The organism is Actinoplanes sp. NPDC049316, assembly GCF_040677315.1.
Taxonomy (GTDB): domain Bacteria; phylum Actinomycetota; class Actinomycetes; order Mycobacteriales; family Micromonosporaceae; genus Actinoplanes.
In genome coordinates this window covers 112,054-167,468 of sequence record NZ_JBFAQM010000010.1, presented here as the reverse complement: position 1 = coordinate 167,468, position 55,415 = coordinate 112,054, and the positions used below count along the sequence as shown (strand labels likewise).

56 protein-coding genes and 1 riboswitch (2 of these 57 only partly in view) are annotated in these 55,415 nt (G+C 73.2%); of the genes, 37 read left to right on the top strand and 19 right to left on the bottom strand.

Annotated features, from left to right (window positions below):
- On the top strand, window positions 1-946 hold the 3' portion of the coding sequence (locus AB0K03_RS18185) for a M20/M25/M40 family metallo-hydrolase (RefSeq protein ID WP_364685952.1). The gene continues 137 nt to the left of window position 1, outside the view; 946 of the gene's 1,083 nt are visible here — the last part of the coding sequence; its start codon lies beyond the left edge, outside the window; it ends in the stop codon at window positions 944-946.
- Here AB0K03_RS18185 and AB0K03_RS18180 read toward each other — a convergent pair.
- The gene (locus AB0K03_RS18180; RefSeq protein ID WP_364685949.1) at window positions 918-1,589 is read right to left on the bottom strand and encodes an isochorismatase family cysteine hydrolase; all 672 of its coding nucleotides are present in this window, start codon (window positions 1,587-1,589) and stop codon (window positions 918-920) included. The two genes, AB0K03_RS18185 and AB0K03_RS18180, sit on opposite strands and share 29 nt — an antisense overlap.
- Before the next feature lie 71 nt (window positions 1,590-1,660).
- Here AB0K03_RS18180 and AB0K03_RS18175 point away from each other — a divergent pair, with 71 nt between their 5' ends.
- Window positions 1,661-1,822, top strand: a complete 162-nt coding sequence (locus AB0K03_RS18175; RefSeq protein ID WP_364685946.1) for a hypothetical protein — start codon at window positions 1,661-1,663, stop codon at window positions 1,820-1,822.
- Here AB0K03_RS18175 and AB0K03_RS18170 read toward each other — a convergent pair.
- On the bottom strand, window positions 1,782-2,237 hold the full coding sequence (locus AB0K03_RS18170; protein ID WP_364685943.1) for an SRPBCC family protein: 456 nt from the start codon (window positions 2,235-2,237) through the stop codon (window positions 1,782-1,784). The two genes, AB0K03_RS18175 and AB0K03_RS18170, sit on opposite strands and share 41 nt — an antisense overlap.
- Window positions 2,238-2,422: 185 nt before the next feature.
- Here AB0K03_RS18170 and AB0K03_RS18165 point away from each other — a divergent pair, with 185 nt between their 5' ends.
- From AB0K03_RS18165 to AB0K03_RS18150, 4 genes are read left to right on the top strand one after another with little or no spacing between them, the layout of a single operon-like run.
- Window positions 2,423-2,701, top strand: a complete 279-nt coding sequence (locus AB0K03_RS18165; protein WP_364685940.1) for a hypothetical protein — start codon at window positions 2,423-2,425, stop codon at window positions 2,699-2,701.
- A gap of 16 nt (window positions 2,702-2,717) precedes the next feature.
- Window positions 2,718-4,121 carry a DUF4331 domain-containing protein gene (locus AB0K03_RS18160; protein WP_364685937.1) on the top strand — a complete coding sequence of 468 codons (1,404 nt, stop codon included), beginning with the start codon at window positions 2,718-2,720 and terminating at the stop codon, window positions 4,119-4,121.
- A 5-nt stretch (window positions 4,122-4,126) separates the two neighbouring features.
- On the top strand, window positions 4,127-4,468 hold the full coding sequence (locus tag AB0K03_RS18155; protein ID WP_364685934.1) for a phospholipase: 342 nt from the start codon (window positions 4,127-4,129) through the stop codon (window positions 4,466-4,468).
- Between the two features lie 36 nt (window positions 4,469-4,504).
- Window positions 4,505-5,524 carry an AraC family transcriptional regulator gene (locus AB0K03_RS18150; RefSeq protein ID WP_364685931.1) on the top strand — a complete coding sequence of 340 codons (1,020 nt, stop codon included), beginning with the start codon at window positions 4,505-4,507 and terminating at the stop codon, window positions 5,522-5,524.
- Here AB0K03_RS18150 and glgC read toward each other — a convergent pair whose 3' ends face one another.
- Window positions 5,525-6,757 carry a glucose-1-phosphate adenylyltransferase gene (gene glgC, locus AB0K03_RS18145; protein WP_364685928.1) on the bottom strand — a complete coding sequence of 411 codons (1,233 nt, stop codon included), beginning with the start codon at window positions 6,755-6,757 and terminating at the stop codon, window positions 5,525-5,527.
- Between the two features lie 60 nt (window positions 6,758-6,817).
- Here glgC and glgA point away from each other — a divergent pair, with 60 nt between their 5' ends.
- The gene (glgA, locus tag AB0K03_RS18140) at window positions 6,818-8,041 is read left to right on the top strand and encodes a glycogen synthase (RefSeq protein WP_364685925.1); all 1,224 of its coding nucleotides are present in this window, start codon (window positions 6,818-6,820) and stop codon (window positions 8,039-8,041) included.
- On the opposite strand, the gene AB0K03_RS18135 is transcribed toward glgA, so the two are convergent.
- Window positions 8,023-8,922 carry an FAD-dependent oxidoreductase gene (locus tag AB0K03_RS18135; RefSeq protein WP_364685922.1) on the bottom strand — a complete coding sequence of 300 codons (900 nt, stop codon included), beginning with the start codon at window positions 8,920-8,922 and terminating at the stop codon, window positions 8,023-8,025. The genes glgA and AB0K03_RS18135 overlap by 19 nt on opposite strands.
- 31 nt (window positions 8,923-8,953) lie before the next feature.
- Between AB0K03_RS18135 and AB0K03_RS18130 the strand changes: the two genes are divergently transcribed.
- Window positions 8,954-10,576, top strand: a complete 1,623-nt coding sequence (locus AB0K03_RS18130; protein WP_364685919.1) for a family 10 glycosylhydrolase — start codon at window positions 8,954-8,956, stop codon at window positions 10,574-10,576.
- Here the strand turns inward: AB0K03_RS18130 and AB0K03_RS18125 are convergent.
- Window positions 10,566-12,200 (bottom strand): ABC-F family ATP-binding cassette domain-containing protein, encoded by a 1,635-nt coding sequence (locus AB0K03_RS18125; RefSeq protein ID WP_364685916.1) that lies wholly within the window; start codon window positions 12,198-12,200, stop codon window positions 10,566-10,568. The genes AB0K03_RS18130 and AB0K03_RS18125 overlap by 11 nt on opposite strands.
- A 172-nt stretch (window positions 12,201-12,372) precedes the next feature.
- On the opposite strand from AB0K03_RS18125, the gene AB0K03_RS18120 reads away from it, so the two are divergent.
- The 15 genes from AB0K03_RS18120 to AB0K03_RS18050 all read left to right on the top strand — a co-directional run bounded on the left by AB0K03_RS18120 (window position 12,373) and on the right by AB0K03_RS18050 (window position 26,373).
- Window positions 12,373-13,797 (top strand): sigma 54-interacting transcriptional regulator, encoded by a 1,425-nt coding sequence (locus AB0K03_RS18120; protein WP_364685913.1) that lies wholly within the window; start codon window positions 12,373-12,375, stop codon window positions 13,795-13,797.
- A gap of 2 nt (window positions 13,798-13,799) precedes the next feature.
- A complete protein-coding gene (locus tag AB0K03_RS18115) occupies window positions 13,800-15,761 on the top strand; it encodes a hypothetical protein (RefSeq protein ID WP_364685910.1) in 1,962 nt (653 codons plus the stop codon).
- A 410-nt stretch (window positions 15,762-16,171) separates the two neighbouring features.
- On the top strand, window positions 16,172-16,789 hold the full coding sequence (locus AB0K03_RS18110) for a CDP-alcohol phosphatidyltransferase family protein (RefSeq protein ID WP_364685907.1): 618 nt from the start codon (window positions 16,172-16,174) through the stop codon (window positions 16,787-16,789).
- Entirely contained in the window at window positions 16,786-17,673 is an 888-nt protein-coding gene (locus AB0K03_RS18105) for a DUF881 domain-containing protein (protein ID WP_364685904.1), read from the top strand. Before AB0K03_RS18110 ends, AB0K03_RS18105 begins: the two co-directional genes overlap by 4 nt.
- On the top strand, window positions 17,670-18,002 hold the full coding sequence (locus AB0K03_RS18100; RefSeq protein WP_071803906.1) for a small basic family protein: 333 nt from the start codon (window positions 17,670-17,672) through the stop codon (window positions 18,000-18,002). The genes AB0K03_RS18105 and AB0K03_RS18100 overlap by 4 nt, the downstream gene beginning before the upstream one ends.
- A gap of 10 nt (window positions 18,003-18,012) precedes the next feature.
- Window positions 18,013-19,116 (top strand): DUF881 domain-containing protein, encoded by a 1,104-nt coding sequence (locus AB0K03_RS18095; protein ID WP_364685901.1) that lies wholly within the window; start codon window positions 18,013-18,015, stop codon window positions 19,114-19,116.
- 28 nt (window positions 19,117-19,144) lie between these two features.
- A complete protein-coding gene (gene gcvH, locus AB0K03_RS18090; protein ID WP_364685898.1) occupies window positions 19,145-19,525 on the top strand; it encodes a glycine cleavage system protein GcvH in 381 nt (126 codons plus the stop codon).
- 212 nt (window positions 19,526-19,737) lie between these two features.
- On the top strand, window positions 19,738-20,190 hold the full coding sequence (locus tag AB0K03_RS18085) for an FHA domain-containing protein (RefSeq protein ID WP_067499957.1): 453 nt from the start codon (window positions 19,738-19,740) through the stop codon (window positions 20,188-20,190).
- Window positions 20,191-20,249: 59 nt separating this feature from the next.
- Window positions 20,250-20,930, top strand: a complete 681-nt coding sequence (locus tag AB0K03_RS18080) for a MerR family transcriptional regulator (protein ID WP_364685895.1) — start codon at window positions 20,250-20,252, stop codon at window positions 20,928-20,930.
- Between the two features lie 263 nt (window positions 20,931-21,193).
- A complete protein-coding gene (locus AB0K03_RS18075) occupies window positions 21,194-21,658 on the top strand; it encodes a bifunctional nuclease family protein (RefSeq protein ID WP_249606951.1) in 465 nt (154 codons plus the stop codon).
- A 194-nt stretch (window positions 21,659-21,852) separates the two neighbouring features.
- The gene (locus tag AB0K03_RS18070; protein ID WP_364685891.1) at window positions 21,853-22,404 is read left to right on the top strand and encodes a MerR family transcriptional regulator; all 552 of its coding nucleotides are present in this window, start codon (window positions 21,853-21,855) and stop codon (window positions 22,402-22,404) included.
- A 65-nt stretch (window positions 22,405-22,469) separates the two neighbouring features.
- Complete coding sequence (locus tag AB0K03_RS18065) at window positions 22,470-23,054, top strand: class I SAM-dependent methyltransferase (RefSeq protein ID WP_364685888.1); 585 nt, start codon at window positions 22,470-22,472, stop codon at window positions 23,052-23,054.
- A 9-nt stretch (window positions 23,055-23,063) separates the two neighbouring features.
- Window positions 23,064-24,659, top strand: a complete 1,596-nt coding sequence (locus AB0K03_RS18060; protein ID WP_364685885.1) for a SpoIIE family protein phosphatase — start codon at window positions 23,064-23,066, stop codon at window positions 24,657-24,659.
- Between the two features lie 11 nt (window positions 24,660-24,670).
- Window positions 24,671-25,519, top strand: a complete 849-nt coding sequence (locus tag AB0K03_RS18055) for an EamA family transporter (protein WP_364685882.1) — start codon at window positions 24,671-24,673, stop codon at window positions 25,517-25,519.
- A 239-nt stretch (window positions 25,520-25,758) separates the two neighbouring features.
- The gene (locus AB0K03_RS18050) at window positions 25,759-26,373 is read left to right on the top strand and encodes a DUF3152 domain-containing protein (protein ID WP_364685879.1); all 615 of its coding nucleotides are present in this window, start codon (window positions 25,759-25,761) and stop codon (window positions 26,371-26,373) included.
- Window positions 26,374-26,377: 4 nt separating this feature from the next.
- Here AB0K03_RS18050 and AB0K03_RS18045 read toward each other — a convergent pair whose 3' ends face one another.
- Window positions 26,378-27,010 (bottom strand): response regulator transcription factor, encoded by a 633-nt coding sequence (locus AB0K03_RS18045; protein WP_364685876.1) that lies wholly within the window; start codon window positions 27,008-27,010, stop codon window positions 26,378-26,380.
- On the bottom strand, window positions 27,003-28,127 hold the full coding sequence (locus tag AB0K03_RS18040; protein ID WP_364685873.1) for a GAF domain-containing sensor histidine kinase: 1,125 nt from the start codon (window positions 28,125-28,127) through the stop codon (window positions 27,003-27,005). Before AB0K03_RS18040 ends, AB0K03_RS18045 begins: the two co-directional genes overlap by 8 nt.
- Window positions 28,128-28,268: 141 nt before the next feature.
- Here AB0K03_RS18040 and AB0K03_RS18035 point away from each other — a divergent pair, with 141 nt between their 5' ends.
- Both AB0K03_RS18035 and AB0K03_RS18030 read left to right on the top strand, forming a co-directional pair.
- On the top strand, window positions 28,269-28,973 hold the full coding sequence (locus tag AB0K03_RS18035) for an SDR family NAD(P)-dependent oxidoreductase (RefSeq protein WP_364685870.1): 705 nt from the start codon (window positions 28,269-28,271) through the stop codon (window positions 28,971-28,973).
- On the top strand, window positions 28,970-29,965 hold the full coding sequence (locus AB0K03_RS18030) for an S-adenosylmethionine:tRNA ribosyltransferase-isomerase (protein ID WP_364685867.1): 996 nt from the start codon (window positions 28,970-28,972) through the stop codon (window positions 29,963-29,965). Before AB0K03_RS18035 ends, AB0K03_RS18030 begins: the two co-directional genes overlap by 4 nt.
- On the opposite strand, the gene AB0K03_RS18025 is transcribed toward AB0K03_RS18030, so the two are convergent.
- The 3 genes from AB0K03_RS18025 to asnB form a co-directional block, all read right to left on the bottom strand.
- Window positions 29,946-30,770, bottom strand: coding sequence for a DUF6745 domain-containing protein (locus AB0K03_RS18025; RefSeq protein ID WP_364685864.1), 825 nt, complete (start codon window positions 30,768-30,770; stop codon window positions 29,946-29,948). The two genes, AB0K03_RS18030 and AB0K03_RS18025, sit on opposite strands and share 20 nt — an antisense overlap.
- A gap of 83 nt (window positions 30,771-30,853) precedes the next feature.
- Window positions 30,854-31,600, bottom strand: coding sequence for a DUF3152 domain-containing protein (locus AB0K03_RS18020; RefSeq protein ID WP_364685861.1), 747 nt, complete (start codon window positions 31,598-31,600; stop codon window positions 30,854-30,856).
- 40 nt (window positions 31,601-31,640) lie between these two features.
- Window positions 31,641-33,569: an asparagine synthase (glutamine-hydrolyzing) gene (gene asnB, locus AB0K03_RS18015; protein ID WP_364685858.1), complete on the bottom strand. Its 1,929-nt coding sequence runs from the start codon at window positions 33,567-33,569 to the stop codon at window positions 31,641-31,643.
- A gap of 175 nt (window positions 33,570-33,744) precedes the next feature.
- On the opposite strand from asnB, the gene AB0K03_RS18010 reads away from it, so the two are divergent.
- The 6 genes from AB0K03_RS18010 (at window position 33,745) to AB0K03_RS17985 (ending at window position 41,509) form a co-directional block, all read left to right on the top strand.
- Entirely contained in the window at window positions 33,745-34,428 is a 684-nt protein-coding gene (locus AB0K03_RS18010) for a response regulator transcription factor (RefSeq protein ID WP_364685855.1), read from the top strand.
- Window positions 34,425-36,164, top strand: a complete 1,740-nt coding sequence (locus AB0K03_RS18005; RefSeq protein ID WP_364685852.1) for an ATP-binding protein — start codon at window positions 34,425-34,427, stop codon at window positions 36,162-36,164. Before AB0K03_RS18010 ends, AB0K03_RS18005 begins: the two co-directional genes overlap by 4 nt.
- Before the next feature lie 16 nt (window positions 36,165-36,180).
- Window positions 36,181-36,825 carry a nucleotidyl transferase AbiEii/AbiGii toxin family protein gene (locus AB0K03_RS18000; RefSeq protein WP_364685849.1) on the top strand — a complete coding sequence of 215 codons (645 nt, stop codon included), beginning with the start codon at window positions 36,181-36,183 and terminating at the stop codon, window positions 36,823-36,825.
- A 300-nt stretch (window positions 36,826-37,125) separates the two neighbouring features.
- Window positions 37,126-39,612 (top strand): DUF3516 domain-containing protein, encoded by a 2,487-nt coding sequence (locus AB0K03_RS17995; RefSeq protein WP_364685846.1) that lies wholly within the window; start codon window positions 37,126-37,128, stop codon window positions 39,610-39,612.
- 98 nt (window positions 39,613-39,710) lie between these two features.
- Window positions 39,711-41,243, top strand: coding sequence for an MFS transporter (locus tag AB0K03_RS17990; RefSeq protein WP_364685843.1), 1,533 nt, complete (start codon window positions 39,711-39,713; stop codon window positions 41,241-41,243).
- Between the two features lie 20 nt (window positions 41,244-41,263).
- Entirely contained in the window at window positions 41,264-41,509 is a 246-nt protein-coding gene (locus AB0K03_RS17985) for a hypothetical protein (RefSeq protein ID WP_364685840.1), read from the top strand.
- A gap of 51 nt (window positions 41,510-41,560) precedes the next feature.
- On the opposite strand, the gene AB0K03_RS17980 is transcribed toward AB0K03_RS17985, so the two are convergent.
- From AB0K03_RS17980 to mgrA, 5 genes are all read right to left on the bottom strand, one after another.
- Window positions 41,561-41,944 carry a hypothetical protein gene (locus tag AB0K03_RS17980; RefSeq protein ID WP_364685837.1) on the bottom strand — a complete coding sequence of 128 codons (384 nt, stop codon included), beginning with the start codon at window positions 41,942-41,944 and terminating at the stop codon, window positions 41,561-41,563.
- Window positions 41,945-42,030: 86 nt separating this feature from the next.
- Window positions 42,031-42,381, bottom strand: coding sequence for a hypothetical protein (locus AB0K03_RS17975; protein ID WP_364685834.1), 351 nt, complete (start codon window positions 42,379-42,381; stop codon window positions 42,031-42,033).
- A 117-nt stretch (window positions 42,382-42,498) separates the two neighbouring features.
- Window positions 42,499-43,239 (bottom strand): DNA polymerase beta superfamily protein, encoded by a 741-nt coding sequence (locus AB0K03_RS17970; RefSeq protein WP_364685831.1) that lies wholly within the window; start codon window positions 43,237-43,239, stop codon window positions 42,499-42,501.
- Window positions 43,236-43,910 (bottom strand): DNA polymerase beta superfamily protein, encoded by a 675-nt coding sequence (locus tag AB0K03_RS17965; RefSeq protein ID WP_364685828.1) that lies wholly within the window; start codon window positions 43,908-43,910, stop codon window positions 43,236-43,238. Before AB0K03_RS17965 ends, AB0K03_RS17970 begins: the two co-directional genes overlap by 4 nt.
- Window positions 43,907-44,902: an L-glyceraldehyde 3-phosphate reductase gene (mgrA, locus tag AB0K03_RS17960; protein ID WP_364685825.1), complete on the bottom strand. Its 996-nt coding sequence runs from the start codon at window positions 44,900-44,902 to the stop codon at window positions 43,907-43,909. The genes AB0K03_RS17965 and mgrA overlap by 4 nt, the downstream gene beginning before the upstream one ends.
- 60 nt (window positions 44,903-44,962) lie before the next feature.
- Window positions 44,963-45,056: riboswitch (glycine riboswitch) on the top strand.
- 102 nt (window positions 45,057-45,158) lie between these two features.
- Between mgrA and gcvP the strand changes: the two genes are divergently transcribed.
- Window positions 45,159-47,963 carry an aminomethyl-transferring glycine dehydrogenase gene (gcvP, locus tag AB0K03_RS17955; RefSeq protein ID WP_364685822.1) on the top strand — a complete coding sequence of 935 codons (2,805 nt, stop codon included), beginning with the start codon at window positions 45,159-45,161 and terminating at the stop codon, window positions 47,961-47,963.
- Window positions 47,964-48,164: 201 nt separating this feature from the next.
- Here gcvP and AB0K03_RS17950 read toward each other — a convergent pair whose 3' ends face one another.
- Window positions 48,165-48,365, bottom strand: coding sequence for a DUF5999 family protein (locus AB0K03_RS17950; RefSeq protein WP_364685819.1), 201 nt, complete (start codon window positions 48,363-48,365; stop codon window positions 48,165-48,167).
- A 125-nt stretch (window positions 48,366-48,490) separates the two neighbouring features.
- Here AB0K03_RS17950 and AB0K03_RS17945 point away from each other — a divergent pair, with 125 nt between their 5' ends.
- The 5 genes from AB0K03_RS17945 (at window position 48,491) to AB0K03_RS17925 (ending at window position 52,253) form a co-directional block, all read left to right on the top strand.
- On the top strand, window positions 48,491-49,729 hold the full coding sequence (locus tag AB0K03_RS17945; RefSeq protein ID WP_364685816.1) for a chorismate-binding protein: 1,239 nt from the start codon (window positions 48,491-48,493) through the stop codon (window positions 49,727-49,729).
- A gap of 81 nt (window positions 49,730-49,810) precedes the next feature.
- Entirely contained in the window at window positions 49,811-50,527 is a 717-nt protein-coding gene (locus AB0K03_RS17940) for a hypothetical protein (protein WP_364685813.1), read from the top strand.
- Entirely contained in the window at window positions 50,524-51,015 is a 492-nt protein-coding gene (locus tag AB0K03_RS17935; protein ID WP_364685810.1) for a SigE family RNA polymerase sigma factor, read from the top strand. Before AB0K03_RS17940 ends, AB0K03_RS17935 begins: the two co-directional genes overlap by 4 nt.
- Before the next feature lie 57 nt (window positions 51,016-51,072).
- Entirely contained in the window at window positions 51,073-51,567 is a 495-nt protein-coding gene (locus tag AB0K03_RS17930; RefSeq protein ID WP_364685807.1) for a peptide deformylase, read from the top strand.
- Window positions 51,564-52,253, top strand: a complete 690-nt coding sequence (locus AB0K03_RS17925; protein ID WP_364685804.1) for a class I SAM-dependent methyltransferase — start codon at window positions 51,564-51,566, stop codon at window positions 52,251-52,253. The genes AB0K03_RS17930 and AB0K03_RS17925 overlap by 4 nt, the downstream gene beginning before the upstream one ends.
- Here the strand turns inward: AB0K03_RS17925 and AB0K03_RS17920 are convergent.
- The 3 genes in view from AB0K03_RS17920 to AB0K03_RS17910 are tightly spaced (each overlapping or abutting the next) and all read right to left on the bottom strand, a layout consistent with a single transcriptional unit that may run on beyond the window.
- Window positions 52,237-52,674: an NUDIX domain-containing protein gene (locus AB0K03_RS17920; RefSeq protein WP_364685801.1), complete on the bottom strand. Its 438-nt coding sequence runs from the start codon at window positions 52,672-52,674 to the stop codon at window positions 52,237-52,239. The two genes, AB0K03_RS17925 and AB0K03_RS17920, sit on opposite strands and share 17 nt — an antisense overlap.
- The gene (locus tag AB0K03_RS17915) at window positions 52,674-53,819 is read right to left on the bottom strand and encodes a type III PLP-dependent enzyme (RefSeq protein WP_364685798.1); all 1,146 of its coding nucleotides are present in this window, start codon (window positions 53,817-53,819) and stop codon (window positions 52,674-52,676) included. The genes AB0K03_RS17920 and AB0K03_RS17915 overlap by 1 nt, the downstream gene beginning before the upstream one ends.
- Window positions 53,806-55,415, bottom strand: the 3' portion of a protein-coding gene (locus tag AB0K03_RS17910; protein WP_364685795.1) for an IucA/IucC family protein. 10 nt of this gene lie beyond the right edge of the window; only the last 1,610 of its 1,620 coding nucleotides appear in the window; its start codon lies beyond the right edge, outside the window; its stop codon occupies window positions 53,806-53,808. The genes AB0K03_RS17915 and AB0K03_RS17910 overlap by 14 nt, the downstream gene beginning before the upstream one ends.

Below are 55,415 nucleotides of genomic sequence, written 5' to 3'. Positions count from 1 at the left end.
GGGCGGCAAGCCGAGCGCGCTGCTGTACGCCCCCGGCCGGCGGCCCGCGTTCCGGGCGATCCTCAACGCGCACCTCGACGTGGTGCCCGCGCCCGCGGAGCAGTTCCGGCCGGTGCTGCGCGACGGGCGGCTGTACGGCCGCGGCGCCCAGGACATGAAGGTCGCGGCGCTGGTGATGGCCGACGTGTTCCGGTCGGTCGCGCGCGAGGTGCCGTACCCGCTGGGCCTGCAGCTGGTGACCGACGAGGAGGTCGGCGGGTACGACGGCACCGGCCACCAGGTGCAGCGGGGGGTCACCGCGGATTTCGTGGTGATCGGCGAGCAGAGCGGGCTGCAGGTCGTCACCGAGAGCAAGGGCATCCTGCAGGTCCGCCTGCACGCCACCGGCAAGGCCGCGCACGCCGCGTACCCGTGGCTCGGCGACAACGCCGTGCTACGCCTGACCGCCGCCCTCGGCCGGGTGCTGGACCGCTATCCCGTGCCCGCCGCCGAGGCCTGGGCCACCACGGTCACCGTGGCCCGAGTCGAGACCGCCGGCCGGGCCGTCAACCAAGTGCCCGCCGACGCCACGGCTTGGCTGGACATCCGCTTCCCGGCCGGCGACCCGGCCCTCGCCGGGCGCGACGTCGCGCAGATCGCCGCGTACCTGCGCGACCTCGCCGGCGTCGAGGTGAGCGTGGACAGCCTGGGCGCGCCGCATCACGCCGATCCGGACAGTTCGGAGGTACGGGCGCTGCGGGCCGCCGCGCGCGACGCCGGCTACCCGGGCGGCCTGCTGCGCAAGCACGGCGCCGCCGACGGCCGGTTCTACTCCGCGCGCGGCGTCGACGCGGTCATCTTCGGCCCCGGCGGCGACGGCCAGCACGGCCCGGACGAGTACGCCGACCTGGCCACGGTCGAGCCGTACCGGGCGGCGCTCACGACCTTCCTTCGATCCCTGCAGTGATCGGCCTTCCTGCGAGCCCCGCGGTGATCGCCGCGACGTCCAGCAGCACGACCCCCATCCCGGCGACCTCGCGGAAACCCTGCTCGGTGGCCTGCGAGATCGCGTCGGTGGCCAGCACCACCCGGTAGTCCCGCTCGCTGGCCTGCACGATGCTCGCGCGCGGGCAGTTCGGCAGGTTGCAGCCGGCGAACACGACGGTGTCGACGTCCCACCCGCGCAGCATGTCGTCCAGCGGCGTGCGGTGGAAGGCGCCCCAGCGGGGCTTGAACAGCGCGTACTCGTGCGGGCCGAGGGGCTGCGGCGCGCCGCCGAGCAGCAGGTCGTCGTCGAGTCCGGGGCCGTCGCCGATCAGCAGGCCGGGCGCGAGCAGCCGCCCCTTGCCGCCGGGACGCACCATGTCGGCGCCGCCGGCGATGAGCGTGCGCCGGACCAGGTCGACGTCCTCGCCGGCGTAGAGCCGCACGATGTGCACCACGGGGCGGCGGGCGGCCCGGAACGCGTCCACGAGCTCGCGCAGGGCGGGGATGATCTCGGTGGTGCCGGCCAGGCCGTACGGGCTCTCCGACAGGAAGTCCCGCTGCATGTCGATGGTCACCAGGGCGCAGCTGCGCCAGTGCGGCGCGAGATGCGGATCGATCAGCATGCCCTGATCCTGCGCCATCAGCCGCGCACCCGGCCAGAGTGACCTGCGGCCGATCCGGGTACGGCAACCGCATGGCCGCTCGCGCGCGTACGGTCGTCACCGTCGCCTGCCTGGTCCAGTTCGTCGACGCCGTGGGCGTCACGCTGCTGATCGTCGCCCTGCCCGCGATGCAGCGTGACCGCCGGCGCCCGTTCAGCCGGCCGGACTGGGTGCGGCCTCCATCCGGCGGGTGAGTTCCGCGGCGCGCGCCCGCTGCACGGACCGCGCCTGCCCGGCCACGAAGGACCGCAGGATCCAGGGGCAGGAGACGGTGACCGACTCCGTGACCCGGGTGCCGTCGCCCTCGACGGCCAGGTCCACAGTGGCGACCAGGTGGACCCGGCCCGGGCTGCGGACGTCACTGACCAGCCGGCGCCCCGGCTTCGGGAACGTCATCGTCACTCGGATCGGGTTGTCCCAGTGCAGCGGTCCGAGCGCGAACCGTTCCACCGCCACGTACGACACCGCGTCGCCGTCGCGGCGGATGTCGCGGACGGCCACGACCAGCGGGGACAGCCCCACGTAGCTCTCCGGGGCGCTCAGGTGCGCATAGATCCTGTCCGCGGGGGCGGCCACCGTGAAGGAGTGGCTGAACTGGTCGGTCGACACGGACCGCATCGTCGCACGGAGGCCGCAAGCGCCCGCGACCGGAGGGACCGAACCTTTGCGGAACCTTTCCTGGAAAAAACCTTTGAACCGCTACGGAGATCGCTTCGTACTGATGGCTGTCCGGGAACCAAAGACGATTCGCGCGCCTCGGGGGAGACCCCCGGGCGCATGACGAAAGGCCGAGCATGAGTCGTGTCCACTACGGCACGCGGGCGGTTTCCCGCCTGTCGCGCCGCCGGGTTCTCGCGATCGCCGCCACCGCCGGCGTCGGCGCCTCCGTGGCCGGCGTGGCCGGGCTGAGCCTCGCCGGTGAGAAGGGCTCGGGAGCCGGCGACTCGGAGCCGCTGGTGCTGTCGCTGCGCGACGCGAAGAAGGGCACCTTCGACCTCTTCTCCGGCGGCCGGAAGGTCACGATAACCGACGCCGACCTGGCGAAGAAGCTGCTCAAAGCCGTCAAGCGCTGACCGGAAAGGCAGACCCATGTCCTCGCACCGCGAAGCCCCGGAGATCAGCAAGGACCCGGTGGCCGACAGTTCCGACCTGTACGCGTTCGTCAGCCCGGACAACCCGGACACGGTCACGCTCATCGCGAACTACGTGCCCCTGCAGTTGCCGGCGAGCGGCCCCAACTTCTTCGAGTTCGGCGACGACGTGCTGTACGAGATCCACGTCGACAAGAACGGCGACGGGCGGCCCGATCTGACGTACCAGTTCCGTTTCCGGACCGAACTGCGCAACGACAAGACGTTCCTGTACAACACCGGTCCCATCGAATCGCTGGACAGCGAGAACTGGAACCGGCGGCAGTTCTATTCGGTGACGCGGGTGGACGCCAGCGGCAAGCACACCGTGCTCGCCGAGAAGCTGCCCTGCCCGCCGTGCAACGTCGGGCCGCTGTCGATCCCCGACTACAAGAAGCTCGCCGACGACGCGGTGCACAAGCTCAAGACCGGCGAGAAGGTCTTCGCCGGGCAGCGGGCCGACCCGTTCTTCGTCGACCTCGGCGCCATCTTCGACCTCGGCACGCTGCGCCCGTTCCAGGACAAGCACCTCGTCGGGCAGAAGCTGTTCAACTACGCCGGCAAGGCGGTCAACGCCACCGACAAGATGAACGTGCACTCCATCGCCGTCCAGCTGCCGCTGCACATGGTGCGCAAGGACGGCAAGAAGAAGGTCCGCGGCCGCGACCCGGGCGCCGTCGTCGGCGTGTGGACGTCGGCGAGCCGCCGCCAGGTGCAGGTCCGCCACGGCGCCAAGAACAACGACGACGTGTACGTCGGCCCGCAGGTCCAGGTGTCGCGGCTCGGCAACCCGCTGTTCAACGAGGTCATCGTGCCGATGGCGCAGAAGGACCTGTGGAACAGCCTGCCGCCCAGCGAGGACAAGCGGTTCGCCGAGTTCGTGGAGAAGCCCGAGCTCGCCCAGCTGCTGCCGGTGCTCTACCCGGGGCTGTTCGACAACCTGGCCGAGCTCAACAAGGCGGGCACCGCCCGGGCCGACCTGGTGGCGATCCTGCTCACCGGCATCCCGGACGGGCTCATCGACGAGTTCCAGAACAACACCGGCGACACCCAGGCCGACATGCTGCGCCTGAACACGGCGGTGCCGCCGTCGAAGGACGAGAACGCGTTCGGCATCCTCGGCGGCGACCTGGCCGGCTTCCCGAACGGGCGCCGCCCGGCCGACGACGTCGTGTCCATCTCGCTGCGGGCGATCGCCGGCGTGACCGTGCCGCTGGTCGACGAGAAGTTCAAGCCGGACGCGGCGGCGGCGCAGGTCGAGCAGGGCCTGACCGCCAAGGACGTCAGCTCGAAGCTGCTCAAGAAGTTCCCGTACCTCGGCGTGCCGTTCGACGGCTTCAACAACCCCTCCGGCAAGGACTGATCGCGGTGAGTGTCGGCGTGCATCACCACCACACCCTCGCGCCCTCCGGGCAGGGCACCGTGGTGCTCAACATCGGGGCCGGGATCGGCGCCCTCGTCATCCACACCCCGGGCAGCCTGCACGGGCACGAGATCGAGGTCAGCCCCGTCGACGACCCGGCGCGGCGCACCCACGCCGCGGTACGGGCCCGCTACGTGCGCGACGGCGTGCTGTTCAGCGTCGTCATCGACGGCCTGCCCGGCGGCCGGTACGTCGTCTGGCGCGACCCGGTCACCCCCCTCGCCGAGGTCACCGTGTCCGGCGGCGCGGTCACCGAGTACACCTGGCCCCAGGAGGTCAATCTGTAACAGGCGGTGACGCCCCTGTCGGCCTAGGGTGAGCGGATGGACACGGCAGGGGTGGCCGGCGTGGACCCCGGCCCGGCGCCGGAGGCTGACGTTCCGGCCCGGTCCGCGTTGCGCACGACGGACGTCGAGGAGGCCGGCGCGTTCTGCCGCCGGATGTTCTACGGGCCGCTCGAGGTGAAACCCGCGGGCGGCATCGACGGCTTCGCGTTCTCCGGCGACGTGGTGCAGACCGGCCCGCTGACCATCGGCGACATCAGCTACGGCATCGAGCTGTGCGTGGCGATCGGTGACCTGCGGACGGCGTACCACGTGCTGGCGCCGCTGACCGGCACGGTGCAGGTGCTGCACCGCGGGGCCGCCACCACGGCGGACCCGGGCCGGGCCGCGGTGTTCCAGCCCACCGGCGACATCGATCTGCGCTGGTCGCAGGACTGCCGGTTGTTCAGCGTCAAGGTGGAGCGGCTGGCGTTCGAACGTGAGCTCGAGGCGGTGCTGGAGCTGCAGGAGGGCCCGCCGCTGCCGCTGGGCGCGACGTTCGGGCTGGCCGCCGGCCCCGGGCGCAGCTGGATGGCGCTGATCCGGCTGCTGCACGCGGAGCTGCGCGAGCCCGACGGGCTGTCGACCCTGCCGTGGCTGGTCCGCCGCTGGCGCGACCTGGCCATCAGCGGTCTGGCCTGCGCGGTGGAGCAGCCCGGCAGTGGCGTGCCCGGGCAGCCCACCGCCCGCCGGCCGCGGACGGTCAAACGCACGCTCGACGCGATGCACGCCGAGCCGGGCCGCCAGTTCACCGCCGCCGAGCTGGCCGGCATCGCCGGGGTGGGCATCCGCGTGCTGCAGGAGTCTTTCCGCCAGCACGTGGGGGTGCCCCCGCTGACCTACCTGCGCCGGCTGCGCCTGGAGGGCGTGCACGCCGAGCTGACCCGCGCCGACAAGGGCCAGGTCAGCGTCAGCGAGGTGGCGCACAGGTGGGGCTTCACCCACCTGGGACGCTTCGCGGGCGCCTATCGGGCCCGCTACGGCATCAGTCCCTCGCAGACGCTGCGCGACCGCGGCTGACTACAGCTCCACCTTCTGGCCCTTGCCGATGACCACGATGCCGGCGTCGCTGACCGTGTAGAGCTTGCGGTCGCGCTCCAGGTCGACGCCGATCTGCGCGCCCTCCGGCACCACCACGTTCTTGTCGATGATGGCGTTGCGGATGATCGCGCGCCGGCCCACCCGGACGCCCTCCATGAGCACGGAATTCTCCACGTGGGCCCAGGAGTTCACCCGCACGTTGGGGGAGATCACGGAGTTCTCCACCAGCGAGCCGGACACCACCACGCCGGGGGAGATCATCGACTCGAGGGCGCGGCCCTGCCGGTCGTCGTAGTCGTGCACGAACTTCGCCGGCGGCCACGAGCCGTAGTTGGTGTAGATCGGCCAGTCCATGTTGTAGAGGTTGAACACCGGCAGCGTGGCGATGAGGTCCATGTGGGCCTCGTAGAACGAGTCGAGGGTTCCCACGTCGCGCCAGTAGCCGCGGTCGCGCTCGGTGCTGCCCGGCACCTCGTTGTCGCGGAAGTCGTAGACGTTCGCCTCGCCCCGCTCGACCAGCATCGGGATGATGTTGCCGCCCATGTCGTGCTTGCTGTCGGGGTTCTGCGCGTCGGCCGACACCGCCTCGCACAGCGCGCGGGTGGTGAAGACGTAGTTGCCCATCGACGCGTAGATCTCGTCGGGGGAGTCGGGCAGCCCCTCCACCTCGGTGGGCTTCTCCCGGAAGGCCTTGATGCGCTTGCCGTCCTCCGCCACGTCGATGACGCCGAACTGGTCGGACAGCGACTTGGGCTGGCGGATGCCGGCGACGGTCACGGCCGCGCCGGAGGCGATGTGGTCGTTGACCATCTGCTTCGGGTCCATGCGGTAGATGTGGTCCGCGCCGAAGACGATGACGTAGTCGGGATTCTCGTCGTTGATGAGGTTGAGGCTCTGGTAGATCGCGTCCGCCGAGCCGGCGAACCAGCGCGGGCCGAGCCGCTGCTGCGCCGGTACCGGGGTCACGTAGTTGCCCAGCAGCGTCGACATCCGCCACGTCTTGGTGATGTGCCGGTCGAGCGAGTGCGACTTGTACTGGGTCAGCACGACGATCTTGAGATAGCCGCCGTTGGCGAGATTCGACAGGACGAAGTCGATCATGCGGTAGATGCCGCCGAACGGGACGCCGGGCTTGGCCCGGTCCGCGGTGAGGGGCATCAGGCGCTTGCCTTCGCCACCTGCCAGAACGATCGCGAGCACCTTGACTGCCATGACCGAGACGCTAACTTTCCTGCCGCGCTCACGCCAGTCGAAAGGCTTATTCTGCGTCACGTGACCGACTCGCGTACGAAACCTGCCAGCGGCAACCTCCGCGTCGACCTGTTCACCCGGGAGTATCCGCCGGAGGTGTACGGCGGCGCCGGCGTCCACGTCGAGTACCTCGCGCGCGATCTGCGCGACCTCGCCGAGGTGCGGGTGCACTGCTTCGGCGGCAAGCGCGAGGAGCCGGGCGTCACCGCGTACCCGGAGCCGGCCGGGCTGGCCGGCGCCAACGCGGCCCTGCGCACGATGGGCGTCGACCTGGAGATGGCCGCGGGCGCCGACGGCACCGACATCGTGCACAGCCACACCTGGTACGCGAACTTCGCCGGCCACACCGCCAAGCTGCTGTACGGCGTCCCGCACGTGGTCACCACGCACAGCCTGGAACCGCTGCGCCCCTGGAAGGCCGAGCAGCTCGGCGGCGGGTACGCGCTCTCGTCGTTCTGCGAGCGCACCGCCATCGAGGCCGCCGACGCCGTCATCGCCGTCTCCGGCGGGATGAAGCGGGACGTGCTGACGGCGTACCCGGGTGTCGACCCGGACCGGATCCGGGTGGTCTACAACGGCATCGACACCGAGCAGTACGCGCCGGACCGGAACACGGACGTCGTGGAGCGCCTCGGCATCGACCGGAACCGCCCCAGCGTCGTCTTCGTCGGGCGCATCACCCGGCAGAAGGGCCTGCCATACCTCATGCGGGCCTGCCGCGACCTGCCGGCCGAGACGCAGATCGTGCTGCTGGCCGGGGCGCCGGACACCCCGGAGATCGCCGCCGAGGTGGAGGGCCTGGCCCGCGAGCTGCGCGCCGCCCGCGACGAGCACGGCGTGATCTGGGTGCAGGAGATGCTGCCCAAGCACGAGGTCGTCCAGGTGCTCACGCACGCGACCGTGTTCGTCTGCCCGTCGATCTACGAGCCCATGGGCATCGTCAACCTGGAGGCCATGGCCTGCGAGACCGCCGTCGTGGCCACCGCCACCGGCGGCATCCCGGAGGTGGTCGCCGACGGTGAGACGGGCCTGCTGGTGCCGATCGAGCAGCTGGCGGACGGCACCGGCACCCCGGTCGACCCCGAGCGGTTCGTCGCCGACCTCACCGCGGCCATGCGCAAGCTCATCGAGGACCCGGCCCGGGCCGAACAGATGGGCCTGGCCGGCCGCCGCCGCGCGGTGGAGAAGTTCTCCTGGTCGACGATCGCCCAGGACACCCTCGAGGTCTACCGCTCGCTGCTCTGAAGCAGCGCCCGCGCGACCGCGCGTCCGGACAGCCAGGCCGTCTGGACGCGCGGCTTGCCGAAGGCGTCACCGGCGAGCCACACCCGGCCGTCCGTCGCGTACGGGCCGTCGAGGGGTTCCGGCTGCGCGTAGGTCCAGCGGTGGACCTGGACGTCCGGGGCGGCCGCGATGCCGAGGAGCTCGCCGGTGGCCGCCGCCATCGCCGGTCCCGCGGCGGCCGGGTCGCCGAGGTGCGCGCGGGCCACCTCGGGCGTGGAGTGGGCGACCAGGACGGGGGCGCGGTCGCCGCGCCGGTCGCCGTCGTCGCAGACCGTCGTCAGCACCGGGTGGTCGTTGACGAACGCGCCGTGGAAGCCGGCCCACACCCGCTCCGGGTACGCCAGCACGGCCGTGATCACCGGCTGCCACGCCTGGCGCCGGGCGGCGTCCGCGACCGCGGCCGGCGGGTTCAGGCGCAGCGCCTGCGGCCCCGGCATCGCGAGCACCACCGCGTCGGCGTCGTCCGGGACCGCGGTCACTTCGCTGTCCAGGCGTACGTCCAGCCCTTCGGCGAGGTCGGCGGCGAGCGACCGCAGCCCGCCGGGCGCGGCCCACCGCATCGGCCCCTTCGCCGGTTCGCCGGGCAGGACGGCCAGGGTGTCGGTCCACGGGCGGGCCAGCCCGCGGGCCCGCCACGACTCCGCGAGCGCCGCGAAGTCCGGATCGTCGGGCACGACGTAGGCCGCGCCGATGTCGGCGTACCGGCCGCCGTAGCGCTTGCTGGCCAGCCGCCCGCCCACCACCCGCCCGCGCTCCAGAACCCGGACCTGCACGCCGGCCCGCTGCAGCTCACGGGCGCAGGACAGCCCGGCGACCCCGGCACCGACAACCACCACGTTCATGACCCGACACTAGAGCGGGCACACTGGGTGGGTGCCTCGTCCCCCCGCCCGGCTCGTCCTGATCCTCGCCGCCGTCCTGCTCGCCGTGGCCGTCCTCGGCCTCGGGCTGCTGCGCGCGGCCACCTACGAGGAGCCCGACCCCGCCCCGATCGCCGGTCAGCAGGCGGTCCCGGCCGGGGGCACGCCGGGGCGCTGCGGCGCCGTGCCGGTGCGGGCCACCCGCGAGCTGCGGGGGATGTGGCTGACCACGGTCATGAACATCGACTGGCCCAGCCGGCCCGGCCTGCCCAAGGAGCAGGTGCAGGCGGAATACCTGCGCTGGCTCGACCTGGCCGTGGCCCAGCACCACAACGCGATCTTCGTGCACGTGCGGCCGTCCGGGGACGCGTTCTGGCCCTCGGCGTACGCGCCCTGGTCCGAGTGGCTCACCGGCAAGCGGGACGGCCGGTCGCCGGGGTGGGACCCGATGCAGTTCATGGTCGCCGAGGCGCACGCGCGCAACCTGGAGTTCCACGCGTGGTTCAACCCGTACCGGGGGAGCCAGCCCGCCCCGGCCGGGCCCGGCGCCGACTTCGCCAAGCTCGCGCCGAACCATCCGCTGCTCAAGCACCGCGACTGGGCCATCGCGTACCCGGACGGCAAGACCGCCCGGCTGTACTTCGACCCGGGCAACCCGGCGGCCCGCCGGTTCGTCGAGGACGCCATGCTCGAGGCCGTCGGGAAGTACGACGTGGACGGCGTGCACTTCGACGACTTCTTCTACCCGTACCCGGAGGGCGGGGGGAACGAGTTCCGCGACGACAAGAGCTTCGCCAAGCGGGCCGACAAGAAGCAGAGCCGGGCCGACTGGCGGCGGCAGAACGTCGACACGCTGGTCCGGGAGATGAGCGAGCGGATCAAGCAGCTCAAGCCCTGGGTGAAGTTCGGCATCAGCCCGTTCGGCATCTGGCGCAACAAGACCAGCGATCCGGCCGGCTCGGACACCAGCGGCCTGCAGAGCTACGACGCGATCTACGCCGACACCCGCAAGTGGGTGCGCGAACGCTGGCTCGACTACATCGTCCCGCAGCTGTACTGGGCCATCGGCTTCGACAAGGCCGACTACGCCAAGGTGCTGCCGTGGTGGTCGGCGCTGGTCAAGGGCACCGGCGTGCAGCTCTACATCGGGCAGGGAGACTACCGCGTCGGCGAGAAGGGCCCGTGGAAGCAGCCCGACCAGATCGAGCGTCAGCTCGCCCTCAACGACCGGTACGGCGTGCAGGGCAGCGTCCACTTCAGCGCCAAGCAGATCCGCGCCGACCGCCTGGGCGCCGTCACCCGATACCGCGCCCGGCACTACGCGACGCCGGCGCTGGTGCCCACGATGCGCCGGTTGCCGCTGGAGCCGCCGGAGGCGCCCCGGGCCACCGCGGCCCGGCGCACCGGCGGGACGGTCTCCGTGGAATGGCAGGTCCGCGACGGCGCCGAGCCGGTGTCCTGGGCGCTCTACCGGGTCGACGGCGCGGTCGCGAACCTCGTCGCCACCGGCCGGGCGGGCAAGCAGGACGCCGTCGACCCCGCGCCCCCGGCGGGCGCGGCCACGTACTGCCTGAGCGGGCTGGACCGCTCGGGCAACGAGAGCGCGATCAGCGACCCGGTGTCGGTCAGCCCCTGACCGTGCCGTCCACGACCTCCAGATGCCGGGCGGTGTGCACGGCGTCGAGCATCCGCCGGTCGTGGGTGACCAGCAGCAGCGTCCCGGGGTAGGTCGCCAGCGCCGCCTCCAGCTGCTCGATCGCCGGCAGGTCCAGGTGGTTGGTCGGCTCGTCGAGAACCAGCAGGTTCACCCCGCGCGCCTGCAGCAGGGCCAGCGCCGCGCGGGTGCGCTCGCCGGGGGACAGGGTCGCGGCCGGCCGCAGCACGTGCTGGGCCCTCAGCCCGAACTTCGCCAGCAGCGTGCGGACGTCGGCCTCGGCGAGGTCCGGCACGGCCGCGCCGAACGCCCGCAGCAGTGGCTCGCCGCCGAGGAACAGCCCGCGGGCCTGGTCCACCTCGCCCACCACCACGCCGGGACCCAGGTGGGCGCTGCCCTCGTCCAGCGGCAGCCGGCCGAGCAGCGCGGCGAGCAGCGTCGACTTGCCGGCGCCGTTCGCCCCGGTGATCGCGACCCGGTCCGCCCAGTCGATCTGCAGCGTCACCGGGCCCAGCGTGAACGCGCCGCGGCGCACCACCGCGTCGCGCAGCGTGGCCACCACCGCGCCGGCCCGGGGCGCCGCGGCGATCTCCATCCGCAGCTCCCACTCCTTGCGCGGCTCCTCGACCACGTCCAGCCGCTCGATCAGCCGTTGCGTCTGCCGGGCCTTGGCGGCCTGCTTCTCGGTCGACTCGGCGCGCAGGTTCCGGCCGATCTTGTCGTTGTCCTTGGACTTGCGGCGCGCGTTGCGCACGCCGTGCTCCATCCAGCCGCGCTGGGTCCGCGCGCGCTCCTCGAGGCCCGCCTTCTTGTCGGCGTACTCCTCGTAGTCCTCGCGCGCGTGCCGCCGGGCGGTCTCGCGCTCCTCGAGGTAGGCGCCGTAGCCGCCGCCGTACAGGTTCACCTGCTGCTGCACGAGGTCGAGCTCCAGCACCGCGGTGACCGTACGGGTCAGGAACTCCCGGTCATGGCTGACCACCACCGTCCCGGCGCGCAGCCCGGTGACGAACTCCTCCAGCCGGGCCAGCCCGTCCAGGTCGAGGTCGTTGGTCGGCTCGTCGAGCAGGAACACGTCGTATCGGCTCAGCAGCAGCGACGCCATCTGCGCGCGGGCGGTCTGCCCGCCGGACAGCGCGGTCATCGGCCGGTCGAGCGCCACCGCCAGGCCCAGGTCGGCGGTGACCTGGGCGGCGCGCTCGTCCAGGTCGGCGCCGCCCAGCGCCAGCCAGCGCTCGAGCGCGGCCGCGTACGCGTCGTCGGCGCCGGCCGTCCCCGCGGCGAGCTCCTCGGCGGCGGCGTCCATCGCCGCATGTGCCGGGCCGACGCCCGTGCGGCGGGCCAGGAAGTCCCGGACGGTCTCGTCCGCACGCCGCTCCCGCTCCTGCGGCAGGTAGCCGACGGTCGCGGTGGGCGGGCTGACCGTGACGCTGCCCGCCTCGACGGGGAGCAGTCCCGCGAGGGTGCGCAGCAGCGTCGTCTTGCCCGCCCCGTTGACCCCGACCAGGCCGATCACGTCACCGGGCGCGACCACCAGATCGAGGCCGCTGAACAGGGTGCGGTCGCCGTGCCCCGCGGCGAGGTCCCGGGCGATCATCGTGGCGCTCATCGGGACCTGACTCTATCGGCGTGCTCAACCGGGTATCGGCACCGCCGTGCCGGAGACCCGTACGCCCCCGTGTACGCGACCCGCGGTGGTAGCGCGGTCCCGAGCTTGCCGGTCCCGGGCCCGCTCGGCCGACCTTGGTCGGCTCCGCCCGCGCGGGAGTAGCGTTCTCGAAGTGACAGAGGCTTCCACACCGCTTGTCCCCACACCGCCTACCGATCTTCCGCGCACCCTCGGCGAGCTGCGTGCCGCCGGGCACGAGTTCCGCACCGTCAAGGAGGAGCTGCGCGACAACCTGCTCGACCGGCTGCGCCGCGGCGCGCCCCGGTTCCCCGGCATCGTCGGCTACGACGACACGGTGCTGCCCGAGGTCGAGCGGGCCCTGCTCGCCGGCCACGACATGGTGCTGCTGGGCGAGCGCGGCCAGGGCAAGACCCGGCTCATCCGGGGGCTGATCGACCTGCTCGACGAGTGGACGCCGTACATCTCCGGCTCGGAGCTGCGCGAACACCCGTACCAGCCGCTCACCCCGGCCACCCGACGGCTCGCCGCCGAGACCGGCGACCTGCTGCCGATCTCCTGGCTGCACCGCTCCGAGCGGTACGGCGAGAAGCTCGCCACCCCGGACACCAGCGTCGGCGACCTCATCGGCGACGTCGACCCGATCAAGGTGGCCGAGGGCCGCGCGCTCGGCGACCCCGACACGATCCACTTCGGGCTGGTGCCGCGCACCAACCGGGGCATCTTCGCCGTCAACGAGCTGCCCGACCTGGCCGAGCGCATCCAGGTGTCGCTGCTCAACGTCCTCGAGGAACGCGACATCCAGGTCCGCGGCTACCAGTTGCGGCTCCCGCTCGACCTGCTGCTGGTGGCCTCGGCCAACCCCGAGGACTACACCAACCGCGGGCGCATCATCACCCCGCTCAAGGACCGGTTCGGCGCCGAGATCCGGACGCACTACCCGCTCGAGGTGGAGCTGGAGACCGACCTGATCCGGCAGGAGGCGGCGCTGGCCGCGGCGGTGCCCGACCACCTGGTCGAGGTGCTCGCCCGATACACCCGCGCGGTGCGCGAGTCGCCGGCCGTCGACGCCCGCTCCGGCGTGTCCGCCCGGTTCGCCATCGCCGCCGCCGAGACCGTCGCCGCGTCCGCGCTGCGCCGGGCCGGGCTGCGCAACGAGCGCGAGGCCGTGGCCCGCATCTGCGACGCCGCCTCGGTCACCAGCACGCTGCGCGGCAAGGTGGAGTTCGACAGCGGCGAGGAGGGACGCGAGACCGAGATCCTCGCCCATCTGCTGCGGGTCGCCACCGCCGAGACGTTCCGGGCCCGGCTGGCCGGGCTGGACCTGTCCGGCTTCACCGACCTGGTCGCCGAGGGCTCGATCATCGAGACCGGCGACCTGGTGTCCGCCGAGGAACTGCTCGCGCAGATCGGCACGGTCCCCGGGCTGGCCAAGGTCCTCGACCGGCTCGGCCTCGGCGACGCGCCCAGCCCCGGGCAGGCCGCCGCGGGCGTCGAGTTCGTCCTCGAGGGCCTGCACCTGACCCGCCGGCTGGCCAAGGAGCTGACCGACGACGGCCGCACCCTGTACGGGAGCTGACCGTGGCCGGGAATCGTTTCCGGTACGGCGCCTGGCGCGACGGGCCGGATCCACTCGCGCCGCCGTACGACGTCCGGGCCGCGGTCGACCAGGTCGGGGAGCGCGTCCTGGGCGGCGAGAGCCTGCGTGACGCGCTGCGCGACCTGCTGCGCCGCGGCCCCCGCGACGGCCGCGGGCTGGACGACCTGCAGGCCCGCGCGCGGCGGCTGCGCCGGGAGGCACTGCGCCGCGGCAACCTCGACGGCGCCGTCACCCGGGCCCAGCAGCTGCTCGACCAGGCCCTCGCCGCCGAACGCGACGAGCTGCGCGGGCGCGACGACATGGACGCCCGTTTCAACGAGGCCGTCCTGGACAACCTGCCGCGCTCGACGTCGCGCGCGGTCGAGGAGCTCTCCGAATACCAGTGGGCCAGCGCCGAGGCCCGCGACCTCTACCAGCAGATCCTCGACGGGCTGCGGCGCGAGGTCGTCGAGCAGCGATTCGCCGGCATGCGCGACGCGCTGCAGGGCCGCGACCCGGCCACCGACGCCCGGGTCGCCGAGATGGTGTCGGACCTCAACGACCTGCTCGGCAAGCACGCCCGCGGCGAGGACACCGACGACGCGTTCCAGCAGTTCATGGCCAAGCACGGCGACTTCTTCCCGGAGCAGCCGGAGAACGTCGAGGAGCTCATCGACTCGCTGGCCCGGCGCGCCGCGGCCGCCGAACGGCTCATGCGCTCCCTGAGCCCTCAGCAGCGCGACGAGCTGTCGCGGCTGATGGACCAGGCCCTCGGCGACGGGCCGCTGCGTGGCCAGCTCGCCGAGCTCACCGACAACCTGCGCGCGCTGCGCCCCAACCTCAACTGGGGGCGCGGCGAGCGCATGCGCGGCGAGCAGGACCTCGGCTACGGCGACGCGGCCGCGGCCCTGGGCGAGATCGGCGAGCTGGACGACCTGCTCGACCAGCTCGGCCAGGAACACCCCGGCGCCACGCTCGACGACATCGACGTCGAGGCGGTGGAACGCCAGCTCGGCCGGGGCGCCGCCGACGACGTCCGGCGCCTGCGCGAGCTGGAACGCGAGCTGCGCCGGCAGGGCTGGGTCACCCGCGACGACGACGGGCTCACGCTGTCGCCCAAGGCGTTGCGCCGGCTCGGCCGTACGGCCCTGGCCCAGGTCTTCAAGGACCTGTCGGGCAAGCAGCGCGGCGAGCACGACCTGCGCGACGCGGGCGCGGCCGGCGACCTCATCGGCTCGTCGCGGCGCTGGCAGTTCGGCGACGAACAACCGCTCGACGTGGTCCGCACGATCGGCAACGCGGTCCGCCGCCGCGCCGGTCACGCGACGGCCACGGTCCCGGTCCGCCTCGAGCCGGAGGACTTCGAGGTCGCCGAGACCGAACGCCGGGCCTCGGCGGTGGTCGCGCTCTGCGTCGACCTGTCGTACTCGATGTTCGCCGACGGCCGCTGGGGCCCGATGAAGCAGACGGCGCTGGCGCTGTCCCACCTCGTCGCCACCCGGTTCCCGCAGGACTCGCTGCAGATCGTCGGTTTCGGCCGGTACGCGATGTCGCTCACCCAGGGCGAGCTCGCGGCCATCGAACCCGACATGATCCAGGGCACCAACCTGCAGCACGCGCTCAAACTGGCGGGCCGCCACCTGCGCCGGCACCCCGGTTCCGAGCCGGTGGTGCTGGTCGTCACCGACGGCGAACCGACCGCCCACCTCGAGGAGGACGGCGAGGCGTTCTTCACGTGGCCGACCACCCCGGAGACGGTCCGGCTGACCGTGCAGGAGGTGGACCAGCTCACCCGCTACGGCGCGACGCTGAACCTCTTCATGCTCGGTGAGGACCCGGGCCTGCGCCGCTTCGTCGACGCCGTGGCGCAGCGCAGCGGGGGACGGGTGTTCAGCCCGGACGCCGAGGAACTCGGGCGGTACGTGGTGGACGACTACGTCCGGAGTCGGCGCGGCAAGCGGTGACCCTCGCGCTCCCTCGGGCAAGGCGTCCGGGGGAGCGCTGTGCCGGGTGCCTTGCGAAACTGTGCGCTCTGCCTGCCCATCCGGTCCCGGGTCGCATTCGCACGTGCCCATCCCGTCCCGTTCCGGGCACGCCGGTCTGAGCGCGACGCCGCACCCCACCGGGTCGGCCTGCACGCAGACCTTCAACCTATCTTCCTAGGATGGCTTAGAGGGCGTGCGGTGGGTGACGAGCGGGGGACGGTCCGGCACGGGGTGATTCTGGGTCGGGGCGGGGCTGGTTATAGTGGCTCGGCGAGTGCGCGGACCGGCGTGCCCGGCGGCCTCCAGGGGGACGGTCGCGAGGCCCGTTCCGCCGCTGGTGACGTCCGCGGGTGGGGGCCCGGGCCGATTCGCAGGGGAGAGGGGGCGCGATGTCGCAGCAGGCTGCGCCCATGACGGCCACCAACCGGATCTGGACCGTCCCCAACGTGATCAGCTTCGTGCGGCTGCTCGGCGTGCCTTTGTTCCTCTATCTGCTGCTCGGCCCGCATCACGACGTCGCGGCCGTGGTGGTGCTCGCGCTCGGCGGCACCACCGACTGGGTCGACGGGTACGTCGCCCGCCGGATGAACTCGGTGAGCCGGCTCGGGGAGCTGCTCGACCCGTTCGCCGACCGGCTGTACATCCTCGCCACGCTCGTCGGCTTCACCGTGCGCGAAGTCATCCCGTGGTGGCTCACCGCGGCTCTGCTGCTGCGCGAGGCCGTGCTCGGCGTCGCGCTGCTGGTGCTGCGCCGGCACGGGTACGGCCCGCCGCCTGTGCACTACGTCGGCAAGACCGGCACGTTCGTGCTGCTCGGCGCGTTCCCGGTGCTGCTGCTGGCGGAGGCCGTGCCGGCCGCGGAGAGCATCGCCGGGCCGATCGGGTGGGGGCTGGCCTGGTGGGCGCTCGGCCTGTACTGGGCGGCCGCGGTGCTCTACCTGGCGCAGACCCGCGCGCTGCTGCGCGCCGACCGTGCGGCGTCCGCACGCGAGGCTGTCGCCGGATGACCACGCCCGACGGCGGCGCCGACGCCCGGCAGCCGCGGTTCACCCCTGACTTCCTGACCGAGCTGTTCCGCAACCCCCTGGACCCCGGGTACGCCGAAGCGGCCGCCCGTAAGCAGCGGGGTGAGGGGCCCACGGGCGTCCGGCGACAGATGATCAAGGTCGTGAGCAGTCTCACGCTCGTCGCGCTGGGGTTCCTGCTCGTGGTCGCGTACCAGCAGACGATGGCCGACGAACCGGCCCGGACGCAGGCCCGGGACACCCTCATCGACCAGGTGCAGAGCCGCCGGGAGGAGACCGGGGAGCTGCAGGCGCGGGCAGAGCGGCTGCGCGCCGAGGTCGCCGGCCTGCGCGAGCAGCAGCTCGGCGGCGCCGCCGTGGCGAGGCTGCGCGGTCTCGAGGCGCAGACCGGGCTGGCGCCGGTCAAGGGCTCCGGCGCGCGGGTCACCGTCGGCGACGGCCCGACGCCGATCGACCCGGTCACCGGGGAACGCAACAACGAGGCCCGGGTCCGCGACACCGACCTGCAGCTGGCCACCAACGCGCTGTGGGCGGCCGGAGCCGAGGCGATCGCGATCAACGGCCAGCGGCTCACCGCGACGTCGGCGATCCGGCAGGCCGGCGAGGCGATCCTGGTCGACCTGCGGCCGGTCACCACGCCGTACCAGGTGGTCGCGATCGGGCCGGACTCGCTCGCCGGCGACTTCCGCGACGGCGCGGCCGGCAAGTTCTTCCGCGCCCTCAACAGCAAGTACGGCATGTCGTACGACGTCGCCGAGGTCGACGGCGTCACGCTCGACGCGGCGACCCAGCCGAACCTGCGCCAGGCCACCCCGTCCGCACCCGCGCCCTCCGCGGCCGGCTCCCCGTCGAAAGGCGGCCGATGATCGCCGTACTCGCCCTGATCGCCGGTGTCGTGCTCGGCATCGTGTTCCATCCCACCGTGCCGCCGGCGCTGCAGCCGTACCTGCCGATCGCGGTGGTCGCCGCGCTCGACGCGGTCTTCGGCGGGGTGCGAGCGAAGCTGGACGGCATCTTCGACGACAAGCAGTTCGTGGTGTCGTTCATCGCGAACGTCGTGGTGGCGGCGCTGATCGTGTACCTGGGCGATCAGCTGGGCGTGGGCGGGCAGCTCTCGACGGGTGTCGTGGTGGTCCTCGGGGTGCGTATCTTCGGCAACGTGGCGGCGATCCGCCGGCACCTGTTCCGGGCGTAGGGCGGCCGCGATGACCGACGACGAGAAGACCGCGCGCATCGTGCCGCCCGGCGACGAGGCCTCGCAGCCCGGCGCCGGCGCGCGAGAGGTGCCGATCGAGGCGGACGGGCCGACGGTGCGTCTGACGCCGCCGACCCCGCCTCCGCCCGCTGACACGGCACCCGCCGAAAGGCCGCCCGCCGCCGTGCCGGCCGCTGATGCGGAGCCCGCCGTGCCGGCCGCTGATGCGGAGCCTGCCGTCGCCGCCGAGGCTCAGCCCGGTGGGGAGCCGACGACCTCCGCGCGTGCTGCGGCCGTACCTGAGAAAGCGTCGGCCGGCGAGCCGGCGCGGACGCAGGTGCCCGACCCGGACGGTCCCGGGGCGGTGTCACCTGAAAAGGTGAGCCCGCCGGACGCGGCGCCGGCGGTGGCGCCGTGGCGCCGGTTGTCGTCGGCCGGCGCGCTGATCTGGGTGCTGCTGGCGCTCTTCGGTTTCACCCTGGTCGTGCAGCTGCGCAGCAACGACGCGGACTCCGGGCTGGCGTCGGCGCGGCAGGAGGACCTGGTGCGGATCCTGTCCGACCTGGAGGCCCGCGACCAGCGGCTGCAGCAGGAGATCAACGGCCTGGAGGAGAGCCAGCGGCAGCTCACCTCGGGCGTGGCCGGGCGGCAGGCGGCGCTGGCCGAGGCCGAGAAGCGGGCCGACGAGCTGGGCCTGCTGTCGGGCACGTTGCCGGCGCGCGGTCCCGGCCTCAAGATCTCCATCGATCCGAAGGGCCAGCCGATCAAGGCCTCCGCGATCCTGAACGCGGTGCAGGAGCTGCGCGGCGCCCAGGGCGAGGTCATGGAGCTGGTCGGCGGCAACGGCGTGACCGTGCGCATCGTGGCGTCGTCGTACTTCGTCGACGCGGCCGGCGGCGAGATCATCGTCGACGGCAAGCAGCTCAGCGGCCCGTACACGCTCTGGGTGATCGGGGTGCCGTCGACCATGCAGACCGCGCTGCAGATCCCCGGTGGGGTGGTCGAATCGGTGCGCCAGGCCGGCGGTAACGTGACCATGGAGCAACGCGCCGCGGTCGACGTGACCGCGGTGCGTCAGCCAGCCAGCCTGCAGTACGCACGCCCGGTGTCCTGAGCGGGTGTGCTTCTCAACGGAGGAATGCGTGATTCCCGAGGATCTGCGGTATACGGCCGAGCACGAGTGGGTGTCCGGCGACGGCACCGGTCCCGTGCGCGTGGGCATCACCCACTTCGCGCAGGACGCGCTCGGCGACATCGTCTTTGTGCAGCTGCCCGACGAGGGCACGGTGGTGCAGGCCGGCGACCAGCTGGGCGAGATCGAGTCGACGAAGAGCGTCTCGGAGATCTACGCGCCGGTGGCGGGCACGGTGGTGTCCCGCAACGCCACGCTGGCCGACGAGCCCGAGCTGATCAACGCCGAGCCGTACGCGGCCGGCTGGCTGGTCGAGATCGCCCCGGACGACCCGGCGGCGCTCGGCGGCCTGCTGGACGCGGAGGCGTACCGGGCGCTGACCGACAGCTGATCGTGAACGTCCGCGCGTCTGGTTGCCCGGTATATCCACGCTGACTAGGCTCGCGGAGCACCTGTAGAACCGTTATCACTTAGAAACCGATAGTCGTGCGTCCGGGCCTCCGGGCAGCGGCGGCGGGGGGCGCTGCGCTCCGGACCCCACGTCCGGCCTGCTCACCCTTGGTCGTCGGGCGGCGAGACGAAACAGATTCCGTGAGGTGGTCCATGACGCGCCCAGACGACGAGTTCCCCCCACTCGACGTCACGTCCACGCTGAACCTCGGTGCGCTCGACGAGGTGCTCGAGGGGCCTGAGACCGACGTGGTGCCGAGCCGGATGTCCGGTTCGCTCCCGCCCGGGATGGCGCTGCTCGTGGTGCGCCGCGGCCCGAACGCGGGTGCGCGGTTCCTGCTGGACCACGACGTGACGACCAGCGGCCGGCACCCCGACAGCGACATCTTCCTCGACGACGTGACGGTCTCGCGCCGGCACGCCGAGTTCCACCGCGACGGGGGCACCTTCACGGTCCGCGACGTCGGCTCGCTCAACGGCACGTACGTGAACCGGGAGCGGGTGGAGTCCGCGACGCTGAGCAACGGCGACGAGGTCCAGATCGGCAAGTTCCGGCTGGTCTTCATCGCCGGTCCGCGGCCGGAGGGCGAGGGCGGCGGGGCGTGAACCCGTCGGGGGCGGCCGCGCAGGACCCGGGCGCACGCCCGGGCCGTGACGCTGCGCTGATGAGCATCGGGGAGGTGCTGGCCCAGCTGCGGACGGAGTTCCCCGACACGACGATCTCGAAGCTCCGGTTCCTGGAGGCGGAAGGGCTGGTCGACCCCCAGCGCACCGCCTCCGGCTACCGCAAGTACTCGTGGAACGACGTGGCGCGGCTGCGCTTCGTGCTGACCGCGCAGCGCGACCAGTACCTTCCACTGCGGGTGATCCGGGAGCAGCTGGAGGCGGTGGAGCGCGGGGACGACCCGCTGAGCCGGCAGCGGCCCACCCTGGTGGCCGTCGGCTCGGAGGCGGAAGCCGCGGCGGAGGCCGCGGACACCCGGGTGTCGCGGGCGGACCTCGTCGAGCGCACCGGCATCGGCGAGCAGCTGCTCACCGAGCTGGAGCGGATCGGCCTGGTCGTCTCGCGCCCGCCGGGCTGGTACGACGGCGACGCGGTGGTGATCGTCGAGGCGGTCGTCGGGCTGACCCGCCACGGCCTGGAGGCGCGGCATCTGCGGGCGTTCCGCGCCGGCGCCGACCGCGAGGTGGGTCTCTTCACGCAGCTGCTGGCGCCGCTGGTGCGCCAGCAGGACCCGGCGGCCCGGGCCCGCGCGGCCGAGACGGCGCGCGAGCTGCAGGCGCTGTCGCAGCGGCTGCACGCGGCGCTGGTCCGGGCGGGGTTGCGCGACACCTTGGGCCGCTGAGGCCCTCCGGGTTTACGCCCAGCGCTGAACACCTTCCCGGCGCGGCGCCGCGAAGGCACGGGGACTGCTGACCGGTGACCAGCGGCGCGGCGGGGTTCGGCCGCGCCGCGGCGGGTATGCCGAGTGGGATCGGACACGGACCTCGTGTGGCGCTCGTCCCACGACGTCCGTGTACCGTGCAGGATAGGGCGGGAATCAGCCTGAGGTCGCCGTTTCGACGGTGATCGACGGGGCGGCGACGACGTGCGACACGGAGGCGGGCGGTGCGCGAGCTGAGCGTGGTCGGAGTTCGGGTGGAGCTGCCGAGCAACCAGCCGATCGTCCTGCTCAGGGAGGTCGACGGCGATCGGTATCTGCCGATCTGGATCGGCGCGGTGGAGGCTACCGCCATCGCGTACGAGCAGCAGGGCGTGAAGCCCGCCCGGCCGCTGACCCATGACCTGCTCCGGGACATCCTCACGGCGCTCGAGGCGCCGCTGAAGGCGGTCGAGATCACGGAGCTCAAGGAGAACGTCTTCTACGCCGACCTGCTGATCGGCGACGACCTGCGGGTCTCGGCCCGGCCGAGCGACTCGATCGCGCTGGCGCTGCGGGTCGGCGCCCCGATCCGGTGCGCCGACCAGGTTCTCACCGAGGCCGGCATCGTCATCCCGGACGAGCAGGAGGACGAGGTCGAGAAGTTCCGCGAGTTCCTCGACCAGGTCCGCCCCGAGGATTTCGCCGGCTGACCGCCGGTTGCGGCCGGTGCGGCTCCCGCCGCTGGTGGGGGCCGTTTTGTGGCGCCGGTGCATCGACGGTGACCATATGTCCGGCTCCTCCGTACGCGGCGTGTCGCAGCATTACCTCCCTGTTTCCGGGCACGCTGAGTTATAGGCTCGTGAAGTCCAGGTGAAGCGGCACCGCGCAGCGGGGAGGTAGTCGCGTGCACGGCTCAGATCCTCAGGAGGGCCCACTCGTCGGCGCGGACGGCGAGGTCGGGTATCGCGGGGTCACCGCGTGCCAGGCGGTCGGCATCAGTTACCGCCAGCTCGACTACTGGGCCCGGACCACGCTGGTCGTGCCGAGCATCCGCGACGCGTCGGGCTCCGGCACGCAGCGGCTCTACTCGTTCCGCGACCTGGTCGTCCTCAAGGTCGTCAAGCGGCTGCTCGACGCCGGGGTGTCGCTGCAGAACATCCGCAAGGCGATCGAGACGCTGCGTTCGCGCGGGGTCGAGGATCTCGCCGGTATCACGCTGATCTCCGACGGCACGACGGTGTACGAGTGCCGGTCGCCGGAGGAGGTCGTCGATCTGCTGCAGGGCGGCCAGGGCGTCTTCGGCATCGCGATCGGCGGGGCGTTCAAGGAGATCCAGGGCTCGCTGTCGCACCTGCCCGCCGAGCCCGCCACGCAGCCGCAGCCGGTGGGCGTGCCGGCGGAACCGGCCGCGGGCGACGAGCTGGCCGCACGCCGCGCCCGGCGCCGCGCGGGCTGACGGCTTCGTTTGCCGGTCCGGCAACGAACGTTGCCGGTGGGCCGGCGGCCGTCCACGCTCGGCGCATGAGCGATGCGACGACGTGGGATCAGCGGTACGCCGGCACCGACCGGCTGTTCAGCGGCAACCCCAACACCGCCCTGGTGCGCGAGGTGGCCGGTCTGACCCCCGGCACCGCCCTGGACGTGGGGTGCGGCGAGGGCGGGGACGCCGTCTGGCTGGCGCGGCAGGGCTGGACGGTCACCGCCGTGGACGTCTCCGGGGTGGCGCTGCGCCGGGCCGCCGGGTACGCCGCCGAGGCCGGGGTGAGCGTCGACTTCCAGCGGCACGACCTGACCGCGTCCTTCCCCGTGGGCACCTTCGACCTGGTGTCCTCGCAGTTCCTGTACTCGTACGGCGACTTCCCGCGGGAGCGGATCCTGCGCCGGGCCGCGGACGCCGTCGCGCCGGGCGGGATCCTGCTCATCGAGAGCCACCAGGACCACGGCCCCGGTGAGCACCCGCCGATCCGTTTCCCCTCGCCGGCGGAGCTGCTGGCCGGGCTGGAGCCGGCGCCGGGGGAGTGGGAGGTGCTGCGGTGCGCCGAGCACCCGAGGGCGGGGGAGGACCGTACGGACAGCACCGTGAAGCTGCGGCGGGTGGCCCGCTAGATTCAGCAGGTGACCGATCTCTTCGCCGCCGCCGGGACGCTGCGGGAGGCGTACGAGCGCGTCGACTGGGCCGCGACGCCGCTGGGACCGGTGCACGGCTGGAGCCCGGCGCTGCGGTCCGCGCTGGATCTGGCGTTGCGCAGCCGGGCGCCCGTGACGCTGCTCTGGGGACCGCAGTTCGTGCTCGTCTACAACGAGGCGTACGTGGACATGATCGGCGACAAGCACCCGGCCGCGCTGGGCGCGCCGAGCGCCGAGGTGTTCGCCGAGATCTGGCACGAGATCGGCCCGATGCTGCGCTCGGTGGCGGACGGCGCCGGCGCCACCTGGGTCGAGGACATGCGGCTGCTGATGGGCCGCCGCGGTTTCCTCGAGGAGACCTACTTCACGTTCTCCTACTCGGCGGTGCACGGCCGTCACGGCGAGGTCGAGGGCGTGATCGACATCGCCACGGAGACCACCGCGTTCGTGCTGGGCCGCCGCCGGCTGGAGCTGCTGAGCGTGCTCAACGACCGGCTGGCCGACCTGGACGACGTGCCGGGCCTGCTGGACCGGGCGCTGCCGGTGCTCCGCGCCGCGCCGCAGGATCTGTCCAGCGTGGAGGTCCTGCTGCCGGGCGAGGCCGGGACCGCGCCGGCGATGCCGGACGGCGACGTGGTGATCGAGGACCATCCCGGCGGCCGGCGCGCGTGGGTCCGGCTGGCCGGGGTACCGCCGCTGCGGGGCAACGCGATGCTGGTCGCCGGACTGAGCCCGCACCTGGCCGTGGACGAGGCCTATCTGGGCTTCATCCGGTTCATCGGCACCGCGTTGTCGCAGGGCCTCAACCGCATCCGGGCCCGTCAGGCCGAGCGGCACGCGGCGACGCTGCAACGGGAGATGGCCGAGGCGCTGCAGCGCAGCCTGCTCGTGCCGCCGGTGCAGCCCGACCATCTGCGGGTGGCGGTGCGCTACCAGCCGGCCGCCGAGGGCGCCCAGATCGGCGGCGACTGGTACGACTCCTTCGTGCTGCCCGACGGACGGCTGACCATCGTCGTGGGCGACGTCACCGGGCACGACCGGTACGCGGCCGCGGCCATGAGCCAGGTCCGCAACCTGCTGCGCGGGATCTCGTACGCGAAGGGCGGCAGCCCGGCCGGGCTGCTGACGGCCCTGGACGACGCCATGGCGGGGTTCCGGGTGGGCATGCTCGCGACCTGCGTGCTGGCCGCCGTGGAGCAGGACGAAGAGCAGGCGGCCCGGGGCGTCCGCACGCTGCGCTGGTCGAACGCGGGCCATCCGCCGCCGGTCCTGCTGCTGCCGGACGGCTCGGCACGCCTGCTGCAGACCCGCGGGGAGGTGCTGCTGGGCACCCACCTGCGGCCGGCTCGCACGGAGCACACTGTGGAGCTGCCGCCCGGCGCGATGGTGGTCTTCTACACCGACGGCCTCATCGAGCGGCGCGGCGCCGGCCTGGACGAGGGCATCGCGCAGCTGGTACGGGTGCTGCACGAGCGGGCGCACCCGGGGCCGGAGGAGGTCTGCGACCACCTTCTCGACCACTTCCTCGGCGCGACGGAGGACGACGTGGTGCTGACCGTGCTGCACGCGCGCCCGCAGGAATGAGGACGACGCCGGTGCGCGGCGAGGCCCGTACCGGCGCGGCGATGGCCGTGGCGTCGATGCTGCTCGTGCAGCTGGGCCTGGCCGTCTCCGTCGGCTTCATCGACCGGCTCGGCGCGGAGGGCACGGCGTGGCTGCGGCTGGCCTGGGCCGGGCTGATCCTGCTCGGGCTGGTCCGGCCGCGGGTGTGGCGTTTCGACCGGCCCGCGCTGCTGGCCTGCGCAGCCCTCGGCGTGGCCACCGCGGGTGTCACGCTGCTGTTCATGGCCGCCATCGCCCGGCTGCCCCTGGGTACGGCCAGCGCCCTGGAGTTCCTCGGCCCGCTGGGCGTGGCGGTGGTCCGGGGCGGGCGCGGCACCGCGCTGTGGCCCGCGCTGGCGGCGGCCGGGGTGCTGCTGCTGACCCAGCCGTGGCGCGGCGGCGCGGATCCGGCCGGCGTGGCCTTCGCGCTGGCGGCGGCGCTGTGCTGGGCGGCGTACATCGTCCTCACGCAGCGGGTCGGCGACGAGGTGACCGGGCTGCACGGCCTCGGGGTGTCCATGCCGGTCGCCGCCCTGACCGCGACGCTGGTCGCCGGCCCGTCGGTGTTCCCGGTGCTCACCTGGCAGCTTCTGCTCGCCGGGCTCGGGCTGGCCGTCATGCTGCCGGTGGTGCCGTTCGCGCTGGAGTTCCTCGCCCTGCGCCGGCTCACCGCGGCCGCGTTCGGCACGCTCATGTGCCTGGAACCGGCGTTCGCGCTGATCATCGGGTTCCTCGTGCTGGGTCAGCGGCCGGGCTGGGTGCCGGTCGCGGGAATCGGCTTCGTGGTCGCCGCCGGGGTGGGCGCCGAGCGCACCGGAGCCCGCCACCGGCTGCCCGGCTAGGACGGGCGGACCCCGGGAAAGGTTGACGGCCGGCGTCGTCAACTTTCCGGGGCGCTCACGGGTCTCCTCCTTCGCACTGCCCACGATCGGCGAAGGAGAAGCCCGTGCCCGTACGCCGCCTCGCGCCCCTGATCGTCCTCGGGGCCGCCCTTCTCGCCGGCTGTGGTTCGCCGACTCCGAGCGGTCCGGCGTTCGTACCGGAAGAATCGTCACCGGTCCCCAGCACGAAGGTGGCGCCCATGCCGATCACGTACCCGGAGGCGGGCGGCGGCGCCTTCACGGCGGCCCCGGCCGAGTCGGGTTTCCGGCCGCGGGGCCGGGTGCTGCGGTACCGGGTGCTGGTGGAGCGCGACATCGCCGGGATCAGCGCGAGCGGGTTCGCCCGGACCGTTGGCCGGACGCTCACCGATCCGCGCGGGTGGTCGGCCGGGGGCGAGCGGTCGTTCCGCCGCGTCGGCGGCCGCGAGCCGAGCGACTTCACGATCTACCTGGTCACCCCGCGGACCCGCGACGAGCTGTGCCAGGACGTCCCCGACGGCTACACCTCCTGCCGCAACGGCGACAAGGTCGTGCTCAACGTGGCCCGCTGGGTCAAGGGCGTGCCCGGCTACGGGGCTCCGCTGTCGGTGTACCGGCAGTACATGGTCAACCACGAGGTCGGGCACCGGCTGGGCCAGGGCCACGAGCGCTGCCCGGGCGACGGGGAGCCGGCGCCGGTGATGCAGCAGCAGACGCTCGGGTTGCACGGGTGCACGCCGAACCCGTGGCCGTACCGCGACGGCGAGCGCTACGCCGGCGCCCCCGGGGTCTACGACGATCCGATGCCGCCGCGCGACCGCGGCAAGCGGCGGTGACGCCTCAGCCGTCCACCAGGCCGGCGCGCACCGCGTAGAGGGCGGCCTGGGTGCGGTCCTGCAGGCCCAGCTTGGTGAGGATCGCGCTGACGTGGGTCTTCACGGTCTTCTCCGCCAGGCCGAGCTGCCGGGCGATCTCCCGGTTGGCGCGCCCGCGCGCGATGGCCGTCAGCACCTCCCGCTCGCGGGGCGTCAGCTGCGGGTCGCCCGGGGTGGAGCGCCCCTCGGCGAGCAGCCGTGCCACGTCCGGGTGCAGCAGCACATGACCGGCGTGCACCGACCGGATCGCCGACGCCAGCGCGGGCGGGTCGATGTCCTTGTAGACGTACCCGGCGGCGCCGGCGTGCACGGCCGGCAGGACCGCGGCCGGCTCGGTGTAGCTCGTGACCACCAGCACCCGTGCCGCGCTGCCCGCCGCACGCAAACCCCGCAGCGCGGCGATGCCGTCGGCGCCGGGCATCCGCAGGTCGAGCAGCACCACGTGCGGGCGCAGCTCGGCGGCCGCCGTCACCGCCTCGGCGCCGTCGGCGGCCTCGCCGACCACGGTCATGTCGTCCTGCAGGTCCAGGAAGGTGCGCAACCCCTGCCGGACGACCGGGTGGTCGTCGACCACCAGCACGCGGATCGGCTCAGGCATCGGCGGGCACCTCCAGCCGTACGGTGGTGCCGGCGCCGGGCGTGGAGCGCACCCGCAACCGGCCACCCGCCGCGCGGGCCCGCTCGCGCATCGACGCGAGGCCGTACTGGCGCGACGGCGTGCCCGGGTCGAAGCCGCGCCCGTCGTCGGTGACCTCCAGGACCACCGACCGGTCCCCGGCCAGCACGGCGACCGTCACCGTGCCCGCCTCGGCGTGGCGCAGCGCGTTGTGCAGCGCCTCCTGGCCGATGCGGTAGACCGCCTCCTCCCGCTCGGGCGTCAGCCGCGGCACCGGCTCCCCGGCGAACCGCACCGCGGGCCGGTGCGCCCGGTCCAGCACCTCCACGTGCTTGCGCAGCGCGGCCCCGACCCCGTCCCCGGCCAGGTCCGCCGGGCGCAGCCCTTCGACGATCGCCCGCAGCTCCTCGGCGGCCTCGGCGGCGAGCCGGCGTACGGTGACCAGCTCCGCGGCGGCCCGACCGGCGTCGCGGGTGACCAGCGCCGCGGCGGCGTCGGCGGTCAGCCGCAGGCTGAACAGCTTCTGCGCGACCGCGTCGTGCAGCTCCCGGGCGATCCGGTTGCGTTCGGCCACGACCGACAGCTCACGGTTGCGCTCGTACAGCCGGGCGTTGGTCAGCGCGATCGCGGCGTGCGCGGCGAGCAGCCGCAGCAGCTCCTCGTCGGCCGCGGTGAACCCGCCCGGGACCTGCTTGTTCGCCAGGAACAGCGTGCCGAGGATCGCGCCGTCCTGCACGATCGGCATGCCCAGGAAGTCGGCGAGCTCCGGGTGCGCCGCGGGCCACCAGCCGAACTTCGGGTGCGAGCGCACGTCGGCGAGGCGGACCGGTTCGGGGTCGAGCAGCATCGCGCCGAGCAGGCCGTGCCGGTGCGGCATCGGGCCGATCGCCTTCCACTGCTCGTCGCTGATCCCGTCGGTGAGGAACTCCGCGAACGTGTCCTCCGGCCCGGGCACGCCGAGGGCCGCGTACCGGGCGTCGAGCAGCCGCCGCGCCGCCGCGACGATCGTCTGCAGCACGTCACGGACCGACAGGCGTGCAGTGACGGCCAGCACCGCCTCGCTCACCTCACGCAGTTCCTCGCGGTCGCAGCCGGACACCCCTGCACCGTACCGGCGGGCGGGCTCAGGCGGATCGGGCCGGGGACGTAGGTCCAAGGTCCGGGGCCGGGCTGCGTCCGCGGCCCGATGGCGGGCGGCCGCGGCCGCCCTAGCGTCGGTGGCGTCGAAGGGAGATCCACGATGGTCGTCGCCATCATCACCGGCGCGTCCCGGGGGCTCGGGTACGCGCTGTCCGCAGGGCTCGCCGCTGCGGCCTGGGATCTGGTCACCGATGCCCGGACCGCCACCGAGCTCACCGCCGCGACCGAACGCCTGAGGTCCGGCGGCGCGCGGGTCGTCGCCGTGCCCGGTGACGTGACCGATGCCGGGCACCGGCGGGAGCTGGTCGCGGCCGCCGAGCGGCTCGGCGGGCCGGACCTGCTGGTCAACAACGCCGGCATCCTCGGGCCGAGCCCGCAGCCGCCGCTCGCCGGCTACCCGCTGGACGCGCTGCGCGAGGTGTACGAGGTGAACACCGTCGCACCGCTCGCGCTGATCCAGCTGACGTTGCCGGCCCTGCGCGCCCGCCGCGGCGCGATCGTCACGGTCACCTCCGACGCGGCGGCGGAGCCGTACCCGGGCTGGGGCGGGTACGGCTCCGCGAAGGCCGCCGCCGAGCAGGTGGGCCGCGTGCTGGCCGAGGAGGAGCCGGACGTGCGGGTGTGGTCGGTGGATCCGGGTGACCTGCGCACCCGCATGCACCAGGAGGCGTTCCCGGGCGAGGACATCGGCGACCGGCCGCCGCCGGAGTCGGTGGTGCCCGCGTTCCTGCGGCTGCTCGCCGAGGCGCCGCCGTCGGGCCGGGTCCGGCTGGCCGACCTGGCCGCCACGGGAGCCGCCCGATGACGGCGTCCCTGCTGGACTTCGACCTGCCGGCCCGCCTGGAGGCGCACCAGCCGCCGGAGCCCCGCGACAACGTCCGCCTGCTGAGCGGGCGGCGCGGCACCGGCGAGATCGGCCACCACCGGTTCACCGACCTGCCGGCGCTGCTGCGCCCCGGCGACGTCCTGGTGGTGAACACCTCCGGGACGCTGCCCGCGGCCGTGCCGGTGGCCGGGAGCCCGCTGACCGTGCACTTCTCCACGGCCACCGCGGCCGGCACCTGGCTGATCGAGCTGCGCGAGCCGGCCGGACCGTACGGGGGCGGCGCCCCCGGCGAGCGCTATCCGCTGGCCGGCGGCGGGGCGGTCACGCTGCGGGAGGCGTACTCCCGGGGCCGGCTGTGGGTCGCCGACGTCGACACGGCCGCGGCCGCCTCGGTCCCCGACTACCTGTCCGCCCACGGCGCGCCGATCCGCTACCGGTACGTGCCCCAGCGGTGGCCGCTGAGCGCGTACCAGACGGTGTTCGGGGTGCACCCGGGCAGCGCCGAGATGCCCAGCGCCGGCCGGCCGTTCACGCACGAGCTCGTGACCCGGCTGGTGACCGCGGGCGTGCTGCTCGTACCCGTGCTCCTGCACACCGGGGTGGCCTCGCCGGAGGCACACGAACGGCCGTACCCGGAGCGGTTCGCGGTACCGGCGACCACCCTGCGCACGATCGCCCGGGCCCGGGCCGACGGCGGCCGCGTCATCGCGGTGGGCACCACCGCGGTCCGCGCCCTGGAGACGGCCTGGAACGGCCCGCACAGTGGCTGGACCGACCTGGTCGTCACGCCGGAGCGCGGGGTGCGCGCGGTGGATGGGCTGCTCACCGGCTTCCACGAGCCGCGCGCCTCCCACCTCGACATGCTCGCCGCGATCGCCGGGACGCCGCTGCTCCAGCGCTGCTACGAGGCGGCGCTGGAGGGCGGCTACCGGTGGCACGAGTTCGGCGACGTCAACCTGCTCCTGCCCTGAGGCCGTCGCGGTAGACGACCTCGGGGGTGGACGGGACCGGCAGGGTGTGCTCCGGCAGGGACACCGGGCCGATGCGGGCCGGGCGTTCCACCACGACGCAGACCGTTTCGCCGGGCCACCACCAGCCCGTGCTGCGGGCCAGGCCGGCCCAGTCGTCGAGGCGGGCCGCGTCGAAGCTGGCGTACGTGGCGAGGCCGAGGCGGCGCAGGACGTCGTAGTGGGCGATCCAGGGCGCGTCCTGCTGGCCGTACCAGCAGATCGGCAGGCGCGCCGGCGGGCCGAGGGCGGCGCGGACCGGCAGGGTCACGCTGTGCGTCAGGGCTGTGCGCAGCGCCTCGCGTACGCCCTGCCGCAGCACCGCCCGCAACGGGACGCCCGCCTCGAGCGCCTCCACGGGCGGCAGGTCGGGCCAGGGTTTGCCCTCCCTGCGCACGTACCTGCCCGTTGCGAGGTCGGGGTGGACGGCGGCCTCGTCCAACCGGGCCATGAGCCGCGACCACCCGGCGGCGATGTCCATCGCCAGCGGGGGCCGTCCGGCGGGATGCCGCAGCAGTCGCTGCAGATCCTCGTGGCTCGGGATGCCCTCGGCGAGGAGGAGGCCGGCGTGCGGGGAGTCGACCCAGGCGAAGCATGGCCTGCCGCGACCGTGCCGGCGGTAGAGGCGGGTCAGGAGGTGTTCGGCGGCGTCGCGGTCGGCGGGGGCGGTGGACAGTCCCGTGGCGAGCCATTCGCGGCGGGCCGTGTCGGCCCGGTGCCAGTGATCCAGGAGGGCGGCGGCGACCCTGCGCCGCGCCGGGGCGGTCATCGACCGGGGGCGCGCACGCCCTTTCGCATGTCAGTGATCATGGCGGTCATGATGGCGAACGCCGGCCGCGCGCGCAACCCGGTTCAGCGGCCGCGGTCCGGGGCGGGGACGGGGTCCGCGTAGGCACCTGCCGGGCCGCCGTAGCGCCGGCCCGCCCGGTAAGGCCACGGGTTCGGCGTGCAGCCGTGCAGCCCGAGCGTCTGCTGCTGCATCACCGGCGCCACCTTCCCCCGGCCGGGGCAGCGTTCGTGCCCGTGGCCGAGGCGGTGCCCGACCTCGTGGTTGACCATGTACTGCCGGTACACCGACAGCGGGGCGCCATAGCCGGGGACGCCCTTGACCCATCGGGCGACGTTCAGCACGACCTTGTCGCCGTTGCGGCACGACGTGTACGCGTCCAGCCCGCTGCGGCACAGCTCGTCACGGGTACGCGGCGTCGCGAGGTACACCGTGAAGTCGTACGCCTGCCCCGGCCCGACCCGGCGCAGCCGCAGCGTGCCCCCGGCGGTCCAGCCGCGCGGGTCGCCCAGCGTGGCCGTCACCGTGTCGGCGAACGAGGTGGGCGTGAGGCCCATGATGTCGCGTTCGACCAGCACGCGGTAGCGCAGCAGGTGCCCGCTCCGTCCCGCCGTCCGTGCCGCGGCCGGGGCGGACCACCAGCGCCCGTGGCCACGCGCCGGGTAGGAGATCGCGGGCGCCGGCTTGACGCGTACGGGTGCCGACACCGGTCGCGGCCCGGCCGGAGCCGCGGCCGGAGCGGGCGGGTCGCCGCAGGCCGCGAGGCCGGCCAGGGCCAGCGCGACCACGGCGATCCGGATCCGTCGTCTCACCCCTGACCCTTCGGCCGCGCCGCGCCGCCGCTGAGGCCGCTCATCCGGCGGTGACCACCGGGTACGCCGTCCGCGGCGGCGCCGGGTCGATCGCCTTCTCGACCGTGATCGCGTGCCACAGGCAGAACATCGCCACCGTCCACACCTTGCGCGAGTGGTCGGCCACGCCCGCCCGGTGCTCGGCGAGCAGCCGTTGCGCGTACCCGAGGTCCACCAGGTGCCCGGCCTGCGAGGCGGCGAGGATCGCGTCGACCCAGTCGCCGATCGTGCCCTTGAGCCACAGCCGGGTGGGTGTGGGGAAGCCCAGCTTGCGGCGTTCCCGGACCGATTCGGGGACGATGCCGCGCATGGCCTCGCGCAGGGCGTGCTTGGTGGTACGGGACCCGTGCGGCAGCTTCAGCTCGGTCGGCAGCCCGGCGGCGGCCGCGTACACCGCCTGGTCGAGGAACGGCACGCGCAGCTCCAGCGAGTGGGCCATCGACATCCGGTCGGCCTTGGTGAGGATGTCGCCGGGCAGCCAGGTGTGCAGGTCGACGTACTGCATGGAGGCCACGTCGTCGACGTCGGCGGTCTCCGCGTACAGGTGGGAGGTGACGGCCGTGTGGGGTTCGGCCGTGAACCGCAGCAACTCGGCCTTCTCGGCGGGGGAGAAGATCCGCGCGTTGCCGTAGTAGCGCTCCTCGATCGGCGTGGTGCCGCGCTCGAGGAAGCTGCGCCCGCGCACGCCCTCGGGGATGACGTGCGACAGGCCGCGCAGGCCGCGCTTCATCCCGGCGGGCAGCCGGCCGATGCCGGCCAGCGACATCGGCTCCCGGTAGATCGTGTACCCGCCGAACAGCTCGTCCGAGCCCTCGCCGGACAGCACCACGGTGACGTGCCGCGCCGCGGTCTGCGCCAGGAAGTACAGGGGGATGAGCGACGGGTCGGCGACCGGGTCGTCGAGCAGCTGGACGATGCGCGGCAGCTCCCGGATGACGTCGTCCTCGGTGACCACGGTCGGGGTGAGCCGGACGCCGAGCTGGTCGGCGGTGTCCTGGGCGACCTCGATCTCCGAGTAGCCCTCGTGGGCGAAACCGGCCGTGAACGCGTGCAGGTCCGGCCGCTGCTCGCGGGCCAGCGCCACGATCGCCGAGGAGTCGACACCGCTGGACAGGAACGCGCCGACCGGCACCTCGGCGTGCAGATGGCGGCGGACGCTGTCGCGCAGCGCGTCGCGGATCGCGTGGTACGCCGCGTCCGGCCGCACGTTCAGGGGCCGCAGCGAGGGCCGGAAGTAGCGCTCCTGGCGCAGCCCGCCGCCGGGTGTCCAGGTGAGCCGGTGCCCGGGCGGGAGCCGCCGCACGTGCCGGTGCAGGGTCAGCGGGTCCGGCACGTACTGCAGCGTCATGTAGTGCGCGAGGGCGTCGGTGTCCAGCGCCGCCGCGGAGTCGCCGCTGAACGGCAGCAGCGCCTTGCGCTCGCTCGCCAGGAACAGCCCGTCCGAGGTCTCCAGCAGGTACAGCGGCTTGACGCCGAACGGGTCGCGGGCGGCGTGCAGCGTGCCGGTCCAGTGGTCGTACGCCACGAACGCGAACATCCCGCGGAGCCGGGGCAGGGCCGAGACGCCCCAGTAGTGGAACGCGGCAGCCAGTACCTCCGTGTCTCCGTGGGTGGCGAACGTGGCTCCGTGCTCGCGGACCAGGTCGGCGCGCAGCTCGCGGTAGTTGTAGATCTCGCCGTTGAACACCACGGTCCAGCGTCCGGCCTGCCCCCCGTCGACGGGGTAGTGCGCGGGCTGGGCGCTCTCGGCGCGGTCGATGATCGCGAGGCGTTTGAAGCCGAAGGCGAGGCCGTCGCGGTACTCGACCCGGGTGTCGTCCGGGCCGCGGTGATGCATCGTCTCCAGCGCGTCGGCGAACGCGGCGGCCGACTCGGGGTCGGGCACGCCGGCGTTCGGACGGCTGCTCACGAAGACGCTGAGACCACACATCGGGGCGCTCCTGTCGTTGCGGCGGGTTCGCGTGGGGCGAACCGTAGGAGCGCGGTTGTGCAGAACTTGTGAGGAACCTTCGTGGATCCGTACGGGCACCGGAACCGGTTCGGATCTTCACAGGAACCGCACATTCCTTGGCCGCGTTTGCGCTGCTGGGCCAGAATCTCCAGGCGTGACCGCACGTATTCTCGTGGCCGACGACGACCCCAAGCACGCCCAGCTCATCCGGCTGTACCTCGAGCGCGAGGGCCACCAGGTGCTGACGGTGGGTGACGGCCGGGCGGCGCTGGAGCTGGCCCGGTCACGGCGGCCGGACCTGGTCGTGCTGGACGTGATGATGCCGCTGGTCGACGGGCTGGACGTGTGCCGGATCCTGCGCGCCGAGTCGAACGTCGCGATCCTGCTGGTCACCGCGCGGTCCTCGGAGAACGACATGCTGCTGGGCCTGGACATCGGCGCGGACGACTACCTCGCCAAGCCGGTGAGCCCGCGCGAGCTGACCGCCCGGGTGCGTGCGCTGCTGCGGCGTACGGGCGCGGCCGACGGTCCGGCGTCGGTCCTGCACGTCGGCGACCTGGAGGTCGACCCGGGCCGCTTCGAGGTGCGCGTGGGTGGCACGCCGGTGAACCTGACCGCCAAGGAGTTCGGCATCGTCGAGCTGCTGGCCCGCGAGCCGGGCCGGGTGTTCACCCGCGGCCAGATCATCGACAAGACCTTCGGCTTCGAGCACGACGTGTCCGAGCGCACGGTCGACGCGCACGTGGTGAACCTGCGCCGCAAGATCGAGGCCAACCCGGCCGAGCCCCGGTACGTGCAGACCGTCTACGGCCGCGGCTACCGGATGGCCGAGCGGTGAGCTTCCGCAGCTTCCGGCTGCGCGTGTTCCTGCTCGTGATGGTCGTGGCGGTGAGCGCGATCGGCGCCACCGCCTGGCTGACGCTCAGCCTCACCTCCCGCGAGGTCGAACGCTCGCAGCGGGCCGCGGTCGAGCACCGGACGGCGATCGTCGACGCGGTGCAGCGCTTCGGCCTGCTGCGCGGGCGCTGGCCGGGCCTCGACCGGCTGGTCGCCGGCCTGTCCCGCGACACCGGGCTGCACATCCAGCTGCGCACCGAGGACGGCGTGGTCCTGGTCGACTCGGACAACCTCGACGGGCGGACCTCCGGGCCGGTGCAGGGCACCGCGCTGGGCGTCGACCCGCGGCCGCCGCTGGCCCCGGCGATCACCCGGACCTTCGAGGACTCCACCGGGCCGGTCCCGGCGGCGCCCGGCGGCTTGCTGAAGAACCTCTTCACGCTGAGCCTGCCACCCGATCTGTTCGGCCCGGAGCCGGTCGACCAGCACTTCGGCTCGCCGCCGATGCTGATGCTGCGGCAGGCGGCGCAGTACCGGGCGGCGCTCATCGCGGTCCGCTGCATCGACGGCGACGCGGCGGCGCTGAGGTCGGACGTCGTGCCGTACCTGACCTCCGCGCAGCGCGCCGCCCGCCCGGACTGCGTCCGGGACGCGACCCGCAAGGTCCTGGGCGACGATGCCTGGCTGCAGGGGATCAGAAAGGCCTACCTGAGCTGTTTCCAAAAAGGGCTGAACAGCGCGGACTGCGTCCGTACCGCCTTCACGTACGGCGTCAGCGACCCGTCGGCCGTGCCGCTGCAGCTGTATCTCGGCGCACGCCCCGACACCGGCGTCGGAGACTTCCGGCGCCCGGCCCTCCTGGGCGCCGCCGGCCTGATCGTCGTGGCGCTGGCCGGCACGGCGCTCATCGCCCGCCGGGTCAGCCTGCCGGTGCGCCGGCTCACCGAGGCCTCCCGGCTGCTCGCCGACGGCCGGCTCGACGTGCGCGTGCCCGCGTACGGCAGCAGTGAGCTGGCCCGGCTCTCCGAGTCGTTCAACGCCATGGCCGAGGCCGTGCAGCGCAGCGAGGAGCGGCAGCGCCGGCTGATCGCCGACGTCGCTCACGAGATGCGGACGCCGCTGTCGAACCTGCGCGGCTACCTGGAGGGTCTGTCCGACGGGGTGGTCGAGCCGAGCCGGGAGCTGTTCGCGTCCCTGCACGAGGAGACCTTGCTGCAGCGCCGCATCCTCGACGACCTGCAGGTCCTTGCGCTGGCCGAGGCCGGCGACCTGGACTACACGATGGGCCCGCTCGACCTCGCGGAGGCGGTCGCGGGCGGCGCGACGGCGCACCGGGCGGTGGCGGCCGAGGCCGGGGTGGCGATGACCGTGGACGCGCCCGCGCCGGTGTGGATCGAGGGTGACCCGGACCGGCTGCGCCAGGTGCTGGGCAACCTGCTGTCCAACGCGATCCGCTACACCGACGCCGGCGGCCACGTGCTGCTGCGGGTCCGCGAGGAGGCCGGTGAGGCCGTCCTGACCGTGCAGGACACCGGGGTGGGCATCGCCCCGGCCGACCTGTCGCGGGTGTTCGACCGGTTCTGGCGCGCCGACCCGGCCCGGCAGCGGGCCACCGGCGGCACCGGCCTGGGCCTGACCATCGCGCACCGCATCGTCACCGACCACGGCGGGCGCATCGACGTGACCAGCACCCCGGGTGCGGGCACGACGTTCAAGGTGCATTTCTGTCGGAGGTGACCGGTACGGTCTGCCGGTGACTGCGCACATCGACGACTTCTACCGCGACGTCGCCACGATCGCCCTCAAGGTGGGGGAGCGGCACGGGTTCGTGCTCGGCGGCGGTGTGGCCTGGCTGGTCAACGGGCTGGTACGCCGCCCCACCGAGGACATCGACCTGTTCACCGACACCGCCGGAGCCGTGGAGGCCGCCGCCGCCGACGTCACCGGGGCGCTGACCGGCGCCGGCTACCAGGTGTTCCGTGAGGTGGCCGACGAGATGTTCGCCGGCATGGACGAGGACCTGCGCGAATACCACGTCGCCGACGGCCGCCGGGCGCTGCGGCTCACGCTGACCCGCCTCGACCGCCGCCGCGCCCCGGTCGTCATGGACGTCGGCCCGGTCATGCACCTCGACGACCTGGTCGCCTCCAAGGTGGCGGCGCTGGTGAACCGGCGGGAGGTGCGCGACTACATCGACGTGGCGGCCGCGCTGGAGCGCTATCCCCTCGAGCGGGTGCTGGAGCTGGCCCACGCGCTCGACGAGAGCCTCGACGACGACGAGGTGGCCGACGCCGGCCGCTACCTGGACCGCCTCGACGACGCCCGCTTCGCCGTGTACGGCCTCACCGCGGCCGACGTCGCCCGGCTGCGCGAGCGGCTGGCGGGGTGGCCGCGCTGAGGCAACCGTTTCGCAACCGGGCGGGTCCCGGCCCGCAACGCACGGCGCCGAATCTCTTTCTCAGCGAGGCCAGTTCAGCTCCCGGAAGGCTCCCCAGATGCGCCTGAGAATCGGTTCCACCATCGCCGTCGTCGCGGCCGTCATCGGCCTCGCGGGCAGCGTCGCCGGCCCGATCTACGCGGCGTTCGGCGCGTAGGTCACCCGCACAACTCCACAGCAAGGTCCCTTCCGTGGCCGGGCGCGCACAGCGCCCGGCCACGGTGCTGCGCGGCGCGGGCGCGGCCATAGACTGGACGAATCATGAATCTGACCGAACGCCTGCCCGGCACCGCCGAACCCGACGCCGTCTTCGAAGCCTTCCAGACCTGGGTCGCCGAGCAGGGCCTGACGCTCTACCCCCACCAGGAGGAGGCGCTCATCGAGATCGCCACCGGGGCGAACGTCATCCTGAACACCCCGACCGGCTCCGGTAAGAGCCTGGTGGCCACCGGCGCGCACTTCGCCGCCCTCGCCGACAAGCGCACCACCTTCTACACCGCGCCGATCAAGGCGCTGGTGTCCGAGAAGTTCTTCGCCCTCTGCGCGATCTTCGGCGCGCACAACGTCGGCATGCTCACCGGCGACGCCAGCGTCAACGCGGACGCGCCGATCATCTGCTGCACCGCGGAGATCCTCGCCAACCTGGCGCTGCGCGAGGGCGCCGACGCCGACGTCGGCCAGGTCGTCATGGACGAGTTCCACTTCTACGCCGAGCCCGACCGCGGCTGGGCCTGGCAGGTGCCGCTCATCGAGCTGCCCCAGGCGCAGTTCCTGCTGATGTCGGCCACGCTCGGCGACACCTCGCGCTTCGTCGACGACCTGACCCGGCGCACCGGCCGGCCCACCGCCGTGGTCGCCAACGCCGAGCGGCCGGTCCCGCTGATGTTCTCGTACGCGATGACGCCGCTGCACGAGACCATCGAGGAGCTGCTCAGCACCCGCCAGGCGCCGGTGTACATCGTGCACTTCACCCAGGCGGCCGCCCTGGAACGCGCCCAGTCGCTGATGAGCATCAACATGTGCACGCGTGCCGAGAAGGACGCGATCGCCGCCGCGCTGGGCAACTTCCGGTTCACCGCGGGCTTCGGGCGTACGTTGTCGCGGCTGGTCCGGCACGGCATCGGCGTGCACCACGCCGGCATGCTGCCCAAGTACCGCCGCCTGGTGGAGACGCTCGCGCAGGCCGGCCTGCTCAAGGTCATCTGCGGGACGGACACCCTCGGCGTCGGCATCAACGTGCCCATCCGCACGGTGCTGTTCACCGGCCTGAGCAAGTACGACGGCGTGAAGACGCGGCTGCTCAAGGCCCGTGAGTTCCATCAGATCGCGGGCCGCGCGGGCCGGGCCGGTTACGACACCCTCGGCACGGTCATCGTGCAGGCCCCCGAGCACGTCATCGACAACGAGCGCGCGCTCGCCAAGGCCGGGGACGACCCGAAGAAGCGCCGCAAGGTGGTGCGCAAGAAGCCGCCGGAGGGCACGATCGGCTGGGGGCAGCCGACCTTCGACCGGCTCGTCGCGGCCGAGCCGGAGCCGCTGACCTCGTCGTTCCAGGTGTCGCACGCGATGCTGCTCAACGTCATCGCCCGCGGTGGCGACCCGTTCGCGGCGATGCGGCACCTGCTCACCGACAACCACGAGGAGCCCGCGGCGCAGCGCCGGCACATCCGCCGGGCGATCGCCATCGCGCGGGCGCTGCTCGCCGGCGGGGTCATCGAGAAGGTGGACGGCGCGTACCGGCTGGTGGACGACCTGCAGCTCGACTTCGCGCTCAACCAGGCGCTGTCGCCGTTCGCGCTGGCCTGCCTCGAGCTGCTCGACCGCGAGTCGCCGGACTACCCGCTCGACGTCGTGTCGGTCATCGAGGCCACCCTCGAGGATCCGCGGCAGGTGCTCTCGGCGCAGCAGTTCAAGGCCAAGGGCGAGGCGGTCAACGCCATGAAGGCCGAGGGCATCGAGTACGACCAGCGCATGGAGCTGCTGGAGGAGGTCACGTACCCGAAGCCGCTCGCCGAGCTGCTCGACGCGGCGTACGAGACGTACCGGCGCGGGCATCCGTGGGTGGCCGACTACGAGCTCAAGCCCAAGGCCGTCGTGCGCGACATGTACGAGCGCGCGATGACGTTCACCGAGTACGTGTCCTTCTACGGCCTGTCCCGCTCCGAGGGGCTGGTGCTGCGCTACCTCGCGGACGCGTACCGGGCGCTGCGGCAGACGGTGCCGGAGGACGCGCGTACCGAAGAGCTGACCGACCTCATCGAATGGCTCGGTGAGCTGGTCCGCCAGGTCGACTCGAGCCTGCTCGACGAGTGGGAGCGGCTGCGCAACCCGGGTGCGGAGGTCGCCGAGCCGTCGCCGCTGGACGACAAACCGCCGGCGGTCACCCGCAACCTGCGCGCGTTCCGGGTGCTGGTCCGCAACGCGATGTTCCGCCGGGTCGAGCTGTTCGCGCTGCGGCGCGCCGACGAGCTGGGGGAGCTGGACGGCGAGAGCGGCTGGACGACCGAGCGCTGGATGCAAGCCCTGGAGGACTACTACGACGAGTACCCCACAGTCGGCACCGGCCCGTCCGCGCGCGGCCCGGCGTTCCTGCACATCGACGCCGGCCCGGCGGTGTGGAAGGTGCGCCAGGTCTTCGAGGACCCGGAGGGCGATCACGACTGGGGCATCGAGGCCGAGGTCGAACTGGCCGCGAGCGACGAGGCGGGGGCCGCTGCCGTGCGCGTCGTCGCGGTCGGCCCGCATTGATTGTCCCTCAACAATGATCGACAGTTTTGGATAGTTCGAGGTGGGCAAGCGCTCCCTACGGGTTGTGACGACCGTGTTACAGCTGGAGGGAGGCGGGCGTGACGACAAGTACCCCCACACTTCGCACGATCGAGACGGACATCCCGGCGCGGATGGACCGCCTGCCCTGGTCCCGATGGCACTGGATGGTGATCATCGGGCTCGGTACGGTCTGGATCCTCGACGGGCTGGCCGTGACGATCGTCGGCGCCATCGGCGGCCGGCTGTCCGAACCGGGCAGCGGTCTCGAGCTGAGCGCGACCCAGGTCGGCTCGGCCGGGTCGGCGTACATCGTCGGCGCGTGCGCCGGCGCGCTCTACTTCGGGCGGCTCGCCGACCGGCTCGGGCGCAAGAAACTGTTCATGATCACGCTGGCGGTGTTCCTGGCCGGCAGCATCCTCACCGCGTTCTCGATGAACTTCATCTGGTTCCTGGTCTGCCGGGTGATCACCGGCGCCGGCGTCGGCGGCGAGTACTCGGCCATCCACTCCGCGGTCGACGAGCTCATCCCCGCCCGCGTGCGCGGCGCCGTCGACCTGATCATCGGCGGCTCGTACTGGATCGGCACGATCTTCGGCTCGCTCGCCTCGGTCGCGCTGCTGCGCCCCGAATGGTTCCCCATCGACATCGGCTGGCGGCTCGCCTTCGGCCTCGCCGCGATCATGGGCTTCGCGATCCTGCTGGTCCGCCGGCACGTCCCGGAGAGTCCACGCTGGCTCTTCCTGCACGGGTACGAGGAGGAGGCGGAACGCGTCACCCGCCGGATCGAGCACGAGGTGGTCCGCGAGACCGGCCAGGAGCTGATCCCGCCCCGGCGCACCATCCGGATCAAGCAGCGTCCCCCGATGGGCATCGGCGAGATCGCCGGCGTGGTGTTCCGCATGTACCCCAAGCGCACCTTCGTCGGGCTCTCGCTCTTCACCGGGCAGGCCTTCCTCTACAACGCCATCTTCTTCACGTACGCGATGGTGCTGACCGAGATCTACGGCGTCTCGTCGTCCTCGGTGGGCTGGTACCTGATCCCGTTCGCGATCGGCAACTTCCTCGGCCCGCTGCTGCTCGGGCGGCTGTTCGACACGGTCGGCCGGAAACCGATGATCGCCGGGACGTACATCCTCTCGGGCATCCTGCTGATCATCACCGGGGTGCTGTTCCGCAACGGCACGCTGAACGCCACGACGCAGACCGTGGCCTGGTGCATCATCTTCTTCTTCGCCTCGGCGGGCGCCAGCGCCGCGTACCTGACGGTCAGCGAGATCTTCCCGATGGAGACGCGGGCGATGGCCATCGCGTTCTTCTACGCCACCGGCACGATCGTCGGCGGCTTCGGCGGCCCGCTGCTGTTCGGCGCGCTGATCCAGAGCGGCGAGCCGCACCAGATCTTCATCGGCTACGTCGTCGGTGCGCTCGTCATGATCGTCGGCGGGATCGTCCAGGCCACGATGGGCGTCGAGGCGGCGCAGCGGGACCTGGAGGACATCGCCCCGCCGCTGTCGGCGCAGGCGGCCGAGCTCGACGAGCCCGGCGAGGAGGCCGACCCGTACACCGTCGGCCGCGGCCAGGGCCGCGGCACCGGTCACGCACCGTCCTGATCATCCGAGAGGAGGCCGCCATGGGATATACCCCGTTCCCGTCCACCTCGAGCGTGGACGCCGAGGAGAACGAATGGTGGACACGCCGCGAGATCTCGCTCATCCAGAACCTGCTCAAGGAGGAGGGCGAGGCCTCCCGCGACCACATCGGCGCGGCGCTGGGCTGCAAGTACTGGGGCCCGACCCGCTTCCGCAACGCGCTCAAGGAAGGCGTGAAGCGCGGCGCCTTCCGCAAGACCGGCCGCGGACGGTACGCCCCGGCCTGAGATCCACGGCTGCCGGCCCTCCCGACGTCGTCCCGGCGACACCGGGAGGGCCTAGCCGAGGACCTTCCCGCCGAGGCCCGACCGCGAGACGGGCTGACCGACCAGCTCGACGAGGACCTCGTCGCGGCACCCGTCGCCGAACACGGCGGTGACAGCGTCGGTGAACGCCGCGACGAGTCGCGCCACAACCGCGGCGGCGTCCTCGCGGGCGAACACTTCCTCCCGCATGCCGAACGTGACGCTGGGCGCGGCCGTGGCGACCGCCGCTCCGCCGCGAGCCCAGCGGCCGGTGGGGACTCCGATGAGCCTGACCTCCACGGAGGGCCGGGCCCACTCGCCGTAGACGGTCACGACCGCGTCGGTCAGGGCCTCGATCAGACGCGGCTCCCGGCCGGCGAGCTCGTCCTCGAGCGCGTGGAGCGTCACGTGCGGCATCGGCGCTTCCTCGACGTGCGGACGCTGGGGAGCGAACAGCATAGGCTCGTGGCCTCGCCTGCCGGAAACGGATTTCAGTCCGCTGGTCAGGCGGCGCGGGCGGCGTGGCGCAGGGCCGGGTGGCGGGCTTCCCAGGCCGCGCGCACCCCGCGCGGCAGGTTCAGCTCGGGCCAGACCCGTATCAGCGTCGGGCCGTGCAGGTAGCCGCGCAGCTCGTCGATCCGGACGGCCTCGCGCAGGACGTTCTCATACATCCAGAGCAGCATCGTGGGCTCGTCGAGGTCGAACGCGCGGTGCGGATTCCACCACAGGCGCAGGGGGAGCTCGACCGGACCGTGGGTGGGACCGGTCAGCTCGGCGAGCGTCCCGGCCACCAGCACGGGCCGGTGCGGCCGGGCCAGGTGGACGACGGGAGCGTCGAGCGCGCGGGCGGGCATGCGCCCAGCCTAGACCGCGACCCGCACCGGCCGATAACTACTAGGTTCCTAGGATGCTCTGGGCGCGGAGCGCCGCACCACAGAATCGACGGCTTCGCCGACTGATCAAAAGACGTCTCAGGCCAGCCGGGTGCGGACCACGAGGTCGTGCAGCGCCTCGACGGCACCCGGGTCGGGCTGCTCCGGCAGGGCCGACGCATCCCGTGCCGCCTCCAGCTCCTCGCGCAACACCGCGGCGTCCTTCAGGAAGACCTCCCGCAGCTCCGCCGGGAAGGCCCCGTGCTCCGCCGACCGCTTCATGGTGATCAGCTCCGGCACGTACGGCAGCGAGCTCAGCACCCCGAGATCCGCGACCACCTCGCCCGTCCGCATGAGGTGGATGCCGGTGTGCAGCACCCGCAGCGTGTACAGCGCGGGCTTGAGCTCGCCGGACGACGCGAAGAGCCGCTGCTGCGTGGCCGCGAAGCCGAGGTAGTGGTGGGCGTGGTGCCGGGTGATCAGCCCCGGCGCCAGCCCGGCCAGCTCGGCGTGCACCGGCGAGGTCGTGACGACCAGCGGGGAGAGGAGCTGTTCGAGGACGTAGCCGTTGCGGGTGGTCAGCATCCGCGCGAACTTGAGCAGGTCGTGGCTGACCACGTCGAGTTCGACGCCGTCGCGCCACGTGTCGGTGGTGACGGTCTCCGGGCCGGTGCGCAGGCCGACGACCTCGCGTGCCGGCAGGATGTGGCAGGCACGCAGGTCGAGGTCGCTGTCGACGGAGGCGAAGCCGTACAGGTGGGCGCCGCTGACGGTCACGAAGACAGTGGGGTAGGGCAGGGCCGCGGCCTCGGCGGCCCAGGCCGGCACGTCCGTGGTCAAGCCAGGTTCCTTTCGCGTACGGCGGTGAGCAGCTCGTCGATGCGCGCACGGTCGGGTTCGGCGGGCAGCGTGGTGGCGGCTTGCGCGTCGGCGAGGTCGGCGAGCAGGTCGCCGGTCCACGAGAGCACGGATTCCCAGGGAACCCCACCGGTTTTGATCATGAGTAGCCGGTCACGCAGGTGGCTGACGTCGACGAGGACCTGGCCGGTGCGCAGGACGTGGGCGCCGGCGTACAGCAGGCGGATCATGTGCATGGCCTGTTTGTGGTTGGTCTCGCCGGTGGCGTCGCGCCGGGCCGCGACGCGTTTGAGCTGGTCGCGGGCGTACGCGCCGTAGGTGTGGGCGACGTGGCGGGACAGGAACGCGTCGCGGGCGGCGAGCAGGGCGCGGCCGTCGTCGGTGACGTGCTCGATCAGGGGTGACCAGAGGACTTCGAGGACGGTGGGGTTTGCCTGCAGCGCGAGCGTGCAGAAGCGTTCGATCTCCCAGCTGAACTGTTCCTCGCGGGGTCCGTCGAGATGGGTGGGTGGCTTGTCGAGGTGCCAGAAGGCACGGGTGGGTGCGGCGTACACGCCGCGGCGGTCGTGGTCGGATCCCGGGCCGGCGAGGCCGTACGCGCGGGAGCCGACCACGACCGCGAGGATCGTGCCGGGTGGGAACAGGGCGGTCACAGGTCGAGGACGGTCCCGTCGATCTCGTCGAGCTCCTCGGCGGTGAGGGTGAGGTTGCCGAGGGCGGCGATGTTGGTCTCGAGCTGCTCGACGCTGCTGGCGCCGATGATGAGGCTGGTCATGCGGGTGTCGCGCAGGGCCCAGGCGAGGGCGAGCTGGGCGAGGCTCTGGCCGCGGCGCTGGGCGATGTCGTTGAGGGTGCGGATGCGCCCCATGGTGGCGGGGTCGAGGTCCTTCTCGTTGAGGAAGACGCTGGTGCGTACGCGGGAGTCGTCGGGGATGCCGCCGAGGTAGCGGTCGGTGAGCAGACCCTGCTGCAGGGGGCTGAACGCGATGCAGCCGGCGCCGACGCGTTCGAGCGTGTCGAGCAGGTGGTCCTTCTCGATCCAGCGGTTGAGGATCGAGTACGACGGCTGGTGGATGAGCAGCGGGGTGCCGAGCTCCTGGAGGATGGCGGCGGCCTGGGCGGTCTGTTCGGCGCTGTAGTTGCTGATGCCGACGTAGAGGGCCTTGCCGGCGCGGACGACGGCGTCGAGGGCGCCCATGGTCTCCTCGAGCGGGGTGTCCGGGTCGGGGCGGTGGTGGTAGAAGATGTCGACGTAGTCGAGGCCGAGGCGCTTGAGGGACTGGTCGAGCGAGGACACCAGGTACTTGCGGGAGCCCCACTCGCCGTACGGGCCGTTCCACATGTGGTAGCCGGCTTTGGTGGAGACGACGATCTCGTCGCGGTGGGCGGCGAGGTCGGTGCGCAGCAGGCGGCCGAAGTTGGTCTCGGCGCTGCCGGGTGGGGGGCCGTAGTTGTTGGCCAGGTCGAAGTGGGTGACGCCGAGGTCGAAGGCGCGCCGGACGATGGCCTGCTGGCGGTCCAGGGGGCGGGTGTCGCCGAAGTTGTGCCACAGGCCGAGGCTGATGGCGGGCAGCCGGAGCCCGCTGCGGCCGGCGCGGCGGTAGGTCATGGTGGCGTAGCGGTCGTCCGCGGGGGAGTAGGTCACACACCACAGCCTAGGGACACATGATCGAAACATCTCCGCTGGTAGGTTGAACCCAGCCGTACCACCCACGCGGGAGAGACCGCCGGTTCGCCGGCGGCGCCGAAGGGGCAAATCCTCCCCGGAACCTCTCAGGCAAAAGGACCGCGGGGGCAGGCGACTCTGGAGTGGCCCGTGGGCGTTGCAGCCGTTTGCAGCCCGGCGGGGTATGACAGAGGGGGAGGTTGCCCGTCGACCTTCGCCCGCCGCTGGAGCCGCCATGACGTTCGCATTTCGCCACATCGGTCCCGATCCGGACGCGCAGACCCAGATGCTCAAGGCCATCGGGTACGCGTCGCTGGACGCGCTGATGGATGCCGCGATCCCCGAGGTGATCCGCTGGCACGGACGCCTGGACCTGCCGGCCGCGGCCTCCGAGGAGGAGGCGATCGCGGAGCTGCGGGAGCTCGCCGGGCGTAACACGGTGACCACGTCGATGATCGGGCTGGGCTACTACGGCACGGTGACGCCGGCGGTGATCCGGCGCAACGTGCTGGAGAACCCGGCGTGGTACACGGCGTACACGCCGTACCAGCCGGAGATCAGTCAGGGCCGGCTGGAGGCGTTGCTGAACTTCCAGACGATGGTGACGGACCTGACCGGGCTGGCGACGGCGAACGCGTCGATGCTCGACGAGGGGACGGCCGTCGCGGAGGCGATGACGCTGGCGCGCCGGTCGTCGAAGAGCAAGAGCAATGTGTACGCGGTGGACGCGGACACGCTGCCGCAGACGCTGGCGGTGCTGCGGACCCGGGCGGAGCCGCTGGGCATCGACGTGCGGCTCGTCGACCTGGACGCCGGCGGGGAGTTGCCGGCCGAGTTCTTCGGCCTGCACCTGCAGTATCCGGGCGCGTCCGGTGCGGTTCGCGATCACGCGCCGCTGGTCGAGGCGGCTCATGCGGTGGGTGCGCTGGTGACGGTGGCGGCTGATCTGCTGGCGTTGACGCTGCTGCGCGCGCCGGGGGAGATCGGTGCGGACATCGCGGCGGGCACGACGCAGCGTTTCGGCGTACCGCTGGGTTTCGGGGGTCCGCACGCGGGCTACCTGGCGGTGCGCTCCGGGCTGGAGCGGTCGTTGCCCGGGCGTCTGGTGGGGGTGTCGCGGGACGCGGACGGCGCGCCGGCCTACCGGCTGGCGTTGCAGACGCGGGAGCAGCACATCCGCCGGGAGCGGGCGACCAGCAACATCTGTACGGCGCAGGTCCTGCTCGCGGTGATGGCGAGCATGTACGCGGTGTACCACGGCCCGCAGGGGCTGCGGGTGATCGCGAAGCGGGTGCACGATCACGCCCTGGCGCTGGCCGGTGGTCTGACCGCGGCCGGTGTCGAGGTGGCGCACGACGCGTTCTTCGACACGGTGACCGCGGTGGTGCCGGGCCGGGCGGCCGAGGTGGTCGCTGCGGCGGCCGGCAACGGCATCGATCTGCGGCTGGTCGACGCCGGCCGGGTGTCGGTGTCGGTGGACGAGACGACGACGGCGGCGCAGGTGGAGACGGTGCTGGCGGCGTTCGGCGCGGTGCCGGCGGCGGCTGCCGAGTGCGGGGCGCGGCCGCTGGGGCGCACGACGCCGTTCCTGACGCACCCGGTGTTCTCGTCGTATCACTCGGAGACGGCGATGCTGCGGTATCTGCGCCGGCTGTCGGACCGTGACTACGCGCTGGACCGGGGCATGATCCCGCTGGGGTCGTGCACGATGAAGCTGAACGCGACCACGGAGATGGAGCCGGTGTCGTGGCCGGAGTTCGCGAACGTCCACCCGTTCGCGCCGGCGTCGCGGACCGCGGGGTACGAGGCTCTGGTGGCGCAGCTGGAGGGCTGGCTGGCGGAGATCACCGGGTACGACGCGGTCAGCGTGCAGCCGAACGCGGGCTCGCAGGGTGAGCTGGCGGGGCTGCTGGCGATCCGCGGCTACCACCGGTCGCGTGGCGACGAGCACCGCGACGTGTGCCTGATCCCGTCGAGCGCGCACGGCACGAACGCGGCGAGCGCGGTGATGGCGGGCATGCGGGTCGTGGTGGTGGCGTGCGACGACAACGGCAACGTGGATCTGGCCGACCTGGACGCGAAGATCGAGAAGCATCGGGACGCGCTCGCGGCGATCATGGTGACGTACCCGTCGACGCACGGCGTGTACGAGAAGGGGATCGCGGAGCTGTGCGGCAAGGTGCACGACGCCGGCGGTCAGGTGTACGTGGACGGCGCCAACCTCAACGCGCTGGTCGGCTTCGCCCGGCCGGGCAGGTTCGGCGCGGACGTGTCGCACCTGAACCTGCACAAGACGTTCTGTATCCCGCACGGCGGCGGTGGCCCCGGCGTCGGCCCGGTCGCGGTGCGCGCGCACCTGTCCGAGTTCCTGCCGGGTGACCCGCTGGAGCCCGGTGAGCACCACGCGGTGTCGGCGGCGGCGCACGGCTCGGCGGGGATCCTGCCGATCTCGTGGGCGTACCTGCGGATGATGGGGCCGGACGGGCTGGCGGCGGCGACGTCGGTGGCGGTGCTGGCGGCCAACTACGTGGCGGCGCGGCTGCGTGAGCACTACCCGGTGCTGTACGCCGGCAACGAGGGCCTGGTCGCGCACGAGTGCATCCTGGACCTGCGGCCGATCACGAAGGCGACCGGGGTTTCGGTGGACGACGTGGCGAAGCGGCTGATCGACTACGGCTTCCACGCGCCGACGATGTCGTTCCCGGTGGCCGGCACGCTGATGGTGGAGCCGACGGAGAGCGAGGACCTGGCCGAGCTGGACCGGTTCTGCGACGCGATGATCGCGATCAAGGGCGAGATCGACCGGGTGGCGGCGGGTGAGTGGCCGCGGGACGACAATCCGCTGCACAACGCCCCGCACACGGCGGCGTCGGTGTCGGCGGACGAGTGGGAGCACGCGTACCCGCGGTCGCTGGCGGGTTTCCCGGCGGGCGTGGACCGGACGGCGAAGTACTGGCCGCCGGTGCGGCGGATCGACGGCGCGTACGGGGACCGGAATCTGGTCTGTTCGTGCCCGGCGCCGGAGGCGTTCGAGGAGTGAGGGTTCCCGCCGGGGCGGGTCGGCCCGGGGGGCCGGCTCGCCCCGGATGCCGGGGCGGCGGGGGCGCCGCTGTCAGGCTGCGCGATGGTGCACGGTGCGAGGTCGCCGGGCTGCGCGAGTGCTGAGCCACGGGGCCGTTAGGCTGCGCTGGAGCGCGGGCGCGGCGGCCGGTGGCTCGACCGCGGGTCGCCGGTGGGTTGCTCAGGCGGCGAGGGCGTGCCGGGCGGGGCCTCGGTGCGGCGCGATCGTGCGGCCGTCGGGCAGCAGCTCACCGGTGTCCTCGAAGACGATGACGCCGTTGCAGAGCAGGCTCCAGCCCTGCTCGGGGAACGTCGCCACGATGCGGGCCGCTTCGCGGTCCACGGCTTCGGATGAGGGACAGGGAGTCTGGTGCTGGCACATCGGAGGTCTCCGGTCAGGGGTGTGTTGTGTTGTGCTTCACATCAACGGGGCCGAACACTACTCCCATCCGAACGAGTCCGGATGGCTCGGGTGACGGGGCCTCATTGAGCGAGTCCACTGTTCAGATGTTCCACGCGGCGGGCCGATACGGCCACTTTGCGACAGTGGCGCAAGCCCGTCCACCGGGTTCTCCGGCCTCCTGCCAGCGCCGTCACCGTCCGTCATGCCGGTTCGAGTGGTTCCTGGGCGACGGGGGTGACCCTGCCGAGCTTGTGACAGCGTGGCTCGCGGACAACGGACTGCCGGTGCGAAACCTCGTACGAACGGCCAGCAATTTTCACCCGATCGACGTCGGCACCCCCTGCGGCGCGTCACTGTACGTGTCGGCCGCCGCCGGATCGGTGATGGCCGGCGGCGCCCCGGGGCGGCCTTCGCCGGTGCCGGAGATCCCTGATGTGGCAGCGGTTCTCTACGTCCACACCGAGCCCGCCCCGATCCCGGAGAGCGGTCTCTCGCCGCGCCCGAAGGATCACGGTGAGTCACCCACCGTGGCGTGGTCGTTGGGCGGCTGGGAGGACAGCTGGACGCCCGCGGATCATGCCGCCGCGGTGTCCGAGGTCCGATCGGCGATCGCGCGGGGGGACGTCTATCAGGTCAACGTGGTGGGGCACGCCAGCGCGCCGTACGCGGGCGATCCCGGTCCGTCCCTACAGCGAGTCACGGAGCTGCCCGGCGCGCGGTACGGCGGCTTCCTGGCGGGCGACGGCTGGGCGATCGCCACGGCCTCACCGGAGACCCTCGTCGAGGTCCGCGCCGGACGGGTGATCACCCGCCCGATCAAGGGCACCCGTCCGGCCACCGCGCAGGGCCGCCGCGAGCTGCTCGAGTCCGCCAAGGAGCGCGCCGAGCACGTCATGATCGTCGACCTGGAACGCAACGACCTGTCCCGGCTGCCCGGCGTCGGTCCCGTGCGCGTGGACTCGCTGTTCGCCGTACGCCGGTGGTCGGGTTTGTGGCAGGCGGAGTCGCAGGTGTCCGCGCCGATCGACGGTGAGCTCGGCCTGGCCGAGCTGCTGCGGGCGGTCTGCCCCGGCGGCTCGGTGACCGGTGCGCCCAAGCTGGCCGCCCTGGACGAGATCGCCCGGGTGGAGCCGGTCGGGCGCGGCGTGAGCATGGGCGGGCTGGGCTGGATCGGCACCGACCACCTCGACCTGGGCCTGACCATCCGGACCGTGGCGGCCACCGCGGGCCGGGTCCACCTGTGGGCCGGCGGCGGCATCACCTGGGGCAGCGACCCGCAGGCGGAGGTGGCCGAGGCCGCCGCCAAGGCCGCCCCCATCCGGGCCGCCCTGGCCGGTTCCTAGAAAAGTCCCGCGAGGCTGTCACCGGTCGCCGGTCCCGGCCCGTCGGTACGGGTGAGGGCAGCGTACGAGAGGGGACCGGCCGTGACGGAGGAACTGCGGAGCCTGCTCCGCGAGGAGCTGAGCGCCGAGCGGCCCCCGCCGCTGGGCGACCTCGTGGGATCGGCGGTGCGCGACGGCCGCCGCATCCGCAGGCGGCGCCGGTTCGCGGGGGCCGGTGCGGGCACGGCGCTGGCCGCGGTGGTGGCCGTGGCGGTGGCGCTCGGCGGACCGTCCGCCCCGGCCCCCGGTCCCGACGCCGGGATCGTCGCGGCATCGCCGTCGGCGACGCTCGACACCCGGATCCCGGCCACGCCGGAGGCGATGCTCGTGCTGCTGCGCGCTCTGGTGCCGCCCGGCAAGACCGCTGACTTCGCCAAGGCCGGCGGGAAGGACCTGCAGGTGCAGATGTCGCTGGACCGCGGCCACGGGCCGGCGCTGATCCGGGTGTCGGTTGCCGGATATCCGTCAGTGCCGGGTACCGGCAAGCCCAAGGTGACCGTCCAGGAGATGTTCGACACTTGCACCCAGAGCCTCGTCGTCCGGGCCGACTGGCCGGGCGGCCTCACCGTCCAGGCCGACCTGTCGACGTGCCGCCCGTCTCGCGGCGGCAGCACCGCGACGCCGCCGGCCCTGACCGACGAGGAGGCCACGGCCGTGGTGTCGGACCCCCGCTGGGGCGCGGGCATGGACCCGTCGCTCGTGCGTGCCGGCGAGCAGGACTTCCCCCACCTGGCGACGTTCGGCCAGGGGCCGCGGTGAACCACGACGAGGACTTCACCGAGTTCGCGGGCGCCTGCGCCGAACGGTTGCGGACCACGGCGTTCATGCTCTGCCGCGACTGGCACCTGGCCCAGGACCTGACCCAGAGCACCCTGACGAAGCTCTACCTGGGCTGGCGGCGGGTGCGCCAGGCCGACAACCTCACGGCGTACGCGCAGAAGGTCCTGGTCCGCGTCTACCTGGACCATCGCCGCCGGCGCAGCTCCACCGAGACCGTGACCGCCGCGGTGCACGAGGCCGGCTACCGGCACCAGCCGGACCTGCGGCTGACCATGCTGGACGCGCTGGCGCACCTGCCGCCTCGGGACCGGGCGATCGTCATCCTGCGCTACTTCGAGGACCTCAGCGTGGAGCAGGTCGCCGACGCGCTGGACGTGCCGGCCAGCGTCGTCAAGACCCAGACGAGACGGTCCCTGGAGCGGCTGCGGGGCCTGCTCGCCGCCGACCAGCTGGCCCTGTTGGGGTGATCCCGGCGTAACGAGTGCTGTCCGTGCCCACCCGATACGCGCGATAGGGTTCCGGGCATGACTGTGCGAGCGATCCGGTTGTTCGGCGACCCCGTGCTGAGGACCCCGGCCGAGGCGGTGACCGTCTTCGACGACGAGTTGCGGCGCCTGGTCGCCGACCTGGAGGACACCGTGCGCGAGCCCGGCCGCGCCGGGGTCGCCGCGCCGCAGATCGGCGTGAGCCTGCGGGTGTTCTCGTACAACGTGGGCGGCGAGGTGGGGCACCTGGTCAACCCGGTGCTGTCCGGGTTCGACGGCGAGCAGGACGACGAGGAGGGCTGCCTGTCGCTGCCCGGCATGGGCTTCCCGACGCCGCGGGCCTGGGCGGTCACGGCGACCGGCTTCGATCAGTACGGCGAACCGCGCACGATCGCGGGTACGGGCTTCCTCGCCCGCGCGCTGCAGCACGAGACCGATCACCTCGACGGCCGGCTGTACATCGACACGCTCACCGGGGACACCCGCCGGCAGGCGTTGCGGGCCCTGCGCAGCGGCCGCGTCACCCGGGCATGAGCGACCGGTTGCCGGACCCGAGACGGCTGGCCGCGGAGTCGCTGGCCGCCGGGGACGCGACCGGCTGGTTCGAGAGGCTGTACGCCGAGGCGGGCGCCGGCACCGCGGAGATTCCCTGGGACGTGCCCGCCCCGAGCCGCCACCTCGCGGACTGGGCGCGGCGGCGGGAGCTCGCCGGGCCTGGCCGTACTGCCCTGGTGGTCGGCTGCGGGCTGGGCCGAGACGCCGAGTTCCTCGCCGCGCTGGGGTTCGCGGTGACCGCTTTCGACATCTCGCAGACGGCCGTGCGCACGGCCCGGCAACGGCATCCGGGCTCGGCGGTGACCTACGTCGTCGCGGACCTGCTCGAGCCGCCCGCGTCCTGGCTGGGCCGCTTCGACCTGGTGGTGGAGAGCAACAACGTGCAGGCCCTGCCGGCCGATGTCCGGGCCCGGGCGATCGCCAACGTGGGCCCGTTCGTCGCGCCGGGCGGCACGCTGCTGGTCATCGCCGCGGCCGCGACCGGCAGCGACGACGGGCCGCCGTGGCCGCTGACCCGGACGGAGATCGACGCGTTCGGCCGGCACGGGGCCGGCGGCGCCGAGCTGGCGGCAGTGTCGGTGGAGCGGCTGACGGACGACGGCGAGACGCTGATCGCCCGGTGGCGAGCGGAGTTCAGAGCGGCCGGGGTCAGAGGCGCCGGATGATGCCGGCCAGGTCCGGTGGGTCCAGGCCGGGCAGGCCGGGCAGCTCCGCTAGGCCCCACCAGCCGTGCCCGGTCAGGGCCTCGTGCTCGTCCGGCAGGAGCCCGTCGCGGGTCAGGGCGGGCCGCGCGGTGGCGAACCGGGCCAGGTAGAAGCGTTCCGGGCCGCCGAACCGGCGTCCCTTCCAGACGAAGTCGCGCTCGACCACGACGCTGCGGTCGAGCACCGCGGCCGGGTCGAGGCCGGTCTCCTCCGCCAGTTCCCGGCGGGCGGCCTGCAGGTGGGTCTCGCCCGGGTCGAGGCCGCCGCCGGGTGGCTCCCACACGACGTGCCCGTCGACCGGGTCGATCCAGCGCATCAGCAGCACCCGGCCGTCGGCGTCGAGGCAGATCACGCGCGCGGCCGGCCGGTGGGTGACGTCCATCAGACCACGATGAACGACGGCGGCGGGTGACGCAGGAAATCGTGGTGCGAGATGTCCCACGCGTACGCGCCGGTGCGGGCGAACAGCAGCACGTCGCCCACCCGCAGCCGATCGACCCGCTGGTCCCGGGAGAGCACGTCGCGGGGGGTGCACAGCTCGCCGACGGCGTCCACGGTCTCGCCGGTGATCTCGGGGCGGGGCCAGTCGTACGGCCACCGCCCGCGCTCGAGCACGGTGAACGGGTGGCTGTAGCCCCACGCCGCGGGTAGCCGGAAGTGGTGGGTGCCGCCGCGCAGCACCGCGAACCAGCGGCCGTGGGTGCGTTTGAGGTCGAGCACCTCGGCGGCGTACCAGCCGGCGTCGGCGGCGAGCAGGCGGCCCGGCTCGACGATCAGCTCCACGCCGGCGGGAACGTCCACGCCGGACAGCGCTGCGAGGTCGATGGTGGCGTCGCTGAGGTAGTCCACGCCGAACCCGCCGCCGGCGTTGACGGTGCGCAGGCCGATACCGTGCCGCCGGGCCGTCGCGACGGACCAGTCGAGACAGCCGGCGAGGAAGCGGGCGTGCGCGGCGCCGTCGAGATTGTTCGACACGGCGTGCAGGTGGAAGCCGGTGATCCGCACGTGCTCGGTGCGCTGGGCGAGGATCCGGGGCAGGTGCATCTCGTCGATGCCGAACGGGGTGGGCGTACCGGTCATGGTGTGGCTGCCGGTGAGGCCGCCGGCCGCGCGGTTGACCCGTACGGAAGCCTCGGCGACGACCCCCGCGGCCCGGGCGAGGCGATCCAGCCGGAGCAGCTCCTGGCCGCTCTCCACATTGACGTGCGCGCCGGCGGCGATCGCCGCGGCCAGCTCGGCGTCGGTCTTGGCCGGACCGCCGAAGACGATGCGCCGCGCCCCCGCGGCGACGGCCAGGTTCAGCTCGCCGCCGGAGGCCACCTCCAGGCCGTCGCAGACCGCGGCGAGCGTACCCACGACGTCGGGGTGCCCGTTGGCCTTGACCGCGTACAGCAGGGTCGCGCCGGCGGGCAGGGCGGCGCGGACGGCCGCGGCGCGCTCCCGCAGGGCCTGGCGGTCGTACACGTACGCGCACACCGGCGACGCGAGCTCGCCCAGCGCGGCCAGGACCCGGTCAGGCGCGCGCATGCAGCGGGTTTCCCACGGGCAGGTACGCGTCGCCGGCCCCGGCCAGCCGCATGCGCACCAGCGCCTTGTGCGGCATCGTGGGGGCGGTGAACGCGGCGTGGTCGTCGTACCCGGCCGCGCCGAGCGCCTCGTACGTGTCGTCGACGACGGCCCGGACCACCCGCCACGCCCGGTCCTCGCCGAGGCCGTGCGACTCGCCCAGGCGCAGCACCAGCTCGCCGAGGTGGGCCTGGAACGCCGTGTAACCGATCTTCGCGCGCAGCACGGCGACGTCGCCGGTACCCACCACCGACGCGGGCCAGAGCGTCACCTCGTGCCCGGCGGCGGCCAGCCGGCCCGGATGCAGCCGCAGGCCGGCGAAGTCGCGGACGGCCAGCCGGTGCGGCACCCCGCCGGTGAAGGTCGGCAGGCAGTTCTGCAGATGCGCCTCCAAGGCCACGCCACGCGCGGTGAGGCGCAGCAGCGGCGGCAGCAGCAGCCGGGCGTACGCGTCCAGGAACGCGGCGGCCGCATTCGTGTCGTTGCGGCGTGCGGTGGTGGCGGCGAACTCGCCGACGAGCCCGGCGGCCAGCAGCGGCAGCGCCCCGCCCGGCACCGCCCGTTCGGCGGGCCGCAGCCGTCCGGTGAGCCCGTCGCGCAGGATGGCCGACATGTCCCGCCCGGACCTGGCCGGCACGGCCGCCCCGGCGGTCTCGGCCAGGAGCAGCAGCCGGTCCGCGTCCGGGTCCTCCGCGGCCAGCCGGTGCAGCAGCTGTGACACCGCGGGGCCGTTGCGGGTGCTGGCGATGGAGATGCTGCGCCGCGTCGAGGTCACCTGGATGTCCAGCGACACCTTCACGTAGCGGCGGCTGCCGTCCGCGGCTGCGGGCAGCAGCAGGGTACGCAGCGCGGCCGTCGGCACGGCGTCGAGCTCGGCGTCCAGGATCCGTACGAGCCCGGTGTCGAGCAGGTCCCGGTAGCGTCCGGGCAGGACGGTGTCGCGCTGCCACGGGTGCACCGGCTGCAGCCGGTATCCCGCCGGCGGGTCCGGCAGCTGCGGATACGCCGCCCGCAGCGCGGCGCCGACGTCGTCGCCCAGGTGCACGTCGTCGCGGACGGCGATGAACCCGGCGCGGGTGTGCCCGGCCTCCAGGTCGTGTTCCAGCACGTCGGTGGTGTCCCAGCCCAGCCGCGTACGCCCGCACGGGTGCAGGTTGTGCCCGGCCACCGCGAGCCGTTCCGCGGCGACGGCCGCCTCGTCGGGGTCTCCGGCGTCGCGGGGGCCGGGGCGGGCCATGGCGATGGCGAGGTTCACGACGGCGTTGCGCAGTTCCGCGGCGAAGCCCTGCGCGTTGCCCGGCAGGCCGTCGGGGAGCAGGTCCGCGGGGTCGTCGGCGCCGGCGTGGGCGTACTCGACGCGGTGGAACGCGTGCACCCGGGCGCCCGGGCCGGGCGCCAGCAGCCCCTCGCGCACGAGGGCGCCGCGCAGCCGCCGCCCGACGACGTCGGCCGCCTCGGGCAGCGCGGCCATGAACGGGTCGTGCAGGTGCGGGGCGTGCACGGCGAGCGACGCGCCGGCGTGGGCGGCGTGCAGGGCGAGCCGCCGGGCGGTCAGGC

Excerpts from the sequence above, each read along its gene's own strand:
- AB0K03_RS18180 (WP_364685949.1), bottom strand. The coding sequence starts at position 1,589 with ATGCTGATCGATCCGCATCTCGCGCCGCACTGGCGCAGCTGCGCCCTG.
- AB0K03_RS18175 (WP_364685946.1), top strand. The coding sequence starts at position 1,661 with ATGGCCGCTCGCGCGCGTACGGTCGTCACCGTCGCCTGCCTGGTCCAG.
- AB0K03_RS18165 (WP_364685940.1), top strand. The coding sequence starts at position 2,423 with ATGAGTCGTGTCCACTACGGCACGCGGGCGGTTTCCCGCCTGTCGCGC.
- AB0K03_RS18160 (WP_364685937.1), top strand. The coding sequence starts at position 2,718 with ATGTCCTCGCACCGCGAAGCCCCGGAGATCAGCAAGGACCCGGTGGCC.
- AB0K03_RS18150 (WP_364685931.1), top strand. The coding sequence starts at position 4,505 with ATGGACACGGCAGGGGTGGCCGGCGTGGACCCCGGCCCGGCGCCGGAG.
- glgC (WP_364685928.1), bottom strand. The coding sequence starts at position 6,757 with ATGGCAGTCAAGGTGCTCGCGATCGTTCTGGCAGGTGGCGAAGGCAAG.
- AB0K03_RS18135 (WP_364685922.1), bottom strand. The coding sequence starts at position 8,922 with ATGAACGTGGTGGTTGTCGGTGCCGGGGTCGCCGGGCTGTCCTGCGCC.
- AB0K03_RS18125 (WP_364685916.1), bottom strand. The coding sequence starts at position 12,200 with ATGAGCGCCACGATGATCGCCCGGGACCTCGCCGCGGGGCACGGCGAC.
- AB0K03_RS18110 (WP_364685907.1), top strand. The coding sequence starts at position 16,172 with ATGTCGCAGCAGGCTGCGCCCATGACGGCCACCAACCGGATCTGGACC.
- AB0K03_RS18105 (WP_364685904.1), top strand. The coding sequence starts at position 16,786 with ATGACCACGCCCGACGGCGGCGCCGACGCCCGGCAGCCGCGGTTCACC.
- AB0K03_RS18100 (WP_071803906.1), top strand. The coding sequence starts at position 17,670 with ATGATCGCCGTACTCGCCCTGATCGCCGGTGTCGTGCTCGGCATCGTG.
- AB0K03_RS18095 (WP_364685901.1), top strand. The coding sequence starts at position 18,013 with ATGACCGACGACGAGAAGACCGCGCGCATCGTGCCGCCCGGCGACGAG.
- AB0K03_RS18085 (WP_067499957.1), top strand. The coding sequence starts at position 19,738 with ATGACGCGCCCAGACGACGAGTTCCCCCCACTCGACGTCACGTCCACG.
- AB0K03_RS18080 (WP_364685895.1), top strand. The coding sequence starts at position 20,250 with ATGAGCATCGGGGAGGTGCTGGCCCAGCTGCGGACGGAGTTCCCCGAC.
- AB0K03_RS18065 (WP_364685888.1), top strand. The coding sequence starts at position 22,470 with ATGAGCGATGCGACGACGTGGGATCAGCGGTACGCCGGCACCGACCGG.
- AB0K03_RS18050 (WP_364685879.1), top strand. The coding sequence starts at position 25,759 with ATGCCGATCACGTACCCGGAGGCGGGCGGCGGCGCCTTCACGGCGGCC.
- AB0K03_RS18045 (WP_364685876.1), bottom strand. The coding sequence starts at position 27,010 with ATGCCTGAGCCGATCCGCGTGCTGGTGGTCGACGACCACCCGGTCGTC.
- AB0K03_RS18035 (WP_364685870.1), top strand. The coding sequence starts at position 28,269 with ATGGTCGTCGCCATCATCACCGGCGCGTCCCGGGGGCTCGGGTACGCG.
- AB0K03_RS18030 (WP_364685867.1), top strand. The coding sequence starts at position 28,970 with ATGACGGCGTCCCTGCTGGACTTCGACCTGCCGGCCCGCCTGGAGGCG.
- AB0K03_RS18025 (WP_364685864.1), bottom strand. The coding sequence starts at position 30,770 with ATGACCGCCCCGGCGCGGCGCAGGGTCGCCGCCGCCCTCCTGGATCAC.
- asnB (WP_364685858.1), bottom strand. The coding sequence starts at position 33,569 with ATGTGTGGTCTCAGCGTCTTCGTGAGCAGCCGTCCGAACGCCGGCGTG.
- AB0K03_RS17995 (WP_364685846.1), top strand. The coding sequence starts at position 37,126 with ATGAATCTGACCGAACGCCTGCCCGGCACCGCCGAACCCGACGCCGTC.
- AB0K03_RS17985 (WP_364685840.1), top strand. The coding sequence starts at position 41,264 with ATGGGATATACCCCGTTCCCGTCCACCTCGAGCGTGGACGCCGAGGAG.
- AB0K03_RS17980 (WP_364685837.1), bottom strand. The coding sequence starts at position 41,944 with ATGCCGCACGTGACGCTCCACGCGCTCGAGGACGAGCTCGCCGGCCGG.
- AB0K03_RS17975 (WP_364685834.1), bottom strand. The coding sequence starts at position 42,381 with ATGCCCGCCCGCGCGCTCGACGCTCCCGTCGTCCACCTGGCCCGGCCG.
- gcvP (WP_364685822.1), top strand. The coding sequence starts at position 45,159 with ATGACGTTCGCATTTCGCCACATCGGTCCCGATCCGGACGCGCAGACC.
- AB0K03_RS17950 (WP_364685819.1), bottom strand. The coding sequence starts at position 48,365 with ATGTGCCAGCACCAGACTCCCTGTCCCTCATCCGAAGCCGTGGACCGC.
- AB0K03_RS17945 (WP_364685816.1), top strand. The coding sequence starts at position 48,491 with ATGTTCCACGCGGCGGGCCGATACGGCCACTTTGCGACAGTGGCGCAA.
- AB0K03_RS17930 (WP_364685807.1), top strand. The coding sequence starts at position 51,073 with ATGACTGTGCGAGCGATCCGGTTGTTCGGCGACCCCGTGCTGAGGACC.
- AB0K03_RS17925 (WP_364685804.1), top strand. The coding sequence starts at position 51,564 with ATGAGCGACCGGTTGCCGGACCCGAGACGGCTGGCCGCGGAGTCGCTG.
- AB0K03_RS17920 (WP_364685801.1), bottom strand. The coding sequence starts at position 52,674 with ATGGACGTCACCCACCGGCCGGCCGCGCGCGTGATCTGCCTCGACGCC.
- AB0K03_RS17915 (WP_364685798.1), bottom strand. The coding sequence starts at position 53,819 with ATGCGCGCGCCTGACCGGGTCCTGGCCGCGCTGGGCGAGCTCGCGTCG.